Source organism: Nocardia sp. NPDC056000, from assembly GCF_042269265.1.
GTDB lineage: Bacteria > Actinomycetota > Actinomycetes > Mycobacteriales > Mycobacteriaceae > Nocardia.
The window spans coordinates 169,637-225,988 of sequence record NZ_JBHJXS010000002.1; the positions used below are offsets into that span (position 1 = coordinate 169,637).

The window sequence follows — 56,352 nt, forward strand, 5'->3', positions numbered from 1 at the left end:
AGAGCCGGATCCAGCTCGGCCCGCTCCAGCAGGCCCTTCTGCGCCGCTCCCAGGAGTTCGGCGGCATGCAGTCCGGCCAGCCAGCCGTTGCGCTTGCCGATGGGTGTGCGCGCGGCTTCGACGATGACGGGTGTACCCACGATGGTCTTCCTTCCGGATCAGAACTGGAACAAGTTCTCTACAAGTAATGTAAGTCAGTTTCGGTTCCTTCCCTAGTCTTACCGCCTGTGCTTGAATATCGGTAGAACGTGTTTCAGTTAGTCAAAGGAGACAGCTGGTGGTGGCAGCCAATACCGCAGACGCCCAAGCCCGGCCCAACGTGCCGGACGGGTTCGACATCACCGACCCGGAGATGTGGCAGCAGCGAGTCCCGGCGGAGGAACTCGCCGAACTCCGCGAGGCCGCGCCGATCTGGTGGAATCCCAAGTCTCCCGAGACCGGCGGCTTCCAGGACGACGGCTTCTGGGTGATCAGCAAGCATGCCGACGTGAAAACCGTCTCGCGGCGTGATGACGTGTTCTCCACCTTCGAGAACACCGCCATCCCGCGCTTCCAGGACAGCATCACCCGCGAGCAGATCGAACTGCAGCGCTTCGTCCTGCTGAACAAGGACGCCCCGGAGCACACCAAGCTCCGCAAGATCATCTCGAAGGGCTTCACCCCGCGCGTGATCAACGGCCTGCGCGCCGAGCTGACCGCGCGCGCCGAATCCATCGTGCAGGCCGCGGTGGCGACCGGCGCCGGTGACTTCGTGGAGCAGGTGGCGGCCGAACTGCCGCTGCAGGCCATCGCCGAATTGATCGGCGTGCCACAGGAAGACCGCATGAAGCTCTTCAAGTGGTCCAACGATATGACCAGCTACGACGATCCGGACAGCGATGCCGATCCGGTGGTCGCCTCCACCGAGATCCTGGGCTACTCGTACCAAATGGCCGAAGCCCGCCGGGCCTGCCCGGCCGACGATATCGTCACCGAACTCATCAACGCCGATGTCGACGGTGACGCGCTGCTGCCCGAGGAATTCGGCTTCTTCGTCATGGTGCTGGCCGTGGCCGGCAACGAGACCACCCGCAATGCCACCACGCACGGGATGGTCGCGTTCCTGGAGAACCCGGAGCAGTGGGAGCTCTTCAAGAAGGAGCGCCCGCGCACCGCCGTCGACGAGATCATCCGCTGGGCCACCCCGGTCAGCAGCTTCCAGCGCACCGCGCTCGAGGATGTGGAAGTCGGTGGCGTGGAGATCAAGAAGGGGCAGCGCGTGGTGCTGTCCTACCGTTCGGCCAACTTCGACGAGGAGGTGTTCGACGATCCGAACACCTTCAACATCCTGCGTGATCCGAACCCGCACCTGTCCTTCGGCGGCACCGGCGCGCACTACTGCGTCGGCGCGAACCTGGCGCGGCTGGAGATCGAGATCATCTTCAACGCCATCGCGGACTACATGCCGGACATCTCCGGACTCGGCGATCCGCAGCGCCTGCGCTCGGGCTGGCTGAACGGTGTGAAGGAATTCCAGGTCGACTACGGCACCAAGCCCGGCGGCGGTTGCCCGGTAGCGCACTAGCGCGAAAAACGCTGACCTGCCCTGCCTCTCACAACTCAGGGTAGTAAGGAAAGGAGCGGGAGACTGGCATCCAGTCTCCCGCTCCTTTGTGATTCCCTGACGGGGCCTGTTGTCCCTAAACGGGTTTCATGGTCTGCATGGCGCGCTCGGTCTCCCAGAACGCGCGCAGCGCGGCGATCTTGCCGTCCGGCTCCACCCGATAGGTGAAAACGCCTTCGGCATCGATGGTCTGGCCGCCCAGCGTGGTGCGGATGCGGCCGGTGTAGACCACCTCGCTGCCGCAGGCGAACGAATCATCGAAGAGGAATTCGATGGAGTCGGTCTGCGCTATCGCCTTGTCCCAGAACGCCGCGATGGCTTCCGGTCCGCGATGGCCCTTGCCCTCGGGATCGAAGAAGGACGGTCCGACCGGATCCTCCACGATGCCGTCCGGCGCGAACAGCGCGACCCAGGCGTCCTTGTCCTTGGCGCGCACCGCGGCCTGCGATGCCCGACCGGCTACCCGGGCGGGATGGTCCTCATCGGTCACGGCTGCTCACTTCCGACCACCCACATCGAGAAGTACTGCGAGCCACCGCCGTACGCGTGCCCGAACGCCTTGCGGGCATTCTCCACCTGGTAGTCCCCGGCCCGGCCCATGACCTGCTTGGCGGCCTCGGCGAAGCGGATCATGCCGGACGCGCCGATCGGGTTGGAGGACAGCACGCCGCCGGACGGATTCACCGGAAGCTTTCCGCCGATGGCGGTTTCGCCCGCATCGGTGAGCTTCCAGCCCTCGCCCTCGGGCATGAAGCCCAGGTTCTCCAGCCACATGGGCTCGAACCATGAGAAGGGGACGTAGATTTCGGCCGCGTCGATCTCCTCGAGCGGGTTGGTGATTCCGGCCTGCTTCCACAGTGCGGCGGCCGCGGCCTGACCGGCCTTCGGATTCACCTGATCGCGCCCGGCGTAGGCGAGCGGTTCGGTGCGCATGGCGGTGCCGTGAATCCAGGCGACCTTCTTGCCGCGGGCTTCGACGGCCTTGGCCGAGGCTTCGTCACCGATGACGATGGCGCACGCGCCGTCCGAGGACGGGCAGGTCTCGTCGAAACGGATGGGGTCCCAGAGCATTTGGGACGCCATCACCGATTCCATGGTGATATCGGCCTGCTTGAGATGCGCGAACGGATTCTTCGCGCCATTGCGGCGATCCTTCACCGCGACCATGGCGCCGATGTGCAGCGGCGCGTTGGCGCGGCGGATGTAGGCGCGCACGTGCGGGGCGAAGTAACCGCCCGCGCCCGCGCCGACCGGCATGGTGAACGGAACCGGATTCGACAGCGCCCACATGGCATTGGATTCGGACTGCTTCTCCCAGGACAGCGCGAGCACCTTGCCGTGCACGCCCGCCTGCACGTGGCTGGCCGCCACGACGCCGGTGGAGCCGCCGACCGAACCGGCGGTGTGCACGCGCAGCAGCGGTTTTCCGGTGGCGCCCAGGGCATCCGACAGGAACAGCTCCGGCATCATGGAGCCCTCGAAGAAGTCGGGGGCCTTACCGATGACGACGGCGTCGATATCGGCCATGGTCAGATCGGAGTCGATCAGCGCGCGGTCGATGGCCTCGCGCAGCATGCCCGCCATGGACACATCCGAACGCTTGGTCACGTGATGCGTCTGGCCGGTGCCGAGTACGGCAGCGGGGTTCGTCATGAGCGTGCCTCCAGGGTGGCGACGAGGTTCTGCTGCAGCGCGGGACCGCTACTGGCATGCGCCAGTGCGCGATTCGCGTTGCCGTTGAAGATTTCGGTGGCGGCGAAACCGATGCGCTCCAGCCCGGCCGCGAACATCGGATTGCCGGACAGCGGGCCGCCGGACGGATTGATCCGGGTATTGCCGTTCAGGCCCAGCGCCTGCGCGAGGATGAGCTCCTCATGGCTGAACTGCGCGTGCAGTTCAGCGATATCGAATTCGGCGGAGCCGCTGCCGATCGCGGCCTTGGCTGCACGCGAAGTCGATTGCGAGACAGTAAGATCGCGCGCACCCAGGATGGGGGTGTCGATGTAATGCGCGATACCGGTGAGCCAGGCCGGACGCTCCCGCAGTTCCCGTGCCTTGTCGCCGACGGCCAGCACCACCGCGGCCGCGCCATCGGTGATGGGCGCGATGTCGTGGGCGCGGAACGGATTCGCCACATACTCGGCGGCCAAAAGCTTTTCGACATCGGATTCGGTGCGCGCGGTGGCGCTGCCGCCCTTGGCCGCGGCATGTACGGCATTGCGCGCGGCCACCTCGGCCATATCGCGCTCGGTCCAGCGACCGGCGTCGATACCGGCGCGGGCCTGCAGACCGGCCATCGATACCGCGTCCGGGCCCAGCGGGGCCACCAGGTACGGATCGGTCTGCAGGGTCAGCACCTGGCGCAGCGTGCCCGCCGACGCCTTGCCGAAGCCGTACACCAGCGCGGTCTCGGCCTGTCCGGTGCGCAGTTTCACCCACGCCTCGTACAGCGCCCAGGCCGCGTCCATCTCGACGTGCGATTCGTTGATCGGCGGCACCGCGCCGATGGAGTCGATCGCGGAGATGAACGAGAAGGCGCGTCCCGCAAGGTAATCCGAGGAGCCCGAGCACCAGAAATCGATATCGGACTTGGTGATGCCGAGCTGGGCGTACAGCTCGGTGAAGCACGGCGCGAGCATTTCCACGCCATTGGTGGTGCCGAAGGTCTCCGGCACGTGCGGCGCGTGGGCGAACCCCACCACCGCGATGTCAGTAACGTTGCCGCTCAAAGTAATTCAGCGCCTCTCTACAGGTGGTGCGCGAACGAGTCGTATTCGGCGTCGGGTTCGCCGGTGGGCCGGAAGTGATCGATATTGGCCATCGACAGGCCCCACTCCTCGCGCGGCTTCCACACGGCCTCGACCCGCATGCCCATCCGCACATCGCTCGCCTCCACGCCGAGCACCAGGTGCAGGAACGGGATGTCGGTGCCGTCGAGCAGCACGTACGCGGCCACATACGGGGGCTTGAGGCGCTGACCCATGAACGGCACGTTCACGATGCAGAACGTGGTGACGATGCCCTTATCGGACACCTCGACGAAATCGTCGGTCGGCTCGCCGGTGCGCGGGTCCGCGCCACGCGGCGGGAAGTACACCTTGCCGTCGAGCTGGGCGCGCGCACCGAGCAGCTTGCCCTCGGTCAGTCCCTTCAGGAAGACCGCTTCCTGCGGTGCGGCGGTGTGCTTGAACGACAGGTCGATCGGGGTGATGATGCCCGTCACCGGCTCGGCGTCAGCGCTGGAATCGGCCGGCGCGGTGGAGGTCTCACCCGGTTCGAACGCCACGATGTCGTGGATGTCGCCGGTCCGCTCGGCGGCCCAGCGCGCCCGCACCCGCATGCCGGTGGAGATATCGGCCGCGGCGGCCACATCCACGGCGTGCAGCAGGGCGGTATCGGCACCGTCCAGCTTGATGAGCGCGTAGGCGAACGGGCGGTCGAAGGGCTGACCGGAGACCGGTTCGGCCACCCAGCTCCACGACTGCACGGTGCCCACATCGGCCACGTCGACGAATTCGGTCAGGGCATCCGCGGTGATCGGATCGAATTCCGCGGGCGGCACGAGTACGCGCCCATCGGAACCGCGCACCCCGACGACCCGTCCGGCACGCAATCCGGTGAGGAAGCGTCCGATGGTCGGTCCGGTGGAGCGGGTGTAGTCGAACTTCATCACCAGCGGTGCTGCGAGTACTTCGGTGTTCCCCAGAGTCACGCGATCGAGTAGAACAGGTTCTAATGATGGTGGCAAGAGCCCACATGGGAAGGGAACGGGACATGCGCTTTGGGTTGCAACTCGGATACTGGGGCGCGCAGCCGCCCGCCAATACCGCGGAGTTGGTGGCGGCCGCCGAGGAGACCGGATTCGACGCCGTCTTCACCGCCGAATCCTGGGGGTCGGACGCCTACACCCCACTCGCCTGGCTCGGCCCGAGCACCAGCCGCGTCCGCCTGGGCACCTCGGTCGTGCAGATGTCCGCGCGCACCCCGACCGCGACCGCCATGGCCGCGCTGACCCTGGACCACCTCAGCGGCGGACGGCACATCCTCGGGCTCGGCGTCTCCGGTCCGCAGGTCGTCGAGGGCTGGTACGGGCAGTCGTTTGCCAAGCCGTTGCAGCGCACCCGCGAATACGTCTCGGTGATCCGCCAGGTGCTCGAGCGCGAGGGCAAGGTGACCAACGACGGGCCCAGCTACCCGCTGCCGTACAACGGCGCGAACGCCACCGGCTTCGGCAAACCGCTCAAGTCGATCACGCATCCGCTGCGCAAGGATCTGCCCATCTGGCTGGGTGCGGAAGGTCCGAAGAACGTCGCGCTGACCGCCGAGATCGCGGACGGCTGGCTGGCCATCTACTACACCCCGCGGCTGGCGGATATGTACAACGAGTGGCTGGACGAGGGTTTCGCGCGCGCGGGTGCCCGGCGTTCGCGGGAGGACTTCGAGATCGCCGCGACCGCGCAGGTCATCCTGACCGATGACACCAAGGCGGAACTGGATCGGCTGCGGCCGTTCCTGGCGCTGTACATCGGCGGTATGGGCGCGGAGGACATGAACTTCCACGCCGAGGTGTACCGCCGCATGGGCTACGGCGAACAGGTCGAGGAGATCACCCGGCTGTTCCGCACCGGCCGCAAAGACGAAGCGGCGGCGGCGGTTCCGGACGAGCTGATCCTGGACACCACGATCATCGGCGATGAGGCGCATGTGCGCGAACAGCTCAAGGTGTGGGAGAAGGCGGGTGTCACCATGCTGCTCGTCGGCGTGCACAGCGTGGAGCAGTTCGAGCGCCTGAAGCCGTTCATCGAGTCGTAGAACCAGTTCTAGATTGGCGAACCGCCCGCCGCGTCCCCCTCGGGGCTGCGGCCGGGCGGTTTCCCATTTGTCCTATTCCTTTTAGGCATCCCGGGCCGGTAGGCTGTGGCGGGGGCCACACCGCATTTGTCCGGTGAGCGGGAAATCGCACCTTGCAACTCACGAGAACACGTTCTATTTTCATCCTGTGAGCTACAACATAGCGGACCTTGTCGAGCACGCCATCGATCTGATGCCGGAGCGAGTAGCTCTGGTCGACAACGATAGGGAATTCACCTACGCCGAGTTCGAGAAGCGTTGCAACCAGCTGGGCCATTACCTGCAGGAACAGGGCGTCGAGCCCGGTGACAAGGTAGGCATCTACGCGCGTAACACCATTGAGGCCGTCGAGGCCATGGTGGCGATCTTCAAGATCCGCGCGGTGGTCATCAACGTGAACTACCGGTACGTCGAGAACGAGTTGCAGTACATCTTCGAGAACTCGGACATGGTCGCGCTCATCGCCGAACGTCGCTACAGCGAGCGCATCGGCAATGTGCTGCCCAAGGTCCCGGCCATCAAGACCGTGCTGACCATCGAGGACGGCACCGATCTGCCCGCCCCCGCGGGTGCGGTCGAATACGAGACGGCCCTGGCGGGCAGCTCGGATGTGCGCGACTTCGGCGATCGTTCGGCCGATGACATCTTCATGCTCTACACCGGCGGCACCACCGGCCTGCCCAAGGGCGTCATGTGGCGGCACGAGGACTGGTGGCGCGTGCTCGGCGGCGGCATCAACTTCGTCACCGGCGTCGCCATCGAGGACGAATGGCAGCAGGCCAAGGTCGGCGCGGGCAACGGGCAGCTGAACCGCTTCCCCATTCCGCCGCTGATCCACGGTGGTTCGCAGACCGCGGTGTTCCACAGCCTCTTCGACGGCGGCAAGGCCGTCATGCTGCCCGAGTTCAGCGGGCACGGCGTCTGGCAGGCCATCGACAAGCACAACATCAACCTGATCTTCATCACCGGTGACGCAATGGCGCGCCCGATGCTGGACGCGCTGAAGGCGGGTAATCCGGAAACCGGTGAGCCGTACCAGCATTCGCAGCTGTGGGCGCTGGCCTCGAGCGCCGCGCTGTTCTCGCCCGCGCTCAAGGACGAGTACCTCGAACTGCTCACCACCACCATGATCACCGACTCCATCGGCTCCTCGGAGACCGGTTTCGGCGGCCTGTCGGTGGCCAGCAAGGGCGCCACCCACACCGGTGGCCCGCGCGTGAAGATCGACGCCTCCACCAAGGTCATCGATGACGAGGGCAATGAGATCGAGGCGGGCTCGGGCAAGACCGGCCTGATCGCGCGCACCGGGCATATCCCGCTGGGCTACTACAACGACCCGGTCAAGACCGCGGCTACGTTCAAGGAGTACAACGGGATTCGCTACTCCATCCCGGGCGACTTCGCCCGCGTGGAGGAGGACGGCAGCGTCACCATGCTCGGGCGTGGTTCGGTGTCCATCAACTCCGGCGGCGAGAAGATCTACCCCGAAGAGGTCGAGGGCGCGCTCAAGGCGCATCCGGAGATCTTCGACGCGCTCGTGGTCGGCGTGCCGGATGAGCGCTGGGGACAGCGCGTCGTCGCGGTCGTGCAGTGCCGCAGCGAGAATCGGCCCACCCTGGAGGATCTGCGCCCGGTGCTGACGCAGGAGATCTCCTCCTACAAGATGCCGCGCAGCCTGTGGTACGTGGACGAGATCAAGCGCTCGCCGGCGGGCAAGCCCGATTACAAGTGGGCGCAGGCGCAGACCGAGGCCCGCGAGGCGGACAATCACGCGCACGCTCCGAGCACCAAGTAATCGCGCCGCCGCGGTAGCCGCGAGTTACTGCTGAGGCTCCTGCGCCCGCCTGTTGCGAAACAGGCGGGCGCAGGCAATTTCGGGGTGTTCTTCTTGTCGGTGCCCTGTGCCAGAGTGATGGTCATGAGCGAGACAGGCGGCGGATCCACCACGATCACCGACGATGTACTGCGGTCCTTCGAAGGTCATCGGCGTGAGTTGTGCGCCTACGCCTATCGAATGCTCGGGTCGTCGTTCGAGGCCGAGGACGCGGTACAGGAAACCTTCACCAGGGCGTGGAAGTCGTACGACTCGTTCGAGGGTCGTTCGAGCGTCCGCTCCTGGCTCTACAAGATCACCACCAATGTCTGTCTGGACATGCTCGACGGTCCGCAGCGCCGCGCCCGGCCGATGGACCTCACCGGAGCGAGCACACCGGACACCCCGCTGCCCCCGCCGGAGCCGGATTACGTATGGGTGGAACCGATTCCGAACGGTCTCGCCTTCGGCGCGGATCCGGCCGAGGCCGCCAGCGCCAAGGACACGCTGCGCCTGGCGTTCGTGGCCGCGGTGCAGCATCTGCCCGCCACCCAGCGCGCCATCCTGATCATGCGCGAGGTGCTGCGCTTCTCCGCCAATGAGACCGCGGACATGCTCAATGTCTCCCCGGCCTCGGTGAACAGCGCACTACAGCGCGCCCGCGCCACCATGACCAAGGCGCAGGAGGTGTCCACCGTCTCGGACGTCTTCGACGAATCCGATGAACGGCAGCGCAAACTCGTCGACGATTTCGTGGCCGCGTTCGAGTCCTATGACATGGCCGCGCTCACCGAATTGCTGAAAGCCGATGTGGCACTGTCGATGCCGCCGTTCTCGCTGTGGATCTCCGGTCCCGAGAATGTCGCGCAGTTCATGCTCACCACCGGTTCCGCGTGCCGCGATTCCCGCATGATCCCGCTCGGGGCCAACGGCATGCCCGCCTTCGGTCACTACAAGCCCAGTGCCGACGAACCGGGCGTCTGGGTGCCCTGGTCCATCACTGTGCTGGAACTGGACGGCGATCGCATTGCGGGGCTCAACTTCTTCTTGGATACCGACCGCCTGTTCCCGCTTTTCGGACTTGCGCCGGAACTGCGGTAGAACTGTTCTCCGTCGCCGCGTAGGTGGATGCGCCGGGGTGGTCCGGCGTGAACGCGACGACATGCGTGAACGGCCCGCTGGGAGAAATCCCGGCGGGCCGTTCGCATTTCGAAGGAGCAGGGTCAGTGCGCGCCAGGGTAGGCCATGTGGAAGGGCTCCCACTGGTGGCCGTCCGGATCGAGGAAGGTGCGGCCGTGCATGCCGACCTGGGCCTCCTGGGCGCGCTTATCCGCATTGACCTCCTCGGTGCCGCCGGAGGCGAGGGCGGCCTCCACCAGGGTGTCGACTTCCTCCGGACTGTTGAGGGAGATGGCGTAGAGGGCATTCACGGTGGCGCCGGGATCGCCGACGGGCCGGGTGCTGAAGGTGGTGAAGAAGTCCCGGGTCAGCAGCATGGCGCAGATATTGTCGTCGATGACGATGCAGGCGGCGTTCTCGTCGGTGAAGTCCTGATTGACCTTCCAGCCCAGCGCCTCGTAGAAGTTCTTGGATCGCTCCAGGTCGGCTACGGGGAGATTGATGAAGATCATCTTGCTGGCCATGGTGATTCGTCCTCTCATCCGCAAACGCCTTGCGGGTCCAATGGGGTCATTGGTGAGGACGAGACGCGGGTGGAAAACTCATCGGTGCGGTGGCACTGTGGTCTGTGACACATCATTTGTCGATCGGGAAGTCGGCGACCCGCCCAGCGTGACAGAGTGGCGGGCAGGAGGTGCCTGATGAAGCACAGCTACCTGGTTGCCCTCACCGGCAGCGGCGGAACCGTACCGCCGGAGCTCGGTGTGGTGCGCAGGCTGGTCGAGCGCGGGCATCGGGTCACCGTGCTCGCCGAGGAATCGCTGGCCGCGGAGGTGACGGCCACCGGTGCGCGGCTGCGATCGCGCGCGGGGAGCGGATTCGCCCGCGATACCGCCGCCGAAATCGATTCCGAGCGACCGGATCTGGTACTCGCCTCCTACTTCGCGTTCGGGGCCATGGTGGCCGCGCAGGCGCGGGAATTACCGTTCATGGCACTCATACCGGGCATCTATCCGCTGCCCGTGGAGGGCGGACCGCCGCCCGGCACCGGATTCGGCCGCGCCGGGGGACCGGTGGGGCGCTGGCGCGATCGACTGGTCGGATCCATGGTGCAGCGGCGCTGGGATCAGGAACTGCTGCCGCAATTGAACGCGCTGCGCGCGGATTTCGGGCTGGAGCGGCTCGCGCACTATCAGGATCAGGTGCAGCTGGCGCATCGGCAGCTCGTATTGTCCAGTGAGGTATTCGATTTCGCGGCACAGCGGCCGGATACGGTGCGCTATGTCGGCGCCATTCTGGATGATCCGACTTGGGCCCGGGACGCCGAATGGACGGTGCCCGAAGGCAATGAGCCGCTGGTGCTCGTCTCGCTCTCCAGTACCGATCAGGGTCAGGCCGAATGCCTGCAGCGGATTGCGGACGCGCTCGGGAAGCTGCCGGTGCGCGGTGTCATGACCACCGGTCCGGCCGTCCCCGTCACCGCGATCTGCCCGCCGCCGAATGTGACCGTGCTGTCCTGCGCACCGCATCACGAGCTCATGCGGCACGCGAGCCTGGTGATCACGCACGGCGGGCACGGCACCCTGCTCAAATCGTTCGCCGCCGACCTACCCGTGGTGCTGCTCCCGCACGGCCGCGATCACGCCGACAATGCCGCCCGGGTGCGCTCGCATCACGCCGGAATCACGTTGCCGCGCACCGCGACCGCACAGCAGATCGGCACCGCCGTCCGCAAGGCGCTGCGCACGCCGGCGCACTATCGGGCCGCCGCCGAACTCGGCCGGGTGCTGCGCCGCGATGCCATGAGCGATCTGCTGATGAACGAGCTCGAACCCGCGGCCGATCACCCCGACCCGATCTTCGCAGCGAGCGCGTCCACCCGGGCGGGTCACTGGCATCCCGACTCCAACCACGAACTCGAATCCTGAGCGTTTTCCGGCGGGTATGTGCGGTTGATCCGGTTTACGGTGATCGGCATGGATTACCTGGCCCTGCTCTGCGCGAAGCTCACCGAATTCGGCGATCTCATCACGCCGGACACCGACCTCGCCACCCCGGTGCCGACCTGCGGTGACTGGACGTTCTACGACCTCGCCGATCACCTGGGCCAGGGCAATCTCTGGGTGGTGACCGCCGTGACCGAACTGCGCGGTGACCACCAGGGTGATCCGGCTCCGAAAGACGCTGTCGCGCTGCGCGAATGGTATGACGAGACCGCCGACGCCATCGCCGCCTCGCTCGCGGCCGATCCGGCGAACGAAGCCTGGACCTTCACCCGCTCCATGCCCCGCACCGTCGGCTTCTGGCGTCGCCGCCGCGCCCTGGAAACCCTCGTGCACCTGTGGGACGGCCAGAACGCCTTCGGTAAGGCGGTTCCCTTCGACACCGATCTGGCCGTGGACGGCATCAACGAGGTCTTCGAACTCTTCGCCCCGCGCATGATCCAGCGCGGCCTGGCCACCGAACCCGAAGTGGCGCTGCGCCTGCGCGCGACGGATATCGCCGAGAGCTGGATCTACGGCCCGGGCGAACCGGTCGCCGAAATCGCCGCTCCCGCTTCGGATCTGCTGCTCGCCCTGTGGCAGCGCCTGCCCGCGTCCGATCCGGCCCTGACCTGGGGCGGCGACCGCGCTGCGGGTGAGCGTGTGCTCGCGGGACCGCTCGTGCCCTGACCCGTGTTGCGGGGGTGCTTACGGAAAAGGGCGGCGGCACCGGAAGGTGCCGCCGCCCTTGATCTTTCGGTGCGGGTAGGTGCCCGCAGGTTGATCAGCTGGCCGGTGTGGCGAGGATGCCGCCGAGGGCGCGCAGGTGATCGGTGGCGCCGCCGAGGGCGAATTCATTGTGCTTGGCGGCGGTGAAGTACTGGTTCACGATGTGGTCGCGGTCGATGCCGACGCCGCCGTGTACGTGCACCACGGTGTGGGCGACGCGGTGGCCCGCATCGGCGGCCCAGAACTTGGCGGTGTGGATCTCGGCGGTGGCCGGCAGGCCCTCGGCGAGCAGCCAGGCGGCCTGCTGCACCGCGAGGCGTACGCCCTGGATGTCGATGTAGGCATCGGAAAGCCGTTGCGCCACAGCCTGGAAGCTGCCGATCTTGCGGTTGAACTGCTCCCGCTCACGGGCGTAGTCGGCGACCAGCTCGAGGCCCTTCTCGACGACGCCGAGCTGGGTGGCGGCCAGGCCGAGCCAGGCGCGCTCGAGCAGCCAGTTCAGAATGTCCGCGCCCTGCTCCAGGGTGCCGACCAATTCCGCAGGGGTGGCGGTGAATTCGACTTCGGCCTCGGGGGAGCGGTCCGTGACGATCTGATCCTCGATGCGCACCGAGGCGTGCGAGGGATCGACCAGGAATACGGCGGGGGAGCCGTCGACGCTGGCGGACACCAGGATTCGCGCCGCCTGGCGGGCGAACGGCACCGTGGTCTTGAAGCCGGTGAGCTGCCAGCCGTCATTGTCGGCGGCGGTGGTGACGGGCTTGGCGAGTTCCCAGTTGCGCTCTTCGCTCAGCGCGGCGGTGAGGATGACCTCGCCGCTCGCGGCCTGCGCGGCCAGCGCGCGCTGCTCATCGGAGCCGAACTGCGCGAGCGCGCCCGCGCCCAGCACGATCGACCACAGGTACGGCACCGGCGCGACGGATTTGCCGATCTCGCGCAGGATGGCGGTCTGCTCCAGTACGCCGAAATCGCTGCCGCCCACCGTTTCCGGGAGCGCCGCGGCCAGCACGCCGGTCTCGGCGAGTGAGCTCCACAGCGTGTCGTCGAAGCGCACCACCGGATTTCCGGCGGCGTCGGTGTTCTTGTCGAGCTCGCGCAGCCGGTCGGCGGTGACGAGCTTGCCGGTGACCTCGGCGGTGAGGCGGGCCAGATCCTGCTGCGCCTCGGTAAGGGTGAAATCCATGATGGTTACCTAGGTTTCGATTAGCGCGCGGCGGCGGGCTGCTTGAGGGCGGTCATGGCGATGATGTCACGCTGCACCTCGTTGGTGCCGCCGCCGAAGGTCAGGATCAGGCAGGCGCGGTGCATGCGCTCCAGGCGTCCGCGCAGCTGCGAACCGGCGGAGTCCTGGCGCAGGTAGGCCTGCGGGCCGAGGATCTCCATCAGCGCGCGGTAGGCCTCGGTGGCCAGTTCGGTGCCGTACACCTTGGTCGCGGAGGCGTCCCACGGCCGCGGCGCGGCATCGCCGCCCTGATCGGCGCGCGAGGCGATCTCCCAGTTGGTGAGCTTGAGGTATTCCACCTTGGAGTGGATGCGCGCGAGCGCGATCTGCACCCATTCCTGGTCGATGACGCGGGAACCGTTGGCGGTCTTGGTGTTCCGAGCCCATTCCAGGGTCTGCGCGACCGCGAGCGCGAGCGGCGCGGCGGAGGTCAGCGCGACGCGCTCGTGATTGAGCTGATTGGTGACCAGCGACCAGCCGCCGTTCTCCGGGCCGACCATATCGGAGTGCTTGATCCGCACATCCTGGTAGTAGGTGGCGGAGGTATCCGGTCCGGCCATGGTGTGCACCGGCGTCCAGGAGAAGCCCTCGGCCGTGGTCGGCATGATGAACATCGAAATGCCCTTGTGCTTCTTGGCATTCGGATCGGTGCGCGCCGCGAGCCAGACGTAGTCGGCGTACGCGATGAGCGAGGTCCACATCTTCTGCCCGTTGACGATCCACTCGTCGCCGTCGCGCACGGCGGAGGTGCGCAGCGAGGCCAGGTCGGTGCCCGCGCCCGGCTCGGAGTAGCCGATGGCGAAGTGCAGCTGTCCGGCGGCGATCTTGGGCAGGAAGAACTTCTTCTGCTCCTCGGTGCCGTAATGCATGATGGTCGGCGCGACGGAGTTGATGGTCAGGAACGGCACCGGGGCGCCCGCGATGGCGGCCTCATCGGTGAAGATCAGCTGATCCATGGTGGAGCGGTCCTGGCCGCCGTACTGCTTGGGCCAGCCCAGGGCGAGCCAGCCGTCGCGGCCCATCTCCTCGACGACCTCGCGGTAGACATTGCCTTCGCCGTACTCGCCGGTCGTGGCCGAGAGCGCCTCCCGGCGTTCGGGAGTGATCAGACGGGCGAAATACTCACGCAGTTCAGCGCGCAGCTGTTCCTGTTGCGGCGTGTATGCGATCCGCATAGCGATACCTCTAGCTTCGTTTCCGGGTTGAGCCGATCATTGCACAGCAGGTGAAACATGTTCCAGTATTAGGTCGTGTAAGGACGCACTTCCTACCCCGGCCGGGGTGCGGGTTGTTAGGCTCGGCGCACTGTTTTGGCAAAGGAGTTGGCTATGAAGGTCACTGTTGATCTCGACCAGTGCGAGGCGAACGGTATCTGTGTCGGAATCGCCCCCGACGTCTTTGAACTCGATGATGACGACGTTCTGCACATCGTCGGCGCGGAGGTTCCGGCCGGTGATGAGGAAGATGTGCGCACCGCGGTCGCGCAGTGCCCCAAGGCCGCGCTGAAGCTGCTCTGAACCCAGCCTTGCTCGCCGGGTGTAACACGTTCTAGAGTCGGCCCGGTGAGCGAAACTGATGTGAGTCTTGCCGGCCTAGTGGCCATCGTCACCGGCGCGGGCGCCGGGCTGGGCCGGGCCGAAGCCTTGGAGCTGGCCCGGGCCGGCGCGTCGGTCATAGTGAACGACCTTGCCGAAAACGACGCGGTCAGCGCAACCCTCGCGGACATTCGCGCGCTCGGCGCCAAGGCCGAATTCGTGGCCGGCAGCATCGCCGAATCGGCCACCGCCGATGCCCTGATCAGCACCGCCGAGGAGACCTTCGGTGGCCTGGACATCGTGGTGAACAATGCCGGGATCACCCGGGACAAGATGCTTTTCAACATGTCCGACGCGGATTTCGACGCGGTCGTCGCGGTTCATCTGCGCGGGCATTTCCTTTTGACCCGCAATGCGGGCGCGTACTGGCGGGCCAAGTCCAAGGAAGCCGGTGCGCCGGTCTACGGCAGCATCATCAACACCTCGTCCGAGGCGGGTCTGCTCGGCCCGGCCGGACAGGCCAATTACGGTGCGGCCAAAGCGGGTATCACCGCGCTGACCCTGTCGGCCTCGCGCGCGCTCGCCAATTTCGGCGTCCGTGCCAACGCCATCGCCCCCCGCGCGCGTACCTCCATGACCGAGAACGTCTTCTCGGCCGCGCCCGAAGAGGGTCCGGATCCGCTCTCGCCCGATCATGTGGCCCGCCTGGTGGCCTACCTGGCCTCGCCCGCGGCCGCCGCGATCAGCGGTCAGCTGTTCGTCGTCTACGGTCCGATGGTGGCCCTGATGGCGGCCCCCATCGTCGAGCAGCGTTTCGATGCCGAAGGCGAGTGGACCCGCGAGGGTCTGGCGGCCACGCTCGGCGGCTATTTCGCCGAACGCCCCTCGGGCGCCACGTTTTCCGCGTCGGCGCTGATGGATCTCGGTTAGTCCACCCTTTGTACCGGTAGCGGGGGGTTTCTCCCCCCGTTTCCAGGTTGATCACGCGATCAATCGTTGGTAGGAATGGGAATCAACTATGTGTGGCGCCTCACAAAGGTTCCACGTTCATGATGGTAGACCTGGGGTGAACATGTTCTTGGAACTGGACATCAGTTCAGAAAGACTCCCAGTTCAAAACCGTCGAAACCTTCCGAAGCCGTACTGGAACGTGTTCTAATCTTCGGACGGGACCGAGATCACATTCAGATCTCGGAAGCTATAGCTAGGCAGGGGCAGGAGGAATCGCGGGAATGAATGATGTCCTCGCCGTACCGTTACGGGCGGTCGGAGGGTTCTTCGAACTCGCCGGCGCTGTCGCCCGCGCTGTGGTGCGGCCACCGTTTCAGCGACGGGAATTCATCGACCAGTCCTGGTTCGTCGCCAGGGTTTCCATCGTCCCGACTCTATTGGTCGCAATTCCGTTCACCGTGCTGGTGAGCTTCACGCTGAACATTCTGCTCCGCGAGATCGGCGCGGCCGACCTTTCCGGCGCGGGCGCGGCATTCGGCACCATCACCCAGGTCGGCCCCATGGTCACCGTGCTCATCGTGGCCGGTGCGGGTGCGACCGCCATCTGCGCGGATCTGGGGGCCCGCACCATTCGCGAAGAGATCGACGCGATGAAGGTGCTCGGCATCGACCCGATCCAGCGCCTGGTCGTCCCGCGCGTGCTGGCCTCGATGTTCGTGGCGTTCCTGCTCAACGGCCTGGTGTCCACCATCGGCATCCTGGGCGGTTTCCTCTTCTCGGTCTTCCTGCAGGGCGTCAACCCCGGCGCGTTCGTCAACGGCCTGACGCTGCTGACGCATCTGCCCGAACTCGTCATCTCCGAGGTCAAGGCCACCCTGTTCGGTCTCGTCGCCGGACTGGTCGCCTGCTACCTGGGTCTGAACGTCAAGGGCGGCCCCAAGTCCGTCGGCGACGCCGTGAACCAGACCGTCGTTTTCGCCTTCATGGCGCTGTTCGTTATCAACGTGGTCGTAACCGCCGTTGGCATCAAGTTCACGGCGCGGTGATCAGATGGCGTTCGTGATCCAATCTCGTTTTCCGAAGGTGGTCAATCGCTTTCGGCGTTTCACCGCCGGGCTCGATTCCGTCGGTAAGCACGCGGTGTTCTACGCGCAATCGATTGCCTCGGTTCCCAAGGCGCTGATTCACTACCGTGTCGAGACCATCCGGCTCATCGCCGAGATCTCCATGGGCACAGGCGCTTTGGCGGTTATCGGCGGTACCGTCGTAATCGTCGGCTTCTTGACCCTGGCCGCCGGTGGCACCATCGCGGTGCAGGGCTACAGCTCACTCGGCAATATCGGCGTCGAGGCGCTGACCGGCTTCTTCTCCGCCTTCATCAACGTTCGCATTGCGGCGCCGGTTATTTCGGGTATCGGCCTGGCTGCGACGCTCGGGGCCGGAACCACGGCACAATTGGGAGCCATGCGGGTCTCGGAGGAGATCGACGCCCTGGAGGTGATGGCCATCCGGCCGGTGCCCTTCCTGGTGGGCACTCGGATTCTGGCGGGCATCATCGCGATCATCCCGCTGTACTCCTTGGCGGTCATCGCCTCGTTCATCGCGAGTCGCTTTGCGACCGTGGTGATCTACGGTCAGTCGGCCGGTGTGTACGACCACTACTTCTCGACCTTCCTGATTCCGAGCGACATCCTCTGGTCGTTCGCCCAGGCGATCTTCATGGCCATGGCGGTCATGCTGATCCACACCTACTACGGCTATCACGCCGCGGGTGGTCCGGTCGGCGTCGGTGTCGCGGTGGGTAACGCGGTACGGGCCTCGCTGATCGCGGTGGTTATGGTGACACTGCTGATCTCCCTTGCCATTTACGGCACCACCGGCAACTTCCATCTCTCCGGGTAGGGCGGACATGGCGCAAACACTGGACCCGGTAGCGAGCCCGATCGGCTCGCCGTTCGTCCAAAAACCAACATCCACGCGGTATTCCGAGCAGGGCTGGTTCATTCGCCTGTGCGGCGCCGGAATGGTGCTGACCATCGTGGCCGTCGTGGTGGTCTGCCTGGTCAGCTTCGCGGGCGGCTTCCAGGACACCGTCAAGGTGACCGTCGCCGCGCCGCGCAGCGGCCTGGTGCTCGACCCGGACGCCAAGGTGAAGATCCACGGTGTGGAAATCGGTACCGTCAAGGGCATTACGAATACCGCCGACGGTGCGAATATCGAACTGGCGATCGATCCGGACAAGCTGAAACTGGTCCCCGCGAATTCCGTCGTGGATATTCGTTCCACAACTGTCTTCGGCGCGAAATACATCAATTTCGTTCCGCCGCAGCAGCCCTCGGCACAGGCGTTGAAGCCGGGCGCCACCGTCCAGGCCGATGCCGTCACCGTGGAATTCAATACGCTGTTCCAGCATCTCAATCAGGTGCTCGACAAGATCGAGCCGGAGAAGCTCAATGCCACGCTGACCGCGCTGGGTACCGCGCTGGACGGGCGCGGCGAGAAGCTCGGGCAACTGCTGTCCGAGAGCGATCAGTATCTGAAGGACATCAATCCGAGCCTGCCCGATCTGCGCCGGGATCTGCAGACCTCGGTCGGCGTCACGAATCTGTACGCCGATGCCGTGCCGGATCTGCTGCGCACCACCAACAACATCACCGTTACCGGGAGCACGCTCGTCGATGAGAAGAACGCCCTGGATCAGGTGCTGCTCAACCTCATCGGACTGGCCGACACCACCGGCGGCGTGCTGGGCGACAACTCGCAGCAGCTGGTGACCGCGCTGGATCTGCTGCGCCCCACCACCGGGCTGCTCAACGAATACAGCTCGGGCCTGTACTGCCTGGTCGTCGGCGCCGCCGACGCACTGCCCCTGGGCAACCGCATCTTCGGTGGCGACGGACCGTACGTGACGCTGAACGCCAGCTTCATGCCCGGCGGCACCCCGTACGAGTACCCGAAGGATCTGCCGAAGGTGAACGCTACCGGTGGCCCGCACTGCGAGAACATTCTCGACCGGGTGCCGAACAGCCACTCCAACTATCTCGTCACCGACACCTCCGAGGGCGAGGTGTGGACGCCGCCGCTGAACACACATCTCAACGGGCCCAAGGTGTTCCAACTGCTGTTCGCCGGACTGCCGGGGGTGCCCAACCCATGAAGATGAAACTGCACGCGAGCACCGTCAAGCTGTCGATCTTCGCGCTCGTCATGGTGCTGGTCCTGGCGGGGCTGGGAGTGATCTTCAGTCAGATGCGCTTCTCCCGCTCCACCGGCTACCACGCCGTCTTCACCAGCTCGTCCGGCATGCTGCCCGGGGCGAAGGTTCGCATCGCCGGGGTGCCGGTCGGCTCGGTGAGCCGGGTGACCGTCGGCAAGGATCGCCTGGCCCACGTGGACTTCGACATCGACCGCCAGTACCGCGTCTACGCCAGCACCCACGCCGCCATCCGCTACGAAAACCTCGTCGGTGACCGGTATCTGGAGCTGCTGGAGGGCCCGGGCACGGCGCAACCGCTGAACAAGAACGCCACCATCGGGGTCGACAAGACCAAGCCCGCGCTGGATCTGGACATGCTGCTCGGCGGGTTCAAACCGCTGCTGCGCGGTCTGAACCCGGAGCAGGTCAACGATCTGACCGGCGCGCTGCTCCAGGTGTTCCAGGGCCAGGGCGGCACGCTCGTCTCGCTGCTGAACAGCGGCGGCTCGTTCACCAAGACCCTCGCCGACCGGGACGCGCTGATCGGCAGTGTGATCGAGAATCTCAAGACCGTGCTGGGCACCATCGATCAGAAGGACGCGGACTTCGCGACCACGCTGAACGAATTGCAGCGCCTGGTCAGCGGACTCGCCGCGGACAAGGATCCGCTCGGTGACGCACTGCCCCGATTGGCCGGGGTGACAGGCGATCTCACCTCGCTGCTGCAGGAGGCCCGTCCGGACCTCAAGGGCGATATCGAACATCTGGGCCGCCTCTCCCAGAATCTGGACGAGCGCCAGGACGATCTGCAGTACGTGATGAACCTGCTGCCCGAGACCTACAAGAAGCTGATCCGCATCGGCTCGTACGGCTCGTTCCTCAATATGTACATCTGTGGGACGAACTTCCTCGTCGACGGACCCGACGGCAAGCAGCAGCTCGTCAAACTGCCCGGCCTGCAAACCGCGGGAAGGTGCTCCAACTCATGAACGAACAACGCTCCCCTCTGATCAATGCCGGCATCGTCGGCATCGTGCTGGTGGTGACGATCTGTTTGACCGCACTGCAATTCGACCGGCTGCCGTTCGTCCGGTCGGGCGTCGAATTCAACGCCTTCTTCGCCGACGCCGGTGGCCTGCTGCCCGGTGATCCGGTGCAGGTGGCCGGTGTGCGGTCGGGCCGGGTCGAACGCGTCCAGCTGGACGGCGCCAAGGTGAAGGTGCACTTCACCCTGGACGAGTCGATCGTGCTGGGCGGTAAGACCACCGCCGCGATCAAGACCAACACGCTGCTCGGCCGCAAGTCGCTCGAGGTGACCCCGACCGGTGACGGCGCGCTGGCCACGAACGGTTCGATTCCGCTGGAGCGCACCACCTCCCCGTACTCGCTCAACGACGCCCTCGGCGATCTGGCCAGCACCGTGCAGGGCCTGGACACCGACCAGCTCAACAAGACGCTGGACACCCTGTCCGAAGCCTTCACCGACACCCCGGCTCCGCTGCGGTCGGCGCTCGACGGGCTCACCGGCCTCTCGCGCAGCCTCAACAGCCGCGACAAGGCGCTCACCGATCTGCTCTCGCACGCGCAGACCGTCACCAAGGTGCTCGGTGATCGTGCGGGACAGATCAATTCGCTGCTGCTGGACGGCAACAGCCTGCTCGGCGAGCTCGATGCCCGGCGCGCCGCGCTGAGCCAGCTGATCGTGTACGTCAACGGCCTGGCCAAGCAGCTCTCCGGCTTCGTCAACGATAACGAGGCGCAGCTGAAACCGACGCTGGACAAGCTGAATTCGGTGCTCCAGCTGCTGCAGAACAACAAGGACAACATCGGCAAGGCGCTCGATGAGCTCGGACCGTTCGAGGCCGCGCTCGGTGAGCAGGTCGGCAGCGGCCCGTACTTCCAGGCGTACGTCTCCAACGCGACGAGTAAGGGGCTGCAGCTCCTGGTCGACGCGATGGTGTGGCCGAACCACCTGCCGGACTCGTTGCAGAACATGTTCCTCAATCCGGCGCCCCCGTCGATCGGACCCGCTATCCAGGAGCCGCCGCGATGAACGCGATTCGCAGAGTGCCCCGGCTGGCACGGATCATCGCCGCGGCGGTGGTCGTGGCCCTGGCCGGTTGGCTGGTCTACGGACTGGTCGCCGATATCGGGAAGAAGCACATCACCGCCTACTTCCCGTCGACCTCGGGCCTGTACGCGGGTGACGATGTGCGGGTGCTCGGGGTGAAGGTCGGCCGGATCGATTCGATCGAACCGGGCAAGGACCGGGCCACCGTGAAACTGACCGTGGACCGGGGCATCGATCTCCCGTCCGACGCCAAGGCCGTGATCATCTCGCCTTCGCTGGTCTCGGCGCGATTCATTCAGCTCGCGCCCGCCTACACCGGCGGGCCCAAGATGGGTGACGGCGCGTCGATTCCGGTGGAGCGCACCGCGATTCCGGTGGAATGGGATGACATCAAGGCCGAACTGACCAAGCTCTCCAAGGCGCTCGGTCCGGTCGGTGAGGACAAGCAGGGTTCGTTCGGCCGTGTGATCGACACCGCGGACGCGAACCTCGGCAACGGCAACGCGCAGGCATTCCGGGACACGCTCAAGGAACTGTCCAGCACGATCAGCACCCTGTCCGACGGTCGCACCGACCTGTTCGGCACCATCCGCAACCTGCAGCAGTTCGTCGACGTGCTGTCCAAATCCAATGATCAGATCGTGCAGTTCGGCGGCCGGTTGGCCTCGGTGGCCTCGGTGCTCGCGAATGTGTCCAACGATCTCGGGACCGGACTGGACAACCTCGACAGCGCGGTCGTCGATGTGAAGCGTTTCCTGGACTCCCGCGGCGGCGCACTCACCGAGAGCGTGCAGCGGCTGGCCGATGCCACCCAGGTTCTGGCCGATAAGCGGCCCGAATTGGAGAAGATCATGCATTCCGGTCCGACCGCGCTGGTGAACTTCTACCAGCTCTACAAGCCCGCGCAGGGCACGCTCACCGGCGCGGTCGTCGCACCGAACTTCGCCAACCCGTTCGCCTTCCTGTGCGGTGCGGTCGAGGCCGAGGGCGACAATCAGTCCGATCACAGCGCCGACCTGTGCAAGCAGTACCTGGCTCCGGTCATCCAGTCGCTGATGATGAACTACCCGCCGCTCATGGTGAATCCGGCGACCCAGCAGAACGCCTTCCCCAACCAGTTGACCTACAGCACACCGGATCTGGCCAACCAGGTGCCCGGCGGTCCCGAGCAGGTCGCGGCGCCCAAGTCCCTGACCGAGCTGGCCATCCCCGGAGGTGGACGATGATGAGCCGCCGACGGATTCGCATTGCCGGTATCGCGGTCGGCCTGGCCGCGGTGCTCGGTACGAGCGGTTGCCAGTGGGACGGACTGAACTCGGTGTCCATGCCCGGTGCGGTCGGCACCGGCGAGGGCTCCTGGCAGGTCCGCATCCAGATGCCGAATGTGACCATGCTGACCCGTAATTCGCCGGTCAAGGTGAACGACGTGTCCGTCGGCACGGTGACGAACATTCAGGTCGAGGGCTGGCACGCGCTGGTCACCGTCAGCCTGGAGAAGGGCCTCGAGCTGCCCGCCAACGCGACCGCGCGGATCGGGCAGACGAGTTTGCTCGGCAGTAATCATCTCGAGCTCGCGGCGCCGAAAGACCAACCGGCGCAAGGACAGTTGAAGGCCGGGGACCTGATCCCGCTGGAGCGGGCGGGTGCGTACCCGACCACCGAACAGACGCTGTCCTCGCTCTCGGTGGTGCTCAACGGCGGCGGTATGTCCCAGGTGGAGACCATCACCCGCGAACTCGACGCGACCTTCAACGGCCGCACCGACGCCATCCGCGACCTGCTGCCGCAGCTGAACACCCTGACCACCACGCTGGATCAGCAGACCGGCGACATCATCGCCGCCATCAGCGGTCTGGACCGGATGGCCGGAACACTGTCCCGCCAGAAGGACGATGTCACCAACGCCATCACCAATATCCATCCCGCGTTGACGGTGCTGGCCGATCGGCGCGAGAACATCACCAAAGCCATTACCTCCCTCGGTGGTTTGAGCGATATCGTGCAGCGCATCATCGACCAGGGCGGCGATAACCTGAAGGCCGATCTGGCCAATCTGCAGCCGGTGCTCAAGACACTGGCCGATACCGGCGGCAAGCTCGCCGATTCGCTGCAGTGGCTGCTGACCTTCCCCTTCCCGATCAAGAACATCGACCGGGTCATCAAGGGCGACTACATGAATCTGCTGATGACGGTGGATATCACCGGGGCCCGGCTGGATTCGAACTTCCTCACCGGAACACCGCTGGGCGGCAGTCTCGGCGGCACCCAGGCCACCCTGGGCACCGGGGTGCCGCCGACCGCGGTCGGCAAGGGCGATCCGATGATGGATCCGATCAATCCGCCGGCCCCGCCGGTGCCGAGTATCGCAGGGCTGCCACCGATTCCGGGCCTGCCCGCCATCCCGGGACTCACCGTGCCCAATACGCAGCAGGGGGGTGCGGACAAGTGAAACTCAGCAAGTTCGTCAAGGTGCAGCTGGCCATCTTCTCGGTGCTGACCGTGATCGGCCTGACGGTCATGGGCGGCAGCTACGTGCAGATCCCGGCCATGTTCGGCATCGGAAGATACGACGTCACAGTCAAATTGGCGTCCACCGGCGGTCTCTACGAAACCGCCAACGTCGCCTATCGCGGCACCAATGTCGGCAAGGTCCAGGAGGTCAAGCTGACCCCGGACGGGGTCGACGCGAAGCTGTCGATCGACAGCGATTACAAGATCCCCGCCGATATCGAGGCGTACGTCAAGAGCGTCTCGGCCATCGGTGAGCAGTACGTCGATCTGGTCCCGGCCGAATCGCCCAAAGGCGGGAATCTGCACGCGGGTTCGGTGATCCCGGTCGAGCACACCAAGCTGCCGCAGGACGTCGGCGATATGCTCAACCAGGCCGATCGGCTGCTCTCCAGCGTCGCCGACACCAAACTGGCCGAGGTCATCAACGCTGCCTTCCTCGCCTTCAACGGCGCGGGCCCGGACCTGCAGCGGTTCATCGACTCGGCGTCGCTGCTGGTGCAGGAGGCCAAGGCCAATACCGATCAGACCAAGGACCTGCTGGACAAGATCGGCCCGCTGCTGGACACCCAGAATCAGTCCGCGGACTCCATCCGCAGCTGGACGCAGGATCTGGCCACGCTGACCGATCAACTGCGCCAACATGATCCGGCGCTGCGGAATCTGTTGCAGCACACGCCTTCCGCCGTGCAGAAGGTGAATCAGACCTTCCAGGACCTGAAGCCGACGCTGCCGATCCTGCTCGCCAACATGGTCAGTGTGGGACAGGTCGGCGTCACGTATCACGCAGGGCTGGAACAGATTCTGGTCGTGTACCCGCCGCTGCTCTCGGCGCTGCTCACCGCCATTCGCGGGCCGTCCGACTACGGCGCCATGGTGGACTTCATGCTCGGGCTCAATGACCCGCCCGGCTGCACCACCGGCTTCCTGCCCGCGGACCAGCGCCGCTCGCCGGCCGATCTCTCGCAGATCGACACCCCGGACGATATGTACTGCAAGGTGGCGCAGAACGCCAAGGAAGCCGTGCGCGGCATCCGCAACACCCCCTGCGCGGAAGTGTCGGGCAAGCGGGCTCCCAGCCCGGAGTTGTGCCGCGATCCGAACGGGTACTACCCGCTGGGTGACAACCCGCCGTTCGGTGCGCCGAACGCCATCGACAACACCGGCAAGCCCACCAGCAATCTGATGGGCAACCAACCGGCGGCCGTCATAGGTCATTACGATCCGAGCAGTGGCACGTTCCTCGGACCTGACGGTCGCACCTATCGGCGAGGGGATATCGACGCCAACGGGTCCAGTACAGTGCCGTCAACCTGGCAGGAAATGCTCGAGGAGCAACAACGATGAGCGATACCACAGCAAACGGCGGCCGCCCCAGGCGGCGGGCTCTGCGACAGGCGGGCCCGCCCGTCGAGGACGAGCACTCGGGCATCGAGGTGCGCACGTCCGCACCGGCGGCTGCCGCGAGCGTGGTATCCACTCCGATCGAAGCCGATGAACCGGCCGCCGCCGCAGAACCCGCGCCGGCGCCGGTCGAGGTGCCGCCGGTCGAGAACGCCGCCGTCGTCGCGCTGACCAAGTCCGGCGCGACCGCGGCAGCGGATGATTCGACCACCGAGACCGAGACCGTGGGGCCCGCAGCCGCCACGGCATCGGAATCGGCGGCCTCGGAATCGGAGGCCGAGGACGAGTCCGCACCCAAGTCCCGCAAGCGATTCGGATCGCTGGACCGGCTGGGCTGGGCCGCCGCGGTGGTCGCGCTGGTGTCCACCCTGGCGCTGATCGGCTCGGGCGGTGTGTTCTTCTATCACCAGCATCGCGCCGACGCGCTGCAGGAGCGGCGGGCGGAATACGTTCAGGTCGCCAAGCAGGCCGTCATCAATCTGTCCACGATGAAGGACGGTTCGGTCGACGCCGATATCGATCGCATCCTCTCGGTGGCCTCCGGTGAGCTGAAGGCCGAATACGCCCAGAACAAGGACCTGTACAAGAAGGTCTTCGAGCAGATCAAGGTGCAGTCCACCGGAACGGTGCTCGCGACGGCGATCGAGAGCGATAACGCCGACTCGGCGACCGTCCTGGTGCTGGCACAGCAGACGGTGTCCAACGCGGGCACCGATCAGCCGCAGCAGAAGGATTACCGCTTCCGGGTCACCCTCAAGCGGGACGGCAACACCGTGACCGCGTCGGGACTGGAGTTCGTGGCATGAAGATCGACAAGCGTTCCATCCTGTTCGCCGCGGCGGGCGTGCTTTTCGTCGCGGCGGTCGTCGTGACCTCGTTGACCGGATACCGGTTCTGGTCCGACCGGCAGGGCGAGCAGGCGCGCGCCCAGTCGGTGGCCGCGGCGCAGCACACCGTCGAGTCGTTGTTCTCGTACGACTACAACACCGTCGACAAGGAACTGCCCAAGGCCGCGGACAATCTGAGCGGTGATTTCCGGAACACCTACCTGGCGCTGATCTCGAAATCGGTGATCCCGGCCGCCAAGGAGAAGCGGATCACCGTACAGGCCACCTCGCAGGCGGCCGGTGTGATCGACGCGTCCCGTGACCACGCCACCGTGCTGGTCTACGCGAACCAGTTGACCACCAGCGCGGATCTGCCCAAGGGCACACTCACCAGCTCACGCGTGCGCGTCGAACTCGTCAAGCACGACGGCCACTGGCTGGCGACAGCCGTTACACCCGTCTGACGCTGCCGCACAGCGTGTTTCAGCTGAGCGGTACATAATTCAGCCGTCATCCGGCAGAGACGACTGTGGCCCGGTCCTTCGCGAGAAGGACCGGGCCACAGGGCATTCCGGGGATCAACCCCGGCTCACGCCCGGGTCCACGTCGTCATCGGTGAGCAGGGCGCTGCCCGCTACCCGATCCTGGGCCAGGGCGTCCAGGAAGGCGCGGGCCCAGCGGTCCACGTCGTGGGTGAGGACCTGGCGGCGCAGTGAGCGCATGCGGCGGCGGCGGGTGTCGCGGTCGTCCTCGATGGCCGCGAGCAGGGCTTCCTTGACGCTTTCCAGGTCGTGCGGGTTGCACAGGTAGGACTGGCGCAATTCGGCTGCTGCACCGGTGAATTCGCTCAGCACCAGGGCGCCGTTGAGGCCGCCCTGGCAGGCCACGTACTCCTTGGCGACCAGGTTCATGCCGTCGCGCAGCGGGGTGACCACCATGACGTCGGCGGCCACGAAGAAGGAGACGAGTTCCTCGCGTGGGATGGGGCGGTGCAGGTAGTGCACCACCGGGTAGCCCACCCGGGCGTATTCGCCGTTGATCCGGCCCACCTGGCGTTCGATATCGCCGCGCATCTGGATATAGGAATCCACCCGTTCGCGGCTCGGTGTGGCCAGCTGCACCATCACCGTATCGGCGGGATCGATGCGGCCCTCGTGCAGCAGCTCCTCGAGCGCCGCGAGCCGGATATCGATGCCCTTGGTGTAGTCCAGGCGGTCGACGCCCAGCAGGATGGTTTTCGGATTACCGAGCTCCGCACGGATTTTCGACGCTCGTTCGCGCACATTGCGGCGGCGCGAATACTCGTCCAATTCCGTGGAGGTGATGGAGATCGGGAACGCGCCGACGCGCACGGTGCGGAAACCCACCTGCACCACACCGAGTTTCGAGCGCACACCCACGTTACCGCGTGAAGTCGGCTGTCCGGCAAGCCTTCTGGCCAGGTACAGGAAGTTCTGCGCTCCGCCCGGCAGATGGAAGCCGATCAGGTCCGCGCCCAGCAGACCCTCGACAATCTCTGTGCGCCAAGGCATCTGCATGAACAGCTCGACCGGCGGGAACGGAATGTGCAGGAAGAAGCCGATGGTCAGGTCCGGGCGCAGCATGCGCAGCATCTTGGGCACCAGCTGCAACTGGTAGTCCTGCACCCACACCGTCGCGCCCTCGGCGGCCACCTTCGCGGTGTACTCGGCGAAACGCCGATTCACCTGCACATACGCCTGCCACCAATTCCGGTCGTAGACCGGGCGCACGATCACATCGTGGTACAGCGGCCACAGCGTGGCGTTGGAGAAACCCTCGTAGTAGTCGGCGACCTCATCGGAGGACAGCGGTACCGGATGCAGTTCCAGACCGTCTTCGACGATCGGATCGAGTTCCACATCGGGTACGCCGGCCCAGCCGACCCAGGCGCCCTTGTTGTTTCGCAGCACCGGCTCCAGAGCGGTCACCAGACCGCCGGGGCTGCGCTTCCAGCGGGTGGTGCCGTCCGGCAGTTTCTCGAGGTCGACCGGGAGCCGATTGGCGACGACGACGAAACCTGAACCGGCGCTATCCGGGTTCACTTCTCATTCGCTCCGCGTAAGGGGACCGATGCCCAGCATCGACAGCAACATGCGGCATTCATCGGCGTCGGTGGCGTACGCGGCAACGACACGCTGTGCCTGACGGGCTGTTTCGTCGGCGAGTGGTTCCAGATCGTCGTCCGCGATGTCGTTTGCGCTGCTCTTCGCGGCCATAATCATGTCCTCTCGGGGAGTCTGCTCAGCTTGCGAGGACCCCATCCTATCCGGAGCGCTGGGACGATCCCTGTCCTGCGTGTACAGCGAGCCCGAAACGCAATACGCATTACGGACGATTCACCTGCGGACCGTCCGGGCAGATCGCCCTGCCTTACGGTGGTGACAGGAACTGTTGCGCAATTTTGATGAAGGGGTCGTAGTAATGCCGTTGGCCACGGTGCACGGAATCTCGCTGAACTACCAGGTCAAGGGGTCCGGACCGCTGGTCGTCATGATCATGGGTACGGGCAGCGGCGGTCGCGTGTGGGAACTGCACCAGGTGCCCGCGCTGGTCGCGGCCGGTTACCGGGTGTGCACCTTCGACAATCGCGGCATCGCGCCGTCCTACGAGGCCGCCCAGGGCATGACCATCGACGAACTGGTGCGCGATACCGCCGGGCTCATCGAATTCCTCGGTGAGGGACCGGCATTGGTGGTCGGCACCTCCATGGGCGCGCGCGTCGCCCAGGAACTCGCCCTCGCCCGCCCCGACCTGGTGCGCAAGGCCGTTTTCATGGCCGGGCACGCCCGCCTGGACCAGCTGCAGAAGACCCTCTCGCTGGGCGAACACGAGCTCGACGCCTCCGGGGTGCGGCTGCCCGCCAAATACGAGGCCGCCATCACCGCCCTGATGAACCTGTCCCCGGCCACCCTCGCCGACACCCACGCCGCCCGGGACTGGCTCGACCTGTTCGAATTCACCGGCGGCCCGGCCACCCCCGGTGTGCGCGCCCAGCGCCGCATGGACCATGATTTCGACCGCACCGCCGCCTATCGGGGTATCACCGTGCCCTGCCTGTCGGTCGGCTTCGCGGACGATCGGATGATCCCGCCGTACCTGTCCCGCGAGGTCGCGGAGGCCATTCCGGGCGCCCGCTATCAGGAGATCCCGGACGCCGGGCACTTCGGCTACCTGGAACGACCCGAGGCCGTGAACAAGATCCTGCTGGAATTCTTCGCGGGCTGAAGGTAACCGCCCAGCCGTAACGCGACCCTTGCTAGGGTCGAATCAACGTCGGGGGCTCGTCCTTGCGCTGTGGTGCCAACCCAGTGCCAAGATGATCCGTCAGCGTTCCTGTACAAGCGCCAGTATCCAGTGAGGTGAAATGAGCACCAATCCTTTCGACGACGAAGACGGCCGGTTCTTCGTCCTGGTCAACGATGAGGAACAGCACTCCCTGTGGCCGGCCTTCGCCGAGGTTCCGGCGGGGTGGCGGGTCGTGTTCGGTGAGGATTCGCGCGCCGCGTGCGTCGAATACGTCGAGAAGAACTGGACGGATATGCGTCCCAAGAGCCTGCGCGATGCCATGGCCGCCGATGATGCGGCACGTCAGGCGGCGCAGTCCTGACATCGAGCGGTTGACCCGGTACTGCACAGGAACGTCCTGAATGCGGCCTGTGGCGCCACAAGCGCCACGGTCGTATTCGGTGCAGCTCCATGAGGTATCGCTCAACCGGGTGACCGGCTTTTTCCGCGCAGCCGGCCCACCTGGTTATGATGGGCACCGCCTTCCGCCTCCTTAGCTCAGTGGTAGAGCACTCGCCTTGTAAGCGAAAGGTCGTCAGTTCAATCCTGACAGGGGGCTCGATTGCCGCCTCTCCGCGACTTCGGTCCCGGGGAGGCGGCTTTTTTCGGCTCGCGAATCGCTCCCAGGAAACTCCCAGGGTTGGTACAGCGAACTCGCGGGCCCGGGCAGCAGTATGAGGTCATGACAGGTGTGCCCGGGAACCGCGAAGCCGAAGCCAGAGTGCTGGTCGTCGATGATGAGCCGATGATCGTCGAGCTGCTGTCGGTGAGTCTGCGGTATCAGGGGTTCGAGGTGGCGAGCGCCGGGAGCGGCACCGAGGGGCTGGATCGGGCCCGGGTGTTCCGGCCGGACGCGCTCATCGTCGATGTGATGATGCCCGGTATGGATGGCTTCGGACTGCTGCGGCGGCTGCGGGCGGACGGGATCGACGCACCCGTGCTGTTCCTGACCGCGCGGGACGAGGTCGAGGACAAGATCACCGGATTGACCTTGGGCGCAGACGATTACGTGACCAAGCCGTTCAGCCTCGAGGAAGTGGTAGCGCGGCTGCGGGTCATCCTGCGGCGGGCCGGGCGAGCCGCGCCGGAGACCAAATCCTCTCGGTTGCGGTTCGCCGATATCGAACTCGACGATGACACGCACGAGGTGTGGAAGGCGGGGGATCCGGTGCCGTTGTCGCCCACCGAATTCACGCTGCTGCGGTATTTCATGGTCAATGCCGGAACCGTGCTGAGCAAGCCGCGGATCCTGGATCACGTGTGGCGCTACGACTTCGGCGGTGAGGTGGGCGTGGTGGAGACCTACGTGTCGTACCTGCGCAAGAAGGTCGACACCGGACCGGATCGGCTCATCCACACCCTGCGCGGGGTCGGCTACGTCATGCGGGAGCCGCATCGCCGGTCGGCCGCGAAGTGAGCCCACGCGCCCGGTTGTCGGATCGGCTCGCCGCGATACCGCTGCGGACCACCCTCGCCCTGGCGCTGGTGTCGCTCGCCGGAATCGGCCTGCTGGTCTCCGGAATCGCGGTGACCACGCTCATGCGCAATGTGCTCATCGACCGCATCGACCGGCAATTGAGCGAGGCCGCGCACAGCTGGGCCTCGCCCGGTGCGAATCGGCCCGAAACGCTGCCCGCGCCGCCCGCGGGCCGGGAGCGCCCGGCCGATCTGCTCTATGTGCGCGTACAGGATTCGACCGGGAAGCTCACCCTGCACCTGGATGTCGGCACCGGACAGCCCGCGATACCGGACGGTCTGGGCAGGCATGCGGTCACCGTCGGCTCGGTCGGCGACTCGTCGGAGAAGTGGCGGGTGCTGCGCATCGTCAACCAGAACGGCACCAGCACGGTCGGACTGCGGATGGATCAGACCCGCACCATTCTGGACCGGCTGATCCTGTTGCAGGCCGTGATCGGCGCGCTCGTCCTGGCCGCGCTCGCGTTCGTCGCGCGAGTGGTGGTGCGGCGCAGTCTGCGACCGCTCGAACAGGTCGAACAGACCGCCGCCGCCATCGCGGGCGGTGATCTGCATCAGCGAGTTCCGGTGCGCGGCAACGATACCGAGGTGGATCGGCTGTCGCGGTCGCTGAACACCATGCTCACCCAGATTCAGCAGGCGTTCGCCGCCACCGAGGCGTCGGAGGAGGCCGCGCTGCGCTCCGAGGCCAAGATGCGGCAGTTCGTCGCCGACGCCAGCCATGAACTGCGCACACCGCTGACCACCATCAAGGGCTTCTCCGAGCTGTATCGGCAGGGCGCGATCACCGAACCCGAAATGCTGATGGATCGCATCGAACGCGAGTCCAAGCGGATGGGGTTGCTGGTCGAGGATCTGCTCATGCTGGCCCGGCTGGACGCGCAGCGGCCGGTGGAACGGCGGCCGGTGGATCTGCTGACGCTGGCCAGCGATGCGGTGCACAATGCCCGCGCGCTGGCCGCAGTGCAGCAGGGAGACGGGCCGGTGCGGTCCATCGATCTGGAAATTCGTTCCGGCTCGGGCACATTGGAGATCGAGGGGGATGAGACCCGGTTGCGTCAGATCCTGGGCAACCTGCTCAACAACGCGCTCGTGCACACTCCGCCCGAGGCCGCGGTGACCGTACGGCTCACGCCCGGCGAGGACGATGTGCTGCTGGAGGTGGCCGATACCGGGCCGGGGCTCGCGCCGGAACAGGCCGAGCGGGTGTTCGAACGCTTCTATCGCACCGACAGCTCACGCAGCCGGGTCAGCGGCGGCACCGGATTGGGGCTCTCGATCGTGCAGGCACTGGTCACCGCGCACGGTGGCGAGGTGTCGGTGACCAGTGCGCAGGGTGCAGGGACGACCTTCAGCGTGCGACTGCCGCGAACCGGTCAGTCCGGGACATTGGCGCTGTAGCCCAGATCGCGCAGCGCCTGCTTGATCTTGGCCTGCGCCTCGTCCAGGGATTCCTTGCTCGGCTCCGGATCGGCGGCGGTGATATCGAAATCGCCCAGTTCGAACGCCGGGAACACGTGCAGGTGCAGATGCGGCACCTCCAGCCCGGCGATCAGCAGACCCGCGCGCGGGGCGTCCCACGCCGCCCGCACCGCCCGGCCGATCTTCTGCGCGACGCCCGTCATCCGCGACATGGTCTCCGGATCCAGGTCCTGCCACTGGTCGATCTCCTTGCGCGGCACCACCAGCGTGTGCCCCTGCGTCACCGGCGCGATGGTGAGGAAGGCGACGAATTCATCGTCCTCCCAGACGAATCGGCCCGGCAGCTGACCTTCGATGATCAATGAGAAAACAGAAGCCATGCCCGGCAGATTACGCGCGCCCGGTGACCGGCGCCCGCGCGCTCCGGCCGCCCGGCCGCACTCCGGCCCGCGTGCACCCCGACCGCCGCGCGACTTCGGAGGCTTGGCGTCGGGCCCGCACCTGAGTTCGCTGGTTGACGTGCGAATGGGGCCGGGCGCGGCAATGCGAATGGACCGGCTTCCGATGCCGCTGTGGCGCACGAATGATCTCCCGCGAGCCTGATCTGCGAATGACTCGACTGCTGCGGCCGCGCGGGGTGCGGGCTGACGTCGCGGTGCACCCCGCCGGTGTTAGCTCATGGTCGCCGGGGACGCTATTGCGTACTGCGGGCGAACGTCGGGCGCATCGTGCGTGAACCGGGCGGTGGTGGTCGGCGGGGACGCTTTAAGCTGTCTGCCGTGCGCGTACTCGTCATCGGTTCCGGAGCCCGTGAACATGCCCTCGCCCTGGCCCTGCGCCGGGACCCGGCGGTGACCGCGGTGGCGGTCGCGCCCGGGAACGCGGGCATCGCCCAGCATGTGGATGTGCGGTCCGTCGACCCCAGTTCGGGGGAAGAGGTGGCCGCGCTCGCGCGGGAGCTGAACGCGGATCTGGTGGTGATCGGGCCCGAGGTGCCGCTGGTGCTCGGCGTCGCCGACGCGGTGCGGGCCGCCGGGATTCCGGCCTTCGGGCCGTCCGCGGCCGCCGCGCGGATCGAAGGGTCCAAGGCGTTCGCCAAGGATGTGATGAACGCGGCCGGTGTGCGCACCGCGCACAGCGAGATCGTCGATCATCCGGGTGAGCTGGACGCCGCGCTGGATCGATTCGGGCCGACCTGGGTCGTCAAGGATGACGGGCTGGCCGCGGGCAAGGGCGTGGTGGTGACCGCCGATCGGTCCGTCGCCCGCGAGCACGGGGCCGAACTGCTGGAGAACGGGCATCCGGTACTGCTGGAGTCCTTCCTGGACGGGCCCGAGGTATCGCTGTTCTGCCTGGTCGACGGCGAGAACGTGGTGCCGCTGCTGCCCGCGCAGGATCACAAGCGGGTCGGCGACGGGGACACCGGGCCGAACACCGGCGGTATGGGCGCGTACACGCCGCTGCCGTGGCTGAGCGATGAGACGTTGCAGGCCATCGTCGATGACGTGGTGAAACCCGTTGCGGCCGAAATGGTTCGGCGCGGGGTGCCGTTCAGTGGCCTGCTGTACGCCGGACTCGCCGTCGGTTCGGCCGGACCCGCCGTCATCGAATTCAATTGCCGCTTCGGCGATCCCGAGACCCAGGCCGTGCTGACCATGCTGGACAGCCCGCTCGGCGAACTGCTGTTCGCCACGGCCACCGGCACCCTCGGCGAGGTCGCCGCGCCGCGCTGGAAGGACGGCGCGGCCGTCACCGTCGTGCTCGCCGCCGAGAACTACCCGGGCCGCCCGCGCTCCGGCGATGTCATCACCGGCGCCGAATCCTCCGGCACCGGAACCACTTCCGAGGTCCTGCACGCGGGAACCGCACTGCGCGAAGACGGTTCGATCGTCTCCGCCGGCGGCCGCGTGCTCTCCATTGTCGGCCAGGGCGCGGACCTGTCCGAGGCCCGCAAGAACGCCTACGACCGCCTCGCCGGAATCAAGCTCCCCGGCGGCCACTTCCGCACCGATATCGCCCTCGCCGCGGTCGAAGGCCGGATCACGGTTCCCGAACCGGCGGTCTGAGTAACCGACTGAGCACACGACATCTCCTCGCTCCCTTGCGGTTTCGCAAGGGAGCGAGTTTCGTTTCGGGCCCGGGTCAGTTCAGGGAGATGCCGCGTTGGGCGAGCCAGGTTTGGGGGTCGACGTGCTGGCCGTTGATGGTGATCTCGAAGTGCAGGTGTGGGCCGGTGGAGTCGCCGCGGTTGCCGATGCGGGCGATCTGCATGCCCGCCGGGACGCGTTCGCCGACCGAGACGAAGAAGTCGTACATGTGGCCGTACACCGAGATGCTGCCGTCGTCGTGCCGGATGCGCACCCAGAGGCCGAAGCCCTGTGCGGGACCGGCGTCGATGACTGTGCCCGCCGCCACCGCGTAGATCGGTGAGCCCAGCGGTGCGGCGATATCGATGCCCGCGTGGAAGGTGCCCCAGCGCGCCCCGAAGCCGGAGGTGAACGCGCCCACGGCGGGCAGGACGAATCCGCCGATGCTCGGCATCACGAATCCGGGCGGCAGTGTGCCCTGCGGTGCGGGCCCGGTGATCCACGGCTGCTGTTCCCCGGCGACCGCCGCGGCGGCCTCGGCCTTGGCGCGGTCCAGGGTCGCTCGTGCGGCGGCGGCCACCACCGCCGACTCACGCAGCCGTTCGCCGCTGTTGATGGCATCGAGATATCGCTTGGCCGATTCCGCCGCGGTATGCACCTGTAGCGGGTTCGCCACCGGAACCCGCAGCGCCACACCGGGTTCCACCGCCGTGTCATACGAGACCAACCCGATCCCGCTGTCCGCCGCCGCGAACACCAGCACCGCGACCACCCCGCCGATCAGCACCCGATGCTTGATCGCCCAGGCCCGAGCCACCGGCGCCTGCCGCCGGACCTCGCCTCTACCCCGCTCCACCAGCTCATCGAACTCGGCCCGCGATCGCGGCCGCCGCCCCCAGACTTCGGCCGCCTGCTCACGAACCACCGGCACCTGCTCGCGAACCCGGGCCGCCCCCTGCGCTCCGGCCCGCACCCCGCGAGCCACGCCCGCGCGTACGAACGCCGTACCGCGCCCGGGGGTATCGAGCCGCATCCGCACCCCCGGCATGAAACTGTCCACCCCGGCCCGGAATTCGCGCTCACCCGCGCCCTCGGCGTGCTCCGCCAGGTCTGGTTCGGCGTCGGATTCCTCGGCACCTGCCTCGGATTGGCCGTTTCGCTCGACTGGGCTCGCCGCCTCGGGTGCCTGGGGGCTCGCCTCGGTGATGTCTGTTTTGTCGGTTGCCGGGGGTGAACCGGCGGGGTGGTGTGCCGCCGAGTCCTCCTCGGTGGTGGTCGGTCCCCCCTGCATACGCTCCTCCTCAGGCATTCCGGCGGCCATTGCGGGACAGGCGGGGGAGCGGGTGCTCTACCGTCTGTCGAGTGCGTATCGAATCTCGCCGGTCGACCATTCCACCTTTCTACGTGATGGATGTCTGGAAGGCAGCAGCTGAACGAGCCAGAACTCACGGGGATGTGCTGGTGCTGGCGGCCGGACAGCCGTCAACCCCCGCTCCGCGCGCGGTTTTGCGGGCGACCGAACAGGCCCTGAATTCCGAATTGCTGGGTTATACCGAGACATTCGGGATTCTGCCGTTGCGCGAGGCCATCGCGGCGCATCACCGGGACACCTACGGGGTCGCCGTGAGCGCCGATGACGTGGTGGTGACGACCGGGTCGTCCGGTGCTTTCACGCTGATTTTCCTCGCGGCCTTCGATGCGGGGGACACGGTCGTGGTGGCCCGCCCGGGCTATCCGGCGTACCGGAACACCCTCACCGCCTTGGGTTGCGATGTGATCGAACTGGATTGCGGTCCCGAGACCCGATTCCAGCCGACCGTCGCCATGCTGGAGGCGCTGCCCGAACCGCCCGCGGGGTTGATCGTGGCGAGCCCGGCCAATCCGACCGGAACCATGATCGCGCCCGCCGAATTGGCCGCGCTCGCACGCTGGTGCGATGACCACGGCACGCTGCTCATCTCGGACGAGATCTATCACGGCATCGTCTACGACACGGAGTTGTCCACCAGCACCGAGCCGACCTCCTCGGCCTGGGAGACCTCGCGCGAGTCCATCGTCATCGGCTCGGTCTCCAAATACTTCTCCATGACCGGCTGGCGGCTCGGCTGGATGCTGGTCCCCGAGGGTATGCGCCCGGCGCTGCAACGCCTCGCCTCGAATATGACCGTCTGCCCGCCCGCTATCTCCCAGTACGCGGCCGTGCACGCGTTCGGCGCGGAGGCCAAGGCCGAACTCGACGGTCATGTCGCCCGCTATGCCGCGAATCGCCAACTGCTGCTGTCGGGTCTGCCGAAGCTGGGCATCACCGAACTGGCTCCAGCGGACGGCGCGTTCTACGCGTACGCGAATATCGCGCATCTGACCGATGATTCGATGCGCTGGTGTTCGGAGGTGCTCGACCGGACGGGTGTCGCGCTGGCCCCCGGCATCGACTTCGACACCGTGAACGGTGTTCATACCGTGCGGTTCTCATTCGCGGGCGCGGGCGCCGATATCGAAGAAGCACTCGACCGGTTGGGACGCTATCTGGCCTGAACGGACCTCCGGGAGCGCCGTTCCTAGGGAATCACCACAGATCGCACAGATTCGGCACAGATGAACCTATGAGGACTGGCACGATTGCATCCGTGACCACTGCGACGACTCCGAAAGGCGAAAGGCGTCGCCAAGCGCTGGTTTGCGCCGCCGCCGAGCTACTGCTCGAAGGCGGCTTCGAGGCGGTTCGGCATCGCTCGGTGGCCACGCGCGCGGAACTGCCGCTCGCGTCCACCACGTACTACTTCGAATCCCTGGAGGATCTGATCGCGCGCGCGGTCGAGTTCTCCGGCAATGCCGAATTGGATGCCATGCGCCGCCGGGTCGGCGAGGTGACCCACCGCCGCCGCGGCGCGGACGCGACCGTGGATCTGGTGCTGGATCTGCTCATCGGCTCCGAGCACGCCGATGCCGATGCCCGCGGCCAGCTCATCGCCCGCTACGAGCGTTCGGTGGCCTCGGCCCGCCATCCTGAGCTACGCGAGGTCCAACTCCGACTACGCGCCCAGCTCGATGATCTGCTCGCCGACGTCCTACGCCGCTCCGACCGCATAGTCCGGCCCGAGCAGGCCCGTCGACTCGTCGCGGTAGTCGACGGCGCGGTGGTGACCGCCCTCGGCGAAGCCGACCCGCAACCCCGCCGCATGGCCCGCGCCGCACTGCTCGAAGTGATCGATATCGTCGCTCCGCCTACGTAATCCGGCCCTGGGCCATGCTGCGGCGAATGTCTCCGCAGCCAGCCCGTAAAATTTGTTCACGTGACTCTTGTGCCGAACGTCCTCGCCACCCGCTATGCCAGTCCTGATCTCGTGCGGCTGTGGTCGCCGGAGAACAAGATCGTGCTGGAGCGGCGGCTGTGGCTGGAGGTGCTGCGGGCGCAGACCGAGCTGGGCATCGATGTGCCCGCCGGGGTGGTCGAGGATTACGAGCGCGTGGTCGATCAGGTCGATCTGGCCTCGATCGCCGAGCGCGAGCGGGTCACTCGGCACGATGTGAAGGCCCGCATCGAGGAGTTCAACGCGCTCGCCGGGCATGAGCACGTGCACAAGGGCATGACCTCGCGCGATCTCACCGAGAATGTCGAGCAGTTGCAGATCCGGCTCTCGCTCGAGCACGTGTACGCGCACGGTGTCGCCATCGCCGCCCGGCTGGCCGAGCGGGCCGCCGAATATCAGTCGCTGGTCATGGCCGGTCGTTCGCACAATGTCGCCGCGCAGGCCACCACCCTCGGCAAGCGGTTCGCCTCTGCGGCCGATGAGCTGCTGATCGCGCTGACCCGCCTGCGTGAGCTGATCGACCGCTACCCGCTGCGCGGTATCAAGGGCCCGATGGGCACCGCCCAGGACATGCTGGATCTGCTCGACGGCGATGCGGGCAAGCTCGCGCAGCTGGAGCAGAAGGTGGCGCATCACCTCGGTTTCAAGAACGTCTTCACCAGCGTCGGCCAGGTGTACCCGCGCTCGCTGGATCACGATGTGCTCTCCACGCTGGTCCAGATCGGTGCGGGCCCTTCGTCTTTCGCGCACACCATCCGCCTGATGGCCGGGCACGAACTGGTGACCGAGGGCTTCCAGAAGGGCCAGGTCGGCTCGTCGGCCATGCCGCACAAGATGAACACCCGCTCGGCGGAGCGCGTGAACGGCCTGCAGGTGATCCTGCGCGGTTACGGTTCCATGGCCGCCGAGCTGGCGGGCGCGCAGTGGAACGAGGGCGATGTGTTCTGCTCGGTGGTGCGCCGCGTCGCGCTGCCGGACGCGTTCTTCGCCGTCGACGGCATGATGGAGACCTTCCTGACCATCCTGGCCGAATTCGGCGCGTACCCGGCGGTCATCGATCGCGAGCTGAACCGCTATCTGCCGTTCCTGGCCACCACCCGCCTGCTGATCGCCGCCGTGCGGGCCGGTGTGGGCCGGGAGACCGCGCACGAGGTCATCAAGGAGCACGCGGTGGCCGTGGCCCTGGCGATGCGGGAAAAGGGCCAGGAGCCCGATCTGCTGGACCGTCTGGCCGCCGATGACCGGATGCCGCTGGATCGCGCGGCCCTGGATGCCGCGCTGGCGGATCGTTCGGCCTTCATCGGCGCGGCCGAGGCGCAGACCGCGGAGGTCATCGCGCAGGTGCAGAAGCTGGTGTCGGCCAATCCGGAGGCGGCGCGCTACACCCCGGCCCCGATTCTGTAGCAGCGCGGGTTTTTCGGCCCCGGTGTGCACCGCGCACCGGGGCCGAAGTGTTTTCGCGGGCGGGCCCTCCTGCGTCAGGTAGTCGCGTGGCAGGCTGCCGGGCATGAATCCGTACACGATCTTCTCCGAAATCATCGCCGGCACCGCGCCTTCGAGCATGGTGTACGAGGACGCGGATGTTGTTGCCTTCATGGATATTCGGCCCGTGACGCCCGGTCATCTGCTGGTGATTCCGCGGGTTCCGGCGCGCAGTCTGGCGGAGTTGGATCCGGAGCTGGGCGGCAAGCTCTTTCAGGTCGGGCAGCGGCTGGCGGCCGCGCTGCGCGAGTCCGAGGTGAACTGCGACGGCGTGAACTTCTTCCTCGCGGACGGGGTGACGGCGGGGCAGGAGGTTTTCCACGTGCACCTGCATGTGATTCCGCGGACACCGGGCGATGGTTTCGGCCTGCGCGCGCGAGCGACTTCTCCGCAGCGTGCGGACCTGGATTACCTGGCGGGATCGATTCGGGGCGCATTGCAGCGAAACCCTGGTGTTTCATAGCCTGAGCGCATTACCATATGCGAACCGAATGGTTTGCCAAGGACACGCCATGGGTCGAATATTCCTCGCGCCCACCGGCACTCGAGTTACGTTGGAACGCGATTGTGGTGGGCTGATGGAGGTGGGGCCATGCGTAGAAGTGTCATTGCCGCAGCGGTTTTCGCATTTGCCGCGAGTTTGCTCAGTCCGGTGCTCGCACCACCGGCAACCGCCCGGGCGGCGCAGGTGATCCGCGTCGACGATCTCAACGCCACCCGCTCCGCGTTATTCATCGATTCGCCCGCCATGGGCCGCACGATTCAGGTGCAGGTTCTGCATCCGGCCGGTGGCGGCGCACGTTCCAGCTATTACCTGCTGGACGGTCTGGATCCCGGCGCGACCCAGAGCACCTGGACCAATGCCACCGACGCCGAACCCTTCTTCCACGATAAGAACGTCAATGTGGTGCTGCCCATGGGCGGTCAGGCCAGCTACTACACCGATTGGGCCGCCGACGATCCGCGTTTCGGCCGGTATCGCTGGGAAACCTTTCTGACACAAGAACTTCCGCCGATCATCGACGACTATTTCGCCGGTAACGGGGTGAACGCCATCGGCGGTCTCTCGATGGGCGGCGTCGCGGCTTTTGTTCTCGCCGTGCGGCATCCGGAGCTGTATCGCGCGGTGGCCGGGTACAGCGCCTGTCCGGATCTGACCATCGCGCAGGGCGCGATCCTGTTCTCCATCGCCAATCGCGGCGGCAATCCGTTCAATATGTGGGGCGGTCCGGGCGACGGCGCGTGGGCGGCACACAATCCGGCGCTACTGACCGAGCGGTTGCGCGGTAAGACCATCTACCTGTCCACCGGCACCGGGCTGCCCGGCCCGCATGAGCTGGAGATCAAACCGCAGCTGCCGGAGAACATCTTCTTCGGCGGTCCGATCGAACTCGGGGTCAATGCCTGCGTGAACTCGTTCGCGGCGCATCTGAAGGATATGAATATCCCGGCGCGGGTGGATTACAGCCCGGTGGGCACGCACTCGTGGTCGTATTGGCAGGACACCCTGCACGAGTCCTGGCCCACCATCGGCCCGGCGATCGGCGCCTGAGTTACTTTCCGGGACGGTTGAATTCGCCGTCCTTGGCCCCGGCGACGAAGGCGCGCCATTCGCCGGGGGTGAAGATCAGCACCGGTCCGTCCGGATTGCGGGAATCCCGCAGGCCGATGTTTCCGCTGGCCAGGAACGCTATTTCGACGCCGTCGGTGCTGTCGTCGCCGCGCCGCCACACGGCGTCGGGCTCGATCTCACGGTTCTTGGACGTGTCGGGCGATGAGATGGACTCGGCTTCCACTTCGGACTCCCGGATGCGGTGACGTTGCGAGTACTGGTCGGTGATGTAGATCGCACTCATAATGCCAGTGTTTGCGGAGCGGTCGGATCGGATATTCCATTCTGTGTCTGCAGAAGGAGGTATGTGGTGCGCACGCCATGGTCACAACAGCGAGCAGCTCCTCTCTCCGACAGCTGTGATGTGGTGCCGGAGAGATTCAATACCGAACTGGCCCAGAGCATCCTGAGTGTGCATAGAAGCTGCCCCACCGATCAGTGCGCCAGGCGCAAGGCGGCGGTCTTCTATCTGTATGACCACACCCGCCATGTGGTCTCGGCGCGCACGCGCCGGCGGTAGCTCAGCGGCGCAGTACGCGCCGGAGCAGGAGAGCGAACAGTACGAACGCGGTCGCGGCGGCCGCGACAAGGGCGAAACCGGCAGGTACGCCGAGGAATTCGACCGCTTCGGAGCGGTGGATGACCTGCCGGTAATCCTTGTCCTCGGCGGCGTCCGCGAAGCGGAAATCGTGGGCGATCCGGGCGGGATCGGTGATATCGACGGACAGTTCGGTCAGATAGTCGTGTCCGTTCGCGCTCAATTGCCGCAGGTCCGCGTCCTGGGTATCGCGGATTCGGCCCGCGAAGTCCACGGCGACCGCCTGCGCGTCGGCATCCGGATCATCGCGCCGCACCCGATGCGGTCCGAGCACGTACAGGTGCACTCGTTGATGCGCGGTGGCCGCGCTGGACATCCGCATCGGATACACCGGATGCGCGGCCGCGAAGGTCAATCGCACCGGATCGAGATTGCCCGCGAGCGTCACCGAACCGGTGAGCCGCATGGCCACGAATGACCAGTGCTCGTCCAGATACGGTCGCATGGTGGCGATCACCTCGGGTTTCATCTCATACCCGTTGTCGCCCAGCCACTGTTGGATACCGGCGATATCGCCGCCGGTGAGCGTGGTCGCCTCGATCGGGCCGAGCTGCACCCGATCCAGCACCGTGGGTGCGCCGCCGGTGGGCGCGGAGGCCATGGCCGCGCCGTCCCGGCCGCTGTCGGCCTTGAACCAGTCCCGGTCGGTGACGTACTCGGGTGCGGTCAGCCGGGAGAGTTCGGTGAAGGTTCCGGCATCGCCCGCGGTCACGGTCGCCGGTGCGGGTGTGGGGACGATGAGTGCGGCCTTGTCCCCGCCACTCTGCAGACCGAGCCGCATGACGATCGTCTCGCGCTGCCCGTCCCAGCCGAGCAGCGCGGTCTCCCCGTTCACCCGGGCGGTGACACCGTCCGGTGTCGCGATGCCGCCGCACGCACAGGCGGAAGCCGGTGCGGCCAAACCCATTCCCCCCGCTCCCGCCACGGTGGCGACCACCGCGAGCAGGCGCGCCGCATAACGCAACAGCATGGGGGCAGCGTACGCACGCGCGACCGTTCCCGCCTCGGACTTTTCGCCTCGCCGATCGCGGCGCGCGTGCTCGTCGGCGCGGCGCGAGCACGATTAGCTACCGGTCGGCGGCCGGGTCCGGGTTCGCACCACTAACGTTGTCCCCATGGCTCTGGACAGCAGTGGTAGCGCGATTACGAATTCCGGCCCGGTGACGGCGCCGATCGCCAAGCGGGTGCCGAGCGAGCGCGTGCATCACGGCGATGTCTTCGTCGACGAGTACGAGTGGCTGCGGGACAAGAAGGATCCCGAGGTCATCGCGTACCTGGAGGCGGAGAACGCCTACACCGACGCGCAGACCGAGAAGTTGCGGCCGCTGCGCGAGAAGCTCTTCGACGAGATCAAGGCGCGCACGCAGGAGACGGATCTGTCGCTGCCCACCCGCATGGGCGGGTACTGGTATTACTCGCGCACCTTCGAGGGCAAGCAGTACGGGGTGTCCTGCCGCTGCCCGATCCTGGACAAGGACGACTGGAATCCGCCCAAGCTCGCGGCCGGGGTCGAGATTCCGGGCGAGGAGGTGCTGCTCGATGTCAATGAGCTGGCGCAGGGGCATGAATTCTTCTCGCTCGGGGCGTCCTCGCTGAGCGATGCCGGTGATCTGCTCGCCTATTCGGTCGATACCGAGGGTGATGAGCGCTATGAGCTGCGCATCAAGAATCTGCGCACCGGGGAGCTGCTGCCCGAGCGGATCGAGGGCATCGCGGCCGGGGCGACCTGGTCGCTGGACGGCACCCACATCTTCTATCAGACCGTCGATGACGCCTGGCGCGCCGACAGCGTGTGGCGGCATCGGCTCGGTACCGACCGCGAGGCCGATGTGCGGGTGTTCCACGAGCCCGATGAGGCGTTCTCGGTCGGCGTCGGCGCGAGTCATTCCAAGCGGTATCTGGTCATCGGTTCCGGCTCCAAGATCACCAGCGAGGAGTGGATCCTGGAGTCGGACAATCCGGAAGGCGAATTCCGGGTGGTGCTGCCGCGCCGCGAGGGCATCGAATACGGCACCGAGCACGCCGTCATCGGCGGGCAGGACAAGCTGCTCATCCTGCACAACGATGTGGTGGACGGGGTGAAGGCGGTGAACTTCGTGCTCGCGGTCGCCCCGCTGGACGATCCCGCCGATATGACGCTGCTCATCCCGCATCGCGATGATGTGCGGCTGGAGGGCATCGACGCCTTCTCCGATAAGCTGGTGCTGAGTTACCGGCGCGAGGCGCTGCCGCGAATCGCGGTGTGGCCGTTGACTTCCGACGGATTCGGCGAGCTGAAGGATATCGATTTCGATCTGGCGCTGTTCTCCGCCGGACTGGGCGGCAATCCCGAATGGGAGCAGCCCATGCTGCGCATCGGGGTCAGCTCCTTCATCACCCCGGTGCAGGTGTTCGACTACACGCATGAGACCGGCGAGATGATCCTGCGCAAGGAGCAGGTGGTGCTCGGCGACTACACCGCCGATGACTATGTGCAGCAGCGGGATTGGGCGATCGCCGCGGACGGCACCCGGGTGCCGATCTCACTGGTGCAGCGCAAGGACGCGCCCGCGGGCCCGAAGTCGTTGCTGCTCTACGGATATGGCTCCTACGAGGCCGCTATCGATCCGGGTTTCTCGGTGGCGCGGCTGTCGCTGCTCGATCGCGGCATGGTGTTCGCGGTGGCGCATGTGCGCGGCGGCGGTGAGCTGGGCAGGCTCTGGTACGAAGAGGGCAAGACGCTCACCAAGAAGAACACCTTCACCGATTTCATCTCCGTCGCACAGCATTTGGTGGATACCGGGGTGACCGCACCGGATCGGCTGGCGGCCGACGGCGGCAGTGCGGGCGGCCTGCTCATGGGCGCGGTGGCGAATATGGCGCCGGAGCTGTTCACCGGCATCCTGACCAATGTGCCGTTCGTGGATCCGCTCACCACGGTGCTGGATCCGTCGCTGCCGCTGACCGTCACCGAATGGGACGAGTGGGGTAATCCCTTGGCGGACAAGCAGGTCTACGACTACATGAAGACCTACGCGCCGTACGAGAACGTCGAAGCCAAGGATTACCCGGCCATTCTGGCCACCACGGGTCTCAATGACACCCGGGTGTTCTACGTCGAACCGGCCAAGTGGGTCGCGAAATTGCGTGCGATCAAGACCGGGCATTCCCAGCTGTTGCTCAAGACCGATATGACCTCGGGCCACGGCGGTGTCAGCGGGCGCTATGAGAAGTGGAAGGAAGTCGCCTTCGAATACGCCTGGCTGCTGGACACCGTCGGGCTCGCGGACGCTTAAACGTTGGTGAGGTGGGAGCGATCGGCGCTGGGACCCAGCGCCTTCGCTTTCACCTCGTCCGAAGGCACCCAGGAGGGTTTCTTCATGCGTTCGATAATGAGCGGGATGGCGCTGAAGACGACCGCGCCCGCCGCGACCAATCCGATGTAGCTGGCCTTGTTGCCGATGGGCAGCTGTGACGGCGGTACGAACGCCAGCACGAATGCGAAAGCCACCGCCAGGAAACCGATTCCGGCGAAGATCCACATGCCGAGGGTGCCGCCGGGAATCTTGAAGGCGCGCGGAAGATCCGGCTGGGTGTAGCGCAGCCGGATGGCGGCGGCGTACATGACCATGTAGATGATCAGGTACAGGCTCACGGCCATGGCCGAGATGAGGAAGAACGCCGAGCTGACATCGTCCATGAACAGGTAGATCGAGGACAGCGCGGTCACGATGACGCCCTGGATGATCAGGATATTGACCTGTACGCCACGGTTGTTCACCTTCTGCAGCACCGGCGGCAGCATGCCGTCGTGCGCGGTGGCGAGTACACCGCGACTCGGTCCCATGATCCAGGCGAGCACACCCGCGAGCGCGCCGTAGGCGATGAGCGCGGCCAGAATGCGCACCGGCCAGGTGGAATGGATCATCTCGGCGAACGCGATCGAGAACGCGTCGAACACACCGGTATTCAGGTCGATCTTGTCGTAGGCCACGATGCCCGCCACCGCGAGCGCGCCCAGGGTGAAGATGCCGAAGGCGACGGCCGCCGCGATCATGATGGCCGCCGGATACCCCTTGGACGGATTCTTCAATTCGGTGGAGTGCACGCCCTGCGATTCCACCCCGGCGAAGTTCAGCAGAATGCCCGCCAGGAACGAAAGGCCGGACAGCCCTGCGATATACGGGAAGAACCGGGGCGAGTCGTGCCCGTCGTGCGCGACGGTCACCGCGTCATTGGTGGTGTGCTGCCAGCCGATATCGTGCCCGGTGGCGATCCACCAGATGAATATCGCGACCAGGATGATGCCGGGCAGCGCGGTGCCCGCCAGGAATCCGGCGCGGGTCACCTTGAGCGCGAACTGATTACTCACGAATGCGACCGCGGTGCACAGCCAGAACGCGCAGATCGCGAAAATGCCCACGTAGATATGGTTTTGGGCGATATCCGGCCGATCGAAGGCGAACGCGACACCGGCGGCGGCGAAGCTCATACCGGTCGGATAGAACACGATCACCTGAATCCAGGACAGGAAGATGATCCAGAAGCCGACCTTCTTGCCGAATGCCCCGCTGATCCAGGCGTAGAGGCCGCCCGCCTTATCGGCGTACATGCTGCCGAGTTCGGCGGCGACGAGTCCGGCCGGAATCAGGAACAGTATGGTGGAGAAGCCGATGTAGAAGAACATCGTCATCTCTTCCTTGGCCATCATGGGCAGCCCGCGCAGACTGGTGACAATCGATGCGGCGGTGGTGAATCCGAGTGCGGAGACGGTCAGGTATTTGACCGGGGTCGCCCGATGCGCACCGCCGCTCACTTCTTGCCCTTGCCCTTACCGGTGGACTTGGCCTCGGTGGATGTGGACTCGGTGGGATGCGTCGCGGCATCCTTGGAGGACACGGCGGCGGTGGCGTTATGGGTGAATCCGCCCGCTTCCTCGCGGGTCAGCGAGGTGGTCAGCGGGTGCGCGTTCAGCTGCTTGAGGCAGCGCTTCAGATCGGCGATGAGCAGATCACCCATGTCGAGGGTGAAGCCGTGCCGCAGTACCGCGCGCATGATGGTCTCGTCATCGCGATTGGCGGGCAGCGGATAGGCGGCGATCAGCCAGCCGCGGCTGCGCAGCCGGTCGGACAGGTCGTAGAGGTTGAAATTGCGTTCGCCCGTCAATTTCCATGACACGGCGGTGATTCCGCGTTGCGGATCGCCGTCGTGGATCATCTCGAACAGCCCGGTGTCGACCAGTCCGGCCGCGAGATGCTGTGCGGCGCGGTAGATCTCGTTCTGCACCTTGGCATATCCGGTGTGCCCCAGGCGAATGAACTCGTAGTACTGGGTGATGATCTGGCCGCCCGGCCGGGAGAAGTTGAGATTGAAGGTGGCCATGCTGCCGCCGAGGTAGTCGACATTGAAGATGAGTTCCTTGGGCAGATCCGACGGCGTGCGCCAGATGGCCCAGCCCGCGCCCAGCGGGGCCAGCCCGGTCTTGTGGCCGGAGGCGTTGATGGACTTCACGCGCGGTAACCGGAAGTCCCACACCACTTCCGGTGCGCAGAACGGGGCCAGGAAACCACCGCTGGCGGCGTCGACGTGAATCGGGATATCGAGCCCGGTCTTCTCCTCCAGCTCGTCGAGCGCTCTGCTGATTCCGGCGACATCCTCGAACAGGCCGGTGAAGGTCTGCCCGAAGGTGGGCACCACCATGATGGTGTTCGCATCGCAGTAGGCGGCGATATCGTCCGGATGCATGGTGAGCCGGTCGCCGCGCAGCGGAATCTGCCGGATCTCCACATCGAAGTAGCGGGCGAATTTCTCCCAGCACACCTGCACCGGACCGCAGACGAAATTGGGGATGCCGGTGCCGCCGCGTTTGCGCCAGCGGAATTTCGCGGCCAGCCCGCCGAGCATGGCGGCCTCGCTGGAACCGGTGGTGGAGGTGCCGAGCGTGGTCATGGCCTCGGGGGAGTGCCAGAGGTCGGCGACCATGCGCACGCAGCGCTGTTCGAGTTCGGCGGTCTGCGGGTATTCGTCCTTGTCGACGATGTTCTTGTCGAGGGATTCGTTCATGAGTCGTCGCGCCTGGTCATCGACCCAGGTGGTGCAGAAGGTGGCCAGGTTCATGCGGGAAACGCCATCGAGCATGAGTTCGTCGTGGACGAGTTCGTAGGCCACCTGGGGGAACATCCCGCGGGCCGGGAATCCGGCCTTGGGTGCGCCGCGATGCAGGCCTGGCATGGCGAACAGGTCCTCGGACGCCGGATCTCCGGTCATTTCGCCTCCACGGTAGGTGCCGTTTCGTAATCAATGAGAGATAGCTGAGCGGTTACTATTCGGCAGCATGGACTATCAGAATGTCATAGAGCAGGTGATGTCCACCACAGCGCCACACGTGGGAGAAGGCGCGGTCGCCGACTACATTCCGGGTCTTGCGAATGTCGATCCCAAACAGTTCGGCTTTGCCATCGCCACCACGCACGGTGAGGTGTTCACCGCCGGTGACGTCGATGTTCCCTTTGCCATCGAGAGTATTTCGAAGGTTTTCGCGCTCGCGCTGGTGCTGGCGCGCAAGGACACCGCGCTGTGGCGGCGGGTGCGGCGGGAACCGTCCGGCACCCCGTTCAATGACCTCATCGAACTCGAGGTGGAGATGGGGATTCCGCGCAATCCCTATATCAACCCCGGCGCAATTGTGGTAGCTGATCAGTTGCTGCAAGATACCGGCGATGCCGTGGAGGCCATGCGCAGCCTGCTGCGCGCCGAAACCGGGAATCCGGTGCTGTCGGTGGACAGCGTCATCGCCGAATCCGAATTGCGCAGTGGGGATCGCAATCGGGCCATGGCCTATCTGATGGCGAGTTTCGGCAATATGCGCAATCCGGTCGAACTCGCGCTCGATCACTATTTCCGGCAGTGCTCGTTCAGCATCACCTGCGCCGAACTTGCCAAGGCCGGACTGCTCATCGCCCGGCACGGATTGCGCGCCGACGGCACCCGGCTGCTCGCCCGCGAGGACGCCCGGCATATCACCGCACTCATGACCACCTGCGGAACCTATGACGCCGCAGGCGAATTCGCCTACGAGGTGGGGTTGCCGGTCAAGAGCGGCGTCGGCGGCGGACTGCTCGCGGTGGTGCCGGGCACCTGCGCGGTCGCGGCCTGGGGGCCGGGCCTGGACTCCAAAGGCAACTCGGTCACCGGGCGCATCGCGTTGAACGCGTTCGCGCAGGCCACCGGATTCTCGGTGTTCTGATGACACAGCCGAAACCCGCTGTCGCCAAATACATGTCGTGGATAACCCTGGGCCTCATGACGACCAGTTCGGTGGCGAGCCTGCGCGCCTCGCCGACCATGGCGGTCTACGGGCTGGCCTGCGTCTTCCTGTATCTCATTCCGGCCCTGCTGTTCCTGCTGCCGACCGCGTTCGTGGCGGCCGAGCTGGCCTCGGGCTGGGCGGGCGGGGTCTACAAATGGGTGGGTGAGGGCATTTCGCAGCCCGCGGGATTCCTCGCGGTGTGGTGCCAGTTCGCCATGACGATCTTCTACTACCCGAGCCTGCTCGCCTATGTGGCAAGCACTTTCGCGTACATCATCGATCCGTCGCTGGCGGCGAACGGCACCTACGTGGCGATCGTCATCATCACCATCTACTGGGTGGCGGTGTACGTCTCCTCGCAGGGCACCAAAACCGTTGCGGGACTGTCGAGTATGGGACTGATCATCGGGACGCTGATTCCCGGCGTGCTGCTGGTGGCGCTGGGGTTCGTCTTCCTCGGACAGGGCAATCCCTCGGCCGCGCCGATGGATTTCGAACACCTCTTCCCGGCCTGGACCGGGCTGGCCAGTCTGGTGCTCATCGTCAACAATTTCCTGTCCTACGCGGGCATGGAGATGAACGCCGTGCACGTATCCGCGCTGAAGGATCCGGGCCGGGAGTATCCGAGGGCCATGGCGCTGGCGGTGGGGCTGGTGCTGCTGATCTTCATCGTGCCCGCGCTGGTGATCAGCTGGGTGGTCCCGGCCGAGAATCTGAGCCTGACCGCCGGTGTCATGCAGGCGTTCGACGGCTTCTTCCACCACTTCCACATCGGCTGGCTGACCCCGGTGCTCGGCGTCATGCTGGTGGCGGCCGCGCTCGGCGGCATGCTCACCTGGCTGGCCGGGCCCTCCAAGGGGCTGCTGCTCATCGGCCGTCAGGAGGGCTATCTACCGCCGATCCTGACCCGGCTGAACAAGCATGGGGTGCAACAGAACATGCTGGTGGCGCAGGGCATCGTGACCACGCTGCTGGCGCTGCTGTACGCGTTCATCCCCGATGTCTCCAGCGCCTACTGGATGCTGTCGGTGATCACCACGCAGGTGTATCTGATCATGTACGTGCTCATGTTCGTCGCGGCTATTCGGTTGCGCCGCAACAGGGCCGATCATCCGCGCGGGTATCGCGCGCCCGCGCTCGTCGCGCTGTGCGGGCTGGGCACCGCGTCCTCGGTGGCGGCGTTCCTGATCGGATTCGTCCCGCCCTCGCAGTACGGCAGCGGTAACGCGTTCGGCTACTTCCTGATCGTCGGACTCGGCATGGGCATTGTCGGACTGCTGATTCCGTACCTGTTCCTGCGGCTGCGCAAACCCGGCTGGAAACTCGCCACACCAGAGGAGGCGCTGGCATGAGCTTCGACCACGGTGCGTCCGATGGCGCGCGGCGCATCGTCTACTGGTCGGTGGCGCTGGTGCTGGTGGCCATCGCCGTCGCAGGAGTGATCATCTTCCGGGAGGACCGGGATTCCGATATTGCGCTGCGACGCGCCCAGGTGCTGCAATCACGGCTTCTCTCGGCGGGATTGGCCGCACCGGATCCGCGGGTGATCGCCGATTCGCTGGGGGAGGACGGCGGACTGGTCTGCCAGGATCCCGGGTCGCCGCTGATCAAGGCGCGTTATCAGGCGGCCGTCACCAATGGGGCCGCCGGACCCGGGAGTCGTCCGGTGATCGGTGATCGCGATGTGTACACCGCGACGGCGCTCGCCATCGAAACGTATTGTCCGGACCAGCTTTCGAAATACCTGGAGGAGACCGGCACGCTGCGCAAGGGTGACACGGTACATCCGGATCCCGGGAACTGATGACAGGAGAGGCCATGACCGAAGACGCCCTGCGGGCCGCCGTCAAGGATTTGATGCCGCGCGCCAAAACCGATCTCACCGAACTCGTTTCGTACAGGTCCGTGTACGACGAGCGGCAGTTCCCGATCGAGGAATGCCATAAAGCGGCGCAGTGGGTGGCGGAGGCTTTCGCCGCCGAGGGGCTCACCGACGTCGGCCTGCACGAGACGCCCGACGGCAGTAGGGCGGTCATCGCGCGCTATCCGGCCCCGGCCGGTGCGCCGACCATCCTGCTGTACTGCCACTACGACGTGCAGCCGCCGCTCGGCGATGATGCCTGGGAGACCCCGGTCTGGGAACTCACCGAGAAGAACGGCCGCTGGTACGGGCGCGGTAGCGCCGATTGCAAGGGCAATATCGTCATGCACCTCACCGCGCTGCGCGCACTGCGCAAAGTGGTGGGGGACGAGTTCCCCGTCGGCCTGACCCTGATCGCCGAGGGTTCGGAGGAGCAGGGCACCGGCGGGCTGGAAGCCTTCGTGCCGCAGAACGCCGACCTGCTGCGCGCCGAGACCCTGCTCATCTGCGACTGCGGCAATTTCGCGGTCGGGGTGCCCACCTTCACCCAGACCCTGCGCGGCAATGTGAATGTGGTCGTCACCGTCGAAACGCTCGCCAGCTCAATGCATTCGGGCATGTTCGGCGGGGCCGCGCCCGATGCGCTCGGCGCGCTCATCCACCTGCTGTCCACGCTGCGCGATGCGAAGGGCAACACCACGGTCGCCGGGCTCACCAATGACCAGAAGTGGGATGGCGCAACCTATTCGGACGAGGCGTTCCGCGCCGACGCGGGCGTGCTGGACGGCGTCGACCTGCTCGGCGACGGCACCGTCTCCGATATGCTCTGGGCCCGACCGGCTCTCACCGTGCTGGGCATGGACGTCCCGCCCGTGGTCGGTTCCGCGGCGGCCATTCAGGCCAAGGTCCGCGCCCGCCTGAACCTGCGCATCCCGCCCGGCACCGATCCCCAGCAGGCGCTCAAAGCCCTTACCGCGCACCTGGAATCGAATACTCCCTGGCATGCGAAGGTCACCGTCGAGACCGAGGCCATCGGTTCCCCGTTCGTCGGCAGCACCCACGGCCCGGCCCGCACCGCCATGGAAGCCGCCTTCACCGCCTCCTACGGCCGCCCCGCCACCACGTCCGGTCAGGGCGGCTCCATCCCGCTCTGCAATGTCTTCGCCGACACCTACCCGGACGCGGAAATCATGCTCATGGGCGTGGAAGAACCCAAATGCCTGATCCACGCCCCCAATGAAAGCGTGGATCCCACCGAAATCGAACATATGGCACTGGCCGAGGCGCTGTTCCTGGCGTCTTACGCGAAGTAGTCCGAATACGGGATCATCGAACCGCAAGCCCCGGAAAATCGGGGCGGCCGTACTAGAACTCGGCGTGGTCCTCGGCCTGAATTACCTTGAATTCGGTATTGGCGGGGCCCATTTCGGCGAGGCGGCCGAAATAGATGCCCTGGGCGGCGGGTTCGATGATGCCGAAGTGAATGGGGAAGGCGGTCACGGGATTTACCGCGCGCAGGTAATCCACCGCCTCGCTGATCCGCATCCACGGGGCCACCGCGGGAAGCGCGAGCACGCCGACCGGGGTCGGTGGCACCCACAGCGAATCACCCGGATGCACCAGCTGGGCGGGGTCGTCCGGGGTGCCCAGTTGGAAGACGGTGTTGTCGATGACCGGGATCTCCGGGTGGATCACCGCATGCCTGCCGCCGCCACCGGTGACCTGGACGTCCTTGACCTTCAGCACATTTCCGGCGTACACCGCTTCCCACGGCTCACCGCGCTGCTGTGCGGTCTGCGGATCGCTCAGCAATCGCGCCTGCGGATTGGCGTCGATGAGCGCCTCGATGCGATTCGGGCAGATGTGATCGGGATGCTGATGCGTGACGGCGATGGCGTCCAGCCCGGTGATCCCCTCGAACCCGTGCGAGAAGGTGCCGGGATCGAACAGGATCTTCGCGCCGTTCAGCTCGACCAGGATGCAGGAATGACCGAAATGGGCAATGCGCATGAGGCCCACGGTAGTCCCGCACGGGTGCGCGCACCACGGCTCGCGCACCCGTGCGGGGATGACGGGGCGTGTGGCGTGGGCCACGCACCCTCCACCCGGCGGCGGGCGTCATGGGCGCGCCAACTAGTCTGATCAGCGAAACCCCCGCTCGGCCGCACTGTGTGGAACACGGTCGTCCGGGCCCGCCCCACCAGCTGAGGAGCAACGCGTGGCACGTGTCGTGGTCGAGGTGATGCCGAAGGCCGAAATCCTGGATCCGCAGGGTCAGGCCATTGTCGGGGCGCTGGGCCGCCTGGGCCACCCGGGCATCTCGGAGGTGCGGCAGGGCAAGCGATTCGAGCTCGAGGTCGCCGATGACGTGAGCGAGGCCGAGCTCGAGCAGATCGCCGAATCGCTGCTGGCCAACACGGTCATCGAGGACTGGAAGGTCGTGCGGCTGTGACCGCGCGCATCGGTGTCATCACCTTCCCGGGCACCCTCGACGATGTCGACGCCGCGCGCGCGGTGAAGCTCGCCGGCGCCGAGGCCGTGAGCCTGTGGCACGGCGACGCCGACCTGAAGGGCGTCGACGCGGTCATCGTGCCCGGCGGCTTCTCCTACGGCGACTACCTGCGCACCGGCGCCATCGCCCGGTTCGCGCCGGTCATGGAGAAGGTCATCGAGGCCGCCGGGCAGGGCCTGCCCACGCTCGGCATCTGCAATGGCTTCCAGATCCTGTGCGAGGCCGGACTGCTGCCGGGTGTGCTCACCCGCAATGAGGGCCTGCACTTCATCTGCCGCGATCAGTGGTTGACCGTCGAGGCCGCGAATACCGCGTGGACCTCCCGGTACGAGCCCGGCGCGCAGATCCTGGTGCCGCTCAAGTCCGGTGAGGGCCGCTACCAGGCCTCCGCGCAGGTGCTGGACGAGTTGGAGGGTGAGGGCCGCGTGGTCTTCCGCTACTCCGGCGACAATCCGAACGGTTCGCAGCGCGGTATCGCGGGCATCAGCTCCGCCAACGGCCGCGTGGTCGGCCTGATGCCGCATCCCGAGCATGCCACCGAGGCGCTGACCGGTCCCAGCGATGACGGGCTGGGCATGTTCCTGTCCGTGCTGGACGCGCTGGTCTCGGCCTAGGCCGTTAAGCCGTACAACGCCCGCACCGTCGATGACGGTGCGGGCGTTGACGTTTCGGGAGCCGGGCGGGACCGCTTGCGGGGAGGTCAGGCGCAGATGCGGTCGAGCACTTCGAAGCGCACACCCTCGGCGCGGGCGATATAGCTCGGGAACAGCACTTGATTCCCATCGAAACCGATTGTCCCGGTGGGTGTTTCGAGTACTCCAAGCGCCGCCACCGTTTCGTGCAGCCGTCGCACATCCAATGATCCGGCGGCCTTGACCATGGCGTAGAGCGTGCGAATCGCCTCGTACTCGGTATTGCTGAAATTGGTGAGCTCCGGCGCGAACTCACCGTGCAACCGCCGATAGCGTTCGGCGCGTTCACGGTTCGCGGGACCGTTCACGAAGAAGCTCGACGGCACATACAGATTCCGGTTGGCGCTCGTGCCGCCCGCGAGCAGCACATTGTCATCGACCGCGGGACTGACCCGTAATTGCCGTTCATCACGCCCGATTCGGGCGAATTGTCGGTTAAAGCGCGCCACATCCGCGCCCACCAGTAGGACGATCACCCCGTCCGCCCGATCCAGTCGCGGATCGGTCAGAAACTCCCCGAAATCCGCGCCGAAGGGGACGAATTTCTCCAACGGCACGAACTCCTCGAGCGAGAGCGTCCCGCGCTCGGCCAACTCCGTCCGCACCCGCTCGGCCGTACGCCGCGGCCACACGTAGTCATTGCCGATGATCGCCCAGCGCCGCGCCCCGAACTCACGCCGCAACCAGCGCAGCGCGGGCAGCAACTGCCGGCCCGGATCCGACCCCACCAGGAACAATCCCTCCGGGGACTCCGCCACGCCCTCGTGATCGGTGGCGAACAGATACGGCACCCGCCCCGCGCTCACCCGCGCCACCGCCCCGCGCACCGCCGAGGTGTGCCAGCCGGTGATGGCGTGCACCATCCCGGTCGCCAGCAGCGCGGAAACCTCACGCGCCACATCCCCCGGTTCGCGCCCGCCGTCAATGTGCGTCGCCCGCAATTCCCGCCCGAGAATTCCTGTCCCGCTGTTGATTTCTTCCACGGCCAATGAAATGGCCGCCTCGCAGGAGGGCGCGAAGATACCGGCCGGACCCTGCTGCGGCACTATGTTCAGGATCTCGATAGTGTTCTCGGGACTCCCGCGGAACGAGGTCATCGGATACCCTCTCCTCGTTCAAGTGAATTTGACGGGCGGGAATATGGCGACAATTCTAGGTGGAATTTCCACACTGCATGGGGCACTGCGGGCCGCGGAACGCAGTTGGCTTCGTCACCTCGACGCCGCACTGTGCGCCAGACGGCTGACCGCCGACCAATGGTGCATGCTGACCAATCTCTCGTCCGACACGGGCATCACCATGAGCGAACTGGCCACCCGCGCGCAACTCCCGCCCTCCTCCGCCACCCGGCACGCCGACCATCTGGCCGAACGCGGACTCATCTTCCGCGTCGCCGCCGCCGATGACCGCCGCCGCATCCTCATCGGACTCAGCCGCCGCGGCGCGGAACTGGTCGACGAGGTGCGCGCCGAGGAGATGCGCGCCGAATCCGAGCTACGCAACCGCCTCGGCGGCGGCGACTACCTCGAACTGCTGCGCCTGCTGGAACGCGTCTCGGACGTGCCGTTCCCGCAGTAGCGCCCATCCTCGAAATCCGCTATTTCCCAGCCCAATCCGGAGACCGGGTGGCACCGGCGCGCCCGCCACACCGAGTGGGCGTGCGGATAGGGCGGCCGTCGGCGGAAACTGAATAATCAATGCTTAGGATCGCAGGCATGCCCGTTGCCGAGACCACCGCGACCGCCGCCGGACTGTGCGAATTCATCGATGCCTCCCCGTCGCCGTTCCATGTCTGCCGCACCGTCGCCGCCGAACTCGACGATCACGGCTTCACCCGGTTATCGGAATCCGCGCCCTGGCCCTCCAGTAGCGCGGGCCGCTACTACGTGGTGCGCGGCGGCTCACTGGTCGCCTGGTCCGACGGCGGACCGGGCGCGCCCAGCGGCTTCCGCACCGGACAGGCCACCCCGTTCCGGGTCGTCGGCGCGCATACCGACAGCCCGAACCTGCGGGTGAAACAGCATCCCGACACCGCGGTCGCGGGCTGGCAGATGGTCGGACTGGAACCGTACGGCGGGGCGCTGCTCAACTCCTGGCTGGACCGCGACCTCGGCATCTCCGGGCGGCTCTCGGTGCGCGACGGAAATGTGGTGCGGGAGCGGCTGATTCGCATCGACGAACCGATCCTGCGGGTGCCGCAGCTGGCCATCCACCTGTCCGAGGACCGGCGCGGGGTGACGCTGGATCCGCAGCGGCATGTGAACGCGGTGTGGGGGATCGGCGGGGAACCGCGCTCATTCATGGCGTTCATCGCCGAACGCTCCGGCATCGAACCCGGCGCGGTGCTCGGCTGGGAGCTCATGACCCATGATCTGGTGCCGTCCAAGCTCATCGGACGGGATCTGGATCTGGTCAGCGCGCCGCGACTGGATAATCAGGGCACCTGCTATTCCGGGCTGCGGGCCTTCCTGGCCGCCGTCGCCGAACCCGGTGCGGCGGTGCCGGTGCTTGCCATGTTCGATCACGAAGAGGTCGGCAGCCAATCCGATCGCGGCGCCCAATCCGGGCTGCTGCCCACGGTTTTGGAGCGCATCGTGCTCACCCGCGGCGGCGGGCGCGCCGAATATCTGGCCGCCATCGCCGGATCCGTCTGCGCCAGTGGCGATATGGCGCATGCCACGCATCCGAACTATCCGGACCGGCACGAACCCATGCACCGCATCGAGGTGAACGGCGGACCGGTGCTCAAGGTCAACCAGAACCTGCGCTACGCCACCGACGCGGCGGGCGCGGGCGCGTTCGCGCTGGCCTGCGCGGAGGCCGAGGTGCCGCTGCAACGCTATGTCCACCGCGCCGATCTGCCCTGCGGTTCCACCATCGGCCCGATGACCGCG

Annotated in this window: 55 protein-coding genes and 1 tRNA gene (2 of these 56 only partly in view); 38 read left to right on the forward strand and 18 right to left on the reverse strand. The window is 66.2% G+C overall.

Features of this window, described 5'->3' with window-relative positions:
• A protein-coding gene (locus ACFC4D_RS05860; protein ID WP_364637838.1) for a steroid 3-ketoacyl-CoA thiolase crosses the window boundary here: on the reverse strand, positions 1-140 show its start. The gene continues 1,027 nt to the left of window position 1, outside the view; 140 of the gene's 1,167 nt are visible here — the first part of the coding sequence; it begins with the start codon at positions 138-140; the stop codon falls past the left edge of the window.
• Between the two features lie 212 nt (positions 141-352).
• Here ACFC4D_RS05860 and ACFC4D_RS05865 point away from each other — a divergent pair, with 212 nt between their 5' ends.
• Positions 353-1,564 carry a cytochrome P450 gene (locus tag ACFC4D_RS05865; RefSeq protein ID WP_376062248.1) on the forward strand — a complete coding sequence of 404 codons (1,212 nt, stop codon included), beginning with the start codon at positions 353-355 and terminating at the stop codon, positions 1,562-1,564.
• Positions 1,565-1,679: 115 nt separating this feature from the next.
• On the opposite strand, the gene ACFC4D_RS05870 is transcribed toward ACFC4D_RS05865, so the two are convergent.
• Genes ACFC4D_RS05870 through ACFC4D_RS05885 form a run of 4 tightly spaced genes read right to left on the reverse strand, consistent with a single transcriptional unit; the run spans position 1,680 to position 5,315 of the window.
• Positions 1,680-2,093: a nuclear transport factor 2 family protein gene (locus ACFC4D_RS05870; protein WP_364637840.1), complete on the reverse strand. Its 414-nt coding sequence runs from the start codon at positions 2,091-2,093 to the stop codon at positions 1,680-1,682.
• On the reverse strand, positions 2,090-3,256 hold the full coding sequence (locus tag ACFC4D_RS05875; protein WP_364637842.1) for a thiolase domain-containing protein: 1,167 nt from the start codon (positions 3,254-3,256) through the stop codon (positions 2,090-2,092). Before ACFC4D_RS05875 ends, ACFC4D_RS05870 begins: the two co-directional genes overlap by 4 nt.
• A complete protein-coding gene (locus ACFC4D_RS05880; RefSeq protein ID WP_375962530.1) occupies positions 3,253-4,332 on the reverse strand; it encodes a thiolase domain-containing protein in 1,080 nt (359 codons plus the stop codon). The genes ACFC4D_RS05875 and ACFC4D_RS05880 overlap by 4 nt, the downstream gene beginning before the upstream one ends.
• Positions 4,333-4,349: 17 nt before the next feature.
• Positions 4,350-5,315 (reverse strand): Zn-ribbon domain-containing OB-fold protein, encoded by a 966-nt coding sequence (locus tag ACFC4D_RS05885; RefSeq protein ID WP_376061968.1) that lies wholly within the window; start codon positions 5,313-5,315, stop codon positions 4,350-4,352.
• A gap of 62 nt (positions 5,316-5,377) precedes the next feature.
• Between ACFC4D_RS05885 and ACFC4D_RS05890 the strand changes: the two genes are divergently transcribed.
• The 3 genes from ACFC4D_RS05890 (at position 5,378) to ACFC4D_RS05900 (ending at position 9,368) form a co-directional block, all read left to right on the forward strand.
• On the forward strand, positions 5,378-6,415 hold the full coding sequence (locus ACFC4D_RS05890; protein WP_375962536.1) for an LLM class F420-dependent oxidoreductase: 1,038 nt from the start codon (positions 5,378-5,380) through the stop codon (positions 6,413-6,415).
• A 187-nt stretch (positions 6,416-6,602) separates the two neighbouring features.
• Complete coding sequence (locus ACFC4D_RS05895) at positions 6,603-8,249, forward strand: acyl-CoA synthetase (RefSeq protein WP_376061969.1); 1,647 nt, start codon at positions 6,603-6,605, stop codon at positions 8,247-8,249.
• Between the two features lie 123 nt (positions 8,250-8,372).
• Positions 8,373-9,368 (forward strand): sigma-70 family RNA polymerase sigma factor, encoded by a 996-nt coding sequence (locus tag ACFC4D_RS05900; RefSeq protein ID WP_364637852.1) that lies wholly within the window; start codon positions 8,373-8,375, stop codon positions 9,366-9,368.
• Positions 9,369-9,490: 122 nt separating this feature from the next.
• Here ACFC4D_RS05900 and ACFC4D_RS05905 read toward each other — a convergent pair whose 3' ends face one another.
• Complete coding sequence (locus tag ACFC4D_RS05905) at positions 9,491-9,928, reverse strand: VOC family protein (protein ID WP_375962544.1); 438 nt, start codon at positions 9,926-9,928, stop codon at positions 9,491-9,493.
• Between the two features lie 159 nt (positions 9,929-10,087).
• Here ACFC4D_RS05905 and ACFC4D_RS05910 point away from each other — a divergent pair, with 159 nt between their 5' ends.
• Both ACFC4D_RS05910 and ACFC4D_RS05915 read left to right on the forward strand, forming a co-directional pair.
• Positions 10,088-11,314 (forward strand): glycosyltransferase, encoded by a 1,227-nt coding sequence (locus tag ACFC4D_RS05910; protein ID WP_376061970.1) that lies wholly within the window; start codon positions 10,088-10,090, stop codon positions 11,312-11,314.
• A gap of 48 nt (positions 11,315-11,362) precedes the next feature.
• Complete coding sequence (locus ACFC4D_RS05915) at positions 11,363-12,058, forward strand: maleylpyruvate isomerase family mycothiol-dependent enzyme (protein WP_376061971.1); 696 nt, start codon at positions 11,363-11,365, stop codon at positions 12,056-12,058.
• 94 nt (positions 12,059-12,152) lie between these two features.
• On the opposite strand, the gene ACFC4D_RS05920 is transcribed toward ACFC4D_RS05915, so the two are convergent.
• Positions 12,153-13,280 (reverse strand): acyl-CoA dehydrogenase family protein, encoded by a 1,128-nt coding sequence (locus tag ACFC4D_RS05920; protein ID WP_376061972.1) that lies wholly within the window; start codon positions 13,278-13,280, stop codon positions 12,153-12,155.
• 20 nt (positions 13,281-13,300) lie between these two features.
• The gene (locus ACFC4D_RS05925; protein WP_364637860.1) at positions 13,301-14,494 is read right to left on the reverse strand and encodes an acyl-CoA dehydrogenase family protein; all 1,194 of its coding nucleotides are present in this window, start codon (positions 14,492-14,494) and stop codon (positions 13,301-13,303) included.
• A gap of 153 nt (positions 14,495-14,647) precedes the next feature.
• On the opposite strand from ACFC4D_RS05925, the gene ACFC4D_RS05930 reads away from it, so the two are divergent.
• The 12 genes from ACFC4D_RS05930 (at position 14,648) to ACFC4D_RS05985 (ending at position 26,275) form a co-directional block, all read left to right on the forward strand.
• Positions 14,648-14,836 (forward strand): ferredoxin, encoded by a 189-nt coding sequence (locus ACFC4D_RS05930; protein WP_364637862.1) that lies wholly within the window; start codon positions 14,648-14,650, stop codon positions 14,834-14,836.
• Between the two features lie 45 nt (positions 14,837-14,881).
• Positions 14,882-15,784, forward strand: coding sequence for a 3-oxoacyl-ACP reductase (locus tag ACFC4D_RS05935; RefSeq protein ID WP_376061973.1), 903 nt, complete (start codon positions 14,882-14,884; stop codon positions 15,782-15,784).
• Positions 15,785-16,086: 302 nt separating this feature from the next.
• On the forward strand, positions 16,087-16,851 hold the full coding sequence (locus tag ACFC4D_RS05940) for an MlaE family ABC transporter permease (protein WP_375962558.1): 765 nt from the start codon (positions 16,087-16,089) through the stop codon (positions 16,849-16,851).
• Between the two features lie 4 nt (positions 16,852-16,855).
• A complete protein-coding gene (locus ACFC4D_RS05945; protein WP_376061974.1) occupies positions 16,856-17,707 on the forward strand; it encodes an MlaE family ABC transporter permease in 852 nt (283 codons plus the stop codon).
• Between the two features lie 121 nt (positions 17,708-17,828).
• Positions 17,829-18,962 carry an MCE family protein gene (locus ACFC4D_RS05950; RefSeq protein WP_376062249.1) on the forward strand — a complete coding sequence of 378 codons (1,134 nt, stop codon included), beginning with the start codon at positions 17,829-17,831 and terminating at the stop codon, positions 18,960-18,962.
• A 2-nt stretch (positions 18,963-18,964) separates the two neighbouring features.
• A complete protein-coding gene (locus ACFC4D_RS05955; protein ID WP_376062250.1) occupies positions 18,965-19,990 on the forward strand; it encodes an MCE family protein in 1,026 nt (341 codons plus the stop codon).
• The gene (locus tag ACFC4D_RS05960) at positions 19,987-21,054 is read left to right on the forward strand and encodes an MCE family protein (protein ID WP_376061975.1); all 1,068 of its coding nucleotides are present in this window, start codon (positions 19,987-19,989) and stop codon (positions 21,052-21,054) included. The genes ACFC4D_RS05955 and ACFC4D_RS05960 overlap by 4 nt, the downstream gene beginning before the upstream one ends.
• Positions 21,051-22,298, forward strand: coding sequence for an MCE family protein (locus ACFC4D_RS05965; RefSeq protein WP_375962566.1), 1,248 nt, complete (start codon positions 21,051-21,053; stop codon positions 22,296-22,298). Before ACFC4D_RS05960 ends, ACFC4D_RS05965 begins: the two co-directional genes overlap by 4 nt.
• Complete coding sequence (locus ACFC4D_RS05970; protein WP_375962568.1) at positions 22,295-23,521, forward strand: MCE family protein; 1,227 nt, start codon at positions 22,295-22,297, stop codon at positions 23,519-23,521. Before ACFC4D_RS05965 ends, ACFC4D_RS05970 begins: the two co-directional genes overlap by 4 nt.
• Entirely contained in the window at positions 23,518-24,927 is a 1,410-nt protein-coding gene (locus tag ACFC4D_RS05975; RefSeq protein ID WP_376061976.1) for an MCE family protein, read from the forward strand. The genes ACFC4D_RS05970 and ACFC4D_RS05975 overlap by 4 nt, the downstream gene beginning before the upstream one ends.
• Complete coding sequence (locus ACFC4D_RS05980) at positions 24,924-25,790, forward strand: hypothetical protein (protein WP_376061977.1); 867 nt, start codon at positions 24,924-24,926, stop codon at positions 25,788-25,790. The genes ACFC4D_RS05975 and ACFC4D_RS05980 overlap by 4 nt, the downstream gene beginning before the upstream one ends.
• Positions 25,787-26,275: a h domain protein gene (locus ACFC4D_RS05985; protein WP_375962576.1), complete on the forward strand. Its 489-nt coding sequence runs from the start codon at positions 25,787-25,789 to the stop codon at positions 26,273-26,275. Before ACFC4D_RS05980 ends, ACFC4D_RS05985 begins: the two co-directional genes overlap by 4 nt.
• A 114-nt stretch (positions 26,276-26,389) precedes the next feature.
• Here the strand turns inward: ACFC4D_RS05985 and ACFC4D_RS05990 are convergent, their stop codons facing one another.
• Entirely contained in the window at positions 26,390-27,874 is a 1,485-nt protein-coding gene (locus ACFC4D_RS05990; RefSeq protein ID WP_375962578.1) for a trehalose-6-phosphate synthase, read from the reverse strand.
• A 3-nt stretch (positions 27,875-27,877) separates the two neighbouring features.
• On the reverse strand, positions 27,878-28,048 hold the full coding sequence (locus ACFC4D_RS05995; RefSeq protein ID WP_364641745.1) for a hypothetical protein: 171 nt from the start codon (positions 28,046-28,048) through the stop codon (positions 27,878-27,880).
• 205 nt (positions 28,049-28,253) lie between these two features.
• On the opposite strand from ACFC4D_RS05995, the gene ACFC4D_RS06000 reads away from it, so the two are divergent.
• The 5 genes from ACFC4D_RS06000 to ACFC4D_RS06020 all read left to right on the forward strand — a co-directional run bounded on the left by ACFC4D_RS06000 (position 28,254) and on the right by ACFC4D_RS06020 (position 31,994).
• Positions 28,254-29,057 carry an alpha/beta hydrolase gene (locus tag ACFC4D_RS06000; RefSeq protein ID WP_364641742.1) on the forward strand — a complete coding sequence of 268 codons (804 nt, stop codon included), beginning with the start codon at positions 28,254-28,256 and terminating at the stop codon, positions 29,055-29,057.
• A 139-nt stretch (positions 29,058-29,196) separates the two neighbouring features.
• Entirely contained in the window at positions 29,197-29,439 is a 243-nt protein-coding gene (locus tag ACFC4D_RS06005) for an MbtH family protein (protein WP_019931522.1), read from the forward strand.
• A gap of 165 nt (positions 29,440-29,604) precedes the next feature.
• Positions 29,605-29,676, forward strand: a tRNA-Thr gene (locus ACFC4D_RS06010).
• A 123-nt stretch (positions 29,677-29,799) separates the two neighbouring features.
• Positions 29,800-30,534: a response regulator transcription factor gene (locus ACFC4D_RS06015; protein ID WP_364641739.1), complete on the forward strand. Its 735-nt coding sequence runs from the start codon at positions 29,800-29,802 to the stop codon at positions 30,532-30,534.
• Entirely contained in the window at positions 30,531-31,994 is a 1,464-nt protein-coding gene (locus ACFC4D_RS06020; RefSeq protein ID WP_376061978.1) for a sensor histidine kinase, read from the forward strand. Before ACFC4D_RS06015 ends, ACFC4D_RS06020 begins: the two co-directional genes overlap by 4 nt.
• Here ACFC4D_RS06020 and ACFC4D_RS06025 read toward each other — a convergent pair.
• Complete coding sequence (locus tag ACFC4D_RS06025; protein WP_364641733.1) at positions 31,970-32,395, reverse strand: HIT family protein; 426 nt, start codon at positions 32,393-32,395, stop codon at positions 31,970-31,972. The genes ACFC4D_RS06020 and ACFC4D_RS06025 overlap by 25 nt on opposite strands.
• Positions 32,396-32,794: 399 nt before the next feature.
• On the opposite strand from ACFC4D_RS06025, the gene purD reads away from it, so the two are divergent.
• On the forward strand, positions 32,795-34,081 hold the full coding sequence (gene purD, locus ACFC4D_RS06030) for a phosphoribosylamine--glycine ligase (RefSeq protein WP_376061979.1): 1,287 nt from the start codon (positions 32,795-32,797) through the stop codon (positions 34,079-34,081).
• Positions 34,082-34,157: 76 nt separating this feature from the next.
• On the opposite strand, the gene ACFC4D_RS06035 is transcribed toward purD, so the two are convergent.
• Positions 34,158-35,393 (reverse strand): M23 family metallopeptidase, encoded by a 1,236-nt coding sequence (locus ACFC4D_RS06035; protein WP_376061980.1) that lies wholly within the window; start codon positions 35,391-35,393, stop codon positions 34,158-34,160.
• A gap of 71 nt (positions 35,394-35,464) precedes the next feature.
• Here ACFC4D_RS06035 and ACFC4D_RS06040 point away from each other — a divergent pair, with 71 nt between their 5' ends.
• From ACFC4D_RS06040 to ACFC4D_RS06060, 5 genes are all read left to right on the forward strand, one after another.
• Positions 35,465-36,637, forward strand: a complete 1,173-nt coding sequence (locus ACFC4D_RS06040) for a pyridoxal phosphate-dependent aminotransferase (protein WP_375962591.1) — start codon at positions 35,465-35,467, stop codon at positions 36,635-36,637.
• A 92-nt stretch (positions 36,638-36,729) separates the two neighbouring features.
• A complete protein-coding gene (locus ACFC4D_RS06045; protein WP_364641723.1) occupies positions 36,730-37,335 on the forward strand; it encodes a TetR family transcriptional regulator in 606 nt (201 codons plus the stop codon).
• Between the two features lie 60 nt (positions 37,336-37,395).
• Positions 37,396-38,817 (forward strand): adenylosuccinate lyase, encoded by a 1,422-nt coding sequence (purB, locus tag ACFC4D_RS06050; RefSeq protein WP_376061981.1) that lies wholly within the window; start codon positions 37,396-37,398, stop codon positions 38,815-38,817.
• A gap of 103 nt (positions 38,818-38,920) precedes the next feature.
• Entirely contained in the window at positions 38,921-39,358 is a 438-nt protein-coding gene (locus ACFC4D_RS06055; RefSeq protein WP_364641717.1) for an HIT family protein, read from the forward strand.
• A 129-nt stretch (positions 39,359-39,487) separates the two neighbouring features.
• Positions 39,488-40,447, forward strand: a complete 960-nt coding sequence (locus ACFC4D_RS06060; protein ID WP_376061982.1) for an alpha/beta hydrolase — start codon at positions 39,488-39,490, stop codon at positions 40,445-40,447.
• Between the two features lies 1 nt (position 40,448).
• Here the strand turns inward: ACFC4D_RS06060 and ACFC4D_RS06065 are convergent, their stop codons facing one another.
• A complete protein-coding gene (locus tag ACFC4D_RS06065; protein WP_375962598.1) occupies positions 40,449-40,751 on the reverse strand; it encodes a DUF397 domain-containing protein in 303 nt (100 codons plus the stop codon).
• Between the two features lie 277 nt (positions 40,752-41,028).
• Positions 41,029-42,075, reverse strand: coding sequence for a DUF2330 domain-containing protein (locus ACFC4D_RS06070; protein ID WP_376061983.1), 1,047 nt, complete (start codon positions 42,073-42,075; stop codon positions 41,029-41,031).
• Between the two features lie 145 nt (positions 42,076-42,220).
• Between ACFC4D_RS06070 and ACFC4D_RS06075 the strand changes: the two genes are divergently transcribed.
• Positions 42,221-44,380 (forward strand): S9 family peptidase, encoded by a 2,160-nt coding sequence (locus ACFC4D_RS06075; RefSeq protein ID WP_376061984.1) that lies wholly within the window; start codon positions 42,221-42,223, stop codon positions 44,378-44,380.
• On the opposite strand, the gene ACFC4D_RS06080 is transcribed toward ACFC4D_RS06075, so the two are convergent.
• Positions 44,377-45,900: an amino acid permease gene (locus ACFC4D_RS06080; RefSeq protein ID WP_376061985.1), complete on the reverse strand. Its 1,524-nt coding sequence runs from the start codon at positions 45,898-45,900 to the stop codon at positions 44,377-44,379. The genes ACFC4D_RS06075 and ACFC4D_RS06080 overlap by 4 nt on opposite strands.
• Positions 45,897-47,351: a glutamate decarboxylase gene (locus ACFC4D_RS06085; protein ID WP_376061986.1), complete on the reverse strand. Its 1,455-nt coding sequence runs from the start codon at positions 47,349-47,351 to the stop codon at positions 45,897-45,899. Before ACFC4D_RS06085 ends, ACFC4D_RS06080 begins: the two co-directional genes overlap by 4 nt.
• A 67-nt stretch (positions 47,352-47,418) precedes the next feature.
• Here ACFC4D_RS06085 and ACFC4D_RS06090 point away from each other — a divergent pair, with 67 nt between their 5' ends.
• Genes ACFC4D_RS06090 through ACFC4D_RS06105 form a run of 4 tightly spaced genes read left to right on the forward strand, consistent with a single transcriptional unit; the run spans position 47,419 to position 51,567 of the window.
• Positions 47,419-48,330, forward strand: coding sequence for a glutaminase (locus ACFC4D_RS06090; protein WP_375962610.1), 912 nt, complete (start codon positions 47,419-47,421; stop codon positions 48,328-48,330).
• Positions 48,330-49,745, forward strand: a complete 1,416-nt coding sequence (locus ACFC4D_RS06095) for an APC family permease (RefSeq protein WP_376061987.1) — start codon at positions 48,330-48,332, stop codon at positions 49,743-49,745. Before ACFC4D_RS06090 ends, ACFC4D_RS06095 begins: the two co-directional genes overlap by 1 nt.
• The gene (locus ACFC4D_RS06100) at positions 49,742-50,197 is read left to right on the forward strand and encodes a hypothetical protein (protein ID WP_375962613.1); all 456 of its coding nucleotides are present in this window, start codon (positions 49,742-49,744) and stop codon (positions 50,195-50,197) included. The genes ACFC4D_RS06095 and ACFC4D_RS06100 overlap by 4 nt, the downstream gene beginning before the upstream one ends.
• Positions 50,198-50,211: 14 nt before the next feature.
• Positions 50,212-51,567, forward strand: a complete 1,356-nt coding sequence (locus tag ACFC4D_RS06105; RefSeq protein ID WP_376061988.1) for a dipeptidase — start codon at positions 50,212-50,214, stop codon at positions 51,565-51,567.
• 52 nt (positions 51,568-51,619) lie between these two features.
• Here the strand turns inward: ACFC4D_RS06105 and ACFC4D_RS06110 are convergent, their stop codons facing one another.
• Positions 51,620-52,264 carry an MBL fold metallo-hydrolase gene (locus ACFC4D_RS06110; protein ID WP_375962618.1) on the reverse strand — a complete coding sequence of 215 codons (645 nt, stop codon included), beginning with the start codon at positions 52,262-52,264 and terminating at the stop codon, positions 51,620-51,622.
• A gap of 208 nt (positions 52,265-52,472) precedes the next feature.
• Here ACFC4D_RS06110 and purS point away from each other — a divergent pair, with 208 nt between their 5' ends.
• Positions 52,473-52,706 (forward strand): phosphoribosylformylglycinamidine synthase subunit PurS, encoded by a 234-nt coding sequence (gene purS / locus ACFC4D_RS06115; protein WP_364641689.1) that lies wholly within the window; start codon positions 52,473-52,475, stop codon positions 52,704-52,706.
• On the forward strand, positions 52,703-53,380 hold the full coding sequence (purQ, locus tag ACFC4D_RS06120; RefSeq protein ID WP_375962621.1) for a phosphoribosylformylglycinamidine synthase subunit PurQ: 678 nt from the start codon (positions 52,703-52,705) through the stop codon (positions 53,378-53,380). Before purS ends, purQ begins: the two co-directional genes overlap by 4 nt.
• Before the next feature lie 86 nt (positions 53,381-53,466).
• Here the strand turns inward: purQ and ACFC4D_RS06125 are convergent, their stop codons facing one another.
• Positions 53,467-54,555 (reverse strand): substrate-binding domain-containing protein, encoded by a 1,089-nt coding sequence (locus ACFC4D_RS06125; protein WP_375962624.1) that lies wholly within the window; start codon positions 54,553-54,555, stop codon positions 53,467-53,469.
• Positions 54,556-54,598: 43 nt separating this feature from the next.
• On the opposite strand from ACFC4D_RS06125, the gene ACFC4D_RS06130 reads away from it, so the two are divergent.
• Together ACFC4D_RS06130 and ACFC4D_RS06135 are read left to right on the forward strand one after the other, a co-directional pair.
• The gene (locus ACFC4D_RS06130; RefSeq protein WP_375962626.1) at positions 54,599-55,036 is read left to right on the forward strand and encodes a MarR family winged helix-turn-helix transcriptional regulator; all 438 of its coding nucleotides are present in this window, start codon (positions 54,599-54,601) and stop codon (positions 55,034-55,036) included.
• Positions 55,037-55,173: 137 nt separating this feature from the next.
• Positions 55,174-56,352: the 5' portion of a M18 family aminopeptidase gene (locus ACFC4D_RS06135; protein ID WP_376061989.1), read on the forward strand. Its footprint extends 129 nt past the window's final position; only the first 1,179 of its 1,308 coding nucleotides appear in the window; the start codon lies at positions 55,174-55,176; its stop codon lies beyond the right edge, outside the window.

Bases quoted from the DNA above. Each gene is read 5' to 3' on its own strand.
- ACFC4D_RS06005 (WP_019931522.1), top strand. From the start codon at position 29,197: ATGAGCACCAATCCTTTCGACGACGAAGACGGCCGGTTCTTCGTCCTG.
- ACFC4D_RS06060 (WP_376061982.1), top strand. From the start codon at position 39,488: ATGCGTAGAAGTGTCATTGCCGCAGCGGTTTTCGCATTTGCCGCGAGT.
- ACFC4D_RS05900 (WP_364637852.1), top strand. From the start codon at position 8,373: ATGAGCGAGACAGGCGGCGGATCCACCACGATCACCGACGATGTACTG.
- ACFC4D_RS06025 (WP_364641733.1), bottom strand. From the start codon at position 32,395: ATGGCTTCTGTTTTCTCATTGATCATCGAAGGTCAGCTGCCGGGCCGA.
- ACFC4D_RS05995 (WP_364641745.1), bottom strand. From the start codon at position 28,048: ATGGCCGCGAAGAGCAGCGCAAACGACATCGCGGACGACGATCTGGAA.
- ACFC4D_RS06110 (WP_375962618.1), bottom strand. From the start codon at position 52,264: ATGCGCATTGCCCATTTCGGTCATTCCTGCATCCTGGTCGAGCTGAAC.
- ACFC4D_RS05930 (WP_364637862.1), top strand. From the start codon at position 14,648: ATGAAGGTCACTGTTGATCTCGACCAGTGCGAGGCGAACGGTATCTGT.
- ACFC4D_RS05960 (WP_376061975.1), top strand. From the start codon at position 19,987: ATGAACGAACAACGCTCCCCTCTGATCAATGCCGGCATCGTCGGCATC.
- ACFC4D_RS05965 (WP_375962566.1), top strand. From the start codon at position 21,051: ATGAACGCGATTCGCAGAGTGCCCCGGCTGGCACGGATCATCGCCGCG.
- ACFC4D_RS05950 (WP_376062249.1), top strand. From the start codon at position 17,829: ATGGTGCTGACCATCGTGGCCGTCGTGGTGGTCTGCCTGGTCAGCTTC.
- ACFC4D_RS05970 (WP_375962568.1), top strand. From the start codon at position 22,295: ATGATGAGCCGCCGACGGATTCGCATTGCCGGTATCGCGGTCGGCCTG.
- ACFC4D_RS06130 (WP_375962626.1), top strand. From the start codon at position 54,599: ATGGCGACAATTCTAGGTGGAATTTCCACACTGCATGGGGCACTGCGG.
- ACFC4D_RS05940 (WP_375962558.1), top strand. From the start codon at position 16,087: ATGAATGATGTCCTCGCCGTACCGTTACGGGCGGTCGGAGGGTTCTTC.
- ACFC4D_RS05910 (WP_376061970.1), top strand. From the start codon at position 10,088: ATGAAGCACAGCTACCTGGTTGCCCTCACCGGCAGCGGCGGAACCGTA.
- ACFC4D_RS05945 (WP_376061974.1), top strand. From the start codon at position 16,856: ATGGCGTTCGTGATCCAATCTCGTTTTCCGAAGGTGGTCAATCGCTTT.
- ACFC4D_RS05875 (WP_364637842.1), bottom strand. From the start codon at position 3,256: ATGACGAACCCCGCTGCCGTACTCGGCACCGGCCAGACGCATCACGTG.
- ACFC4D_RS06095 (WP_376061987.1), top strand. From the start codon at position 48,330: ATGACACAGCCGAAACCCGCTGTCGCCAAATACATGTCGTGGATAACC.
- ACFC4D_RS05985 (WP_375962576.1), top strand. From the start codon at position 25,787: ATGAAGATCGACAAGCGTTCCATCCTGTTCGCCGCGGCGGGCGTGCTT.
- ACFC4D_RS05865 (WP_376062248.1), top strand. From the start codon at position 353: ATGTGGCAGCAGCGAGTCCCGGCGGAGGAACTCGCCGAACTCCGCGAG.
- ACFC4D_RS06125 (WP_375962624.1), bottom strand. From the start codon at position 54,555: ATGACCTCGTTCCGCGGGAGTCCCGAGAACACTATCGAGATCCTGAAC.
- ACFC4D_RS06055 (WP_364641717.1), top strand. From the start codon at position 38,921: ATGAATCCGTACACGATCTTCTCCGAAATCATCGCCGGCACCGCGCCT.
- ACFC4D_RS06105 (WP_376061988.1), top strand. From the start codon at position 50,212: ATGACCGAAGACGCCCTGCGGGCCGCCGTCAAGGATTTGATGCCGCGC.
- ACFC4D_RS06070 (WP_376061983.1), bottom strand. From the start codon at position 42,075: ATGCTGTTGCGTTATGCGGCGCGCCTGCTCGCGGTGGTCGCCACCGTG.
- ACFC4D_RS05890 (WP_375962536.1), top strand. From the start codon at position 5,378: ATGCGCTTTGGGTTGCAACTCGGATACTGGGGCGCGCAGCCGCCCGCC.
- ACFC4D_RS05920 (WP_376061972.1), bottom strand. From the start codon at position 13,280: ATGGATTTCACCCTTACCGAGGCGCAGCAGGATCTGGCCCGCCTCACC.
- ACFC4D_RS06000 (WP_364641742.1), top strand. From the start codon at position 28,254: ATGCCGTTGGCCACGGTGCACGGAATCTCGCTGAACTACCAGGTCAAG.
- ACFC4D_RS06090 (WP_375962610.1), top strand. From the start codon at position 47,419: ATGGACTATCAGAATGTCATAGAGCAGGTGATGTCCACCACAGCGCCA.
- ACFC4D_RS05925 (WP_364637860.1), bottom strand. From the start codon at position 14,494: ATGCGGATCGCATACACGCCGCAACAGGAACAGCTGCGCGCTGAACTG.
- ACFC4D_RS05980 (WP_376061977.1), top strand. From the start codon at position 24,924: ATGAGCGATACCACAGCAAACGGCGGCCGCCCCAGGCGGCGGGCTCTG.
- ACFC4D_RS05955 (WP_376062250.1), top strand. From the start codon at position 18,965: ATGAAACTGCACGCGAGCACCGTCAAGCTGTCGATCTTCGCGCTCGTC.
- ACFC4D_RS05915 (WP_376061971.1), top strand. From the start codon at position 11,363: ATGGATTACCTGGCCCTGCTCTGCGCGAAGCTCACCGAATTCGGCGAT.
- ACFC4D_RS05905 (WP_375962544.1), bottom strand. From the start codon at position 9,928: ATGAGAGGACGAATCACCATGGCCAGCAAGATGATCTTCATCAATCTC.
- ACFC4D_RS06015 (WP_364641739.1), top strand. From the start codon at position 29,800: ATGACAGGTGTGCCCGGGAACCGCGAAGCCGAAGCCAGAGTGCTGGTC.
- ACFC4D_RS06085 (WP_376061986.1), bottom strand. From the start codon at position 47,351: ATGACCGGAGATCCGGCGTCCGAGGACCTGTTCGCCATGCCAGGCCTG.
- ACFC4D_RS06100 (WP_375962613.1), top strand. From the start codon at position 49,742: ATGAGCTTCGACCACGGTGCGTCCGATGGCGCGCGGCGCATCGTCTAC.
- ACFC4D_RS06065 (WP_375962598.1), bottom strand. From the start codon at position 40,751: ATGAGTGCGATCTACATCACCGACCAGTACTCGCAACGTCACCGCATC.
- ACFC4D_RS06035 (WP_376061980.1), bottom strand. From the start codon at position 35,393: ATGCAGGGGGGACCGACCACCACCGAGGAGGACTCGGCGGCACACCAC.
- ACFC4D_RS06075 (WP_376061984.1), top strand. From the start codon at position 42,221: ATGGCTCTGGACAGCAGTGGTAGCGCGATTACGAATTCCGGCCCGGTG.